The sequence below is a fragment of the Acidithiobacillus sulfurivorans genome (assembly GCF_018853815.1).
In the GTDB taxonomy this organism is placed as follows: domain Bacteria; phylum Pseudomonadota; class Gammaproteobacteria; order Acidithiobacillales; family Acidithiobacillaceae; genus Acidithiobacillus; species Acidithiobacillus sulfurivorans.
The window spans coordinates 56,050-109,245 of record NZ_JAAOMP010000116.1 but is presented as its reverse complement, the minus strand read 5'-3'; the positions used below and the strand labels follow the sequence as shown (position 1 = coordinate 109,245).

The 53,196-nt window shown below is 50.7% G+C and carries 54 protein-coding genes and 1 pseudogene; 4 read left to right on the top strand and 51 right to left on the bottom strand.

Going from position 1 to position 53,196, the window contains the following annotated elements:
- Positions 1-125: 125 nt before the first annotated feature.
- A complete protein-coding gene (locus tag HAP95_RS17510; protein ID WP_368356579.1) occupies positions 126-398 on the top strand; it encodes an EAL domain-containing protein in 273 nt (90 codons plus the stop codon).
- Here the strand turns inward: HAP95_RS17510 and motB are convergent.
- From motB to HAP95_RS10175, 4 genes are read right to left on the bottom strand one after another with little or no spacing between them, the layout of a single operon-like run.
- Complete coding sequence (motB, locus tag HAP95_RS10190) at positions 319-1,329, bottom strand: flagellar motor protein MotB (protein WP_215884113.1); 1,011 nt, start codon at positions 1,327-1,329, stop codon at positions 319-321. The two genes, HAP95_RS17510 and motB, sit on opposite strands and share 80 nt — an antisense overlap.
- A 6-nt stretch (positions 1,330-1,335) precedes the next feature.
- Positions 1,336-2,196 (bottom strand): flagellar motor stator protein MotA, encoded by an 861-nt coding sequence (motA, locus tag HAP95_RS10185; protein ID WP_215884112.1) that lies wholly within the window; start codon positions 2,194-2,196, stop codon positions 1,336-1,338.
- 13 nt (positions 2,197-2,209) lie between these two features.
- Positions 2,210-2,719 carry a flagellar basal body-associated FliL family protein gene (locus tag HAP95_RS10180; RefSeq protein WP_215884111.1) on the bottom strand — a complete coding sequence of 170 codons (510 nt, stop codon included), beginning with the start codon at positions 2,717-2,719 and terminating at the stop codon, positions 2,210-2,212.
- A 39-nt stretch (positions 2,720-2,758) separates the two neighbouring features.
- On the bottom strand, positions 2,759-3,193 hold the full coding sequence (locus HAP95_RS10175) for a flagellar protein FliS (protein ID WP_215884110.1): 435 nt from the start codon (positions 3,191-3,193) through the stop codon (positions 2,759-2,761).
- Between the two features lie 143 nt (positions 3,194-3,336).
- On the opposite strand from HAP95_RS10175, the gene HAP95_RS10170 reads away from it, so the two are divergent.
- The gene (locus HAP95_RS10170; protein ID WP_215884109.1) at positions 3,337-4,218 is read left to right on the top strand and encodes a GGDEF domain-containing protein; all 882 of its coding nucleotides are present in this window, start codon (positions 3,337-3,339) and stop codon (positions 4,216-4,218) included.
- 69 nt (positions 4,219-4,287) lie between these two features.
- Entirely contained in the window at positions 4,288-5,850 is a 1,563-nt protein-coding gene (locus HAP95_RS10165; protein ID WP_215884108.1) for a GGDEF domain-containing protein, read from the top strand.
- On the opposite strand, the gene HAP95_RS10160 is transcribed toward HAP95_RS10165, so the two are convergent.
- The 47 genes and pseudogenes from HAP95_RS10160 to flgB form a co-directional block, all read right to left on the bottom strand.
- Positions 5,829-5,984 (bottom strand): hypothetical protein, encoded by a 156-nt coding sequence (locus tag HAP95_RS10160; RefSeq protein WP_215884107.1) that lies wholly within the window; start codon positions 5,982-5,984, stop codon positions 5,829-5,831. The genes HAP95_RS10165 and HAP95_RS10160 overlap by 22 nt on opposite strands.
- Before the next feature lie 11 nt (positions 5,985-5,995).
- Positions 5,996-6,739, bottom strand: coding sequence for a flagellar motor protein (locus tag HAP95_RS10155; RefSeq protein ID WP_215884106.1), 744 nt, complete (start codon positions 6,737-6,739; stop codon positions 5,996-5,998).
- A gap of 12 nt (positions 6,740-6,751) precedes the next feature.
- Positions 6,752-7,477, bottom strand: coding sequence for an RNA polymerase sigma factor FliA (fliA, locus tag HAP95_RS10150; protein WP_215884105.1), 726 nt, complete (start codon positions 7,475-7,477; stop codon positions 6,752-6,754).
- The gene (locus HAP95_RS10145; RefSeq protein WP_215884104.1) at positions 7,477-8,379 is read right to left on the bottom strand and encodes a MinD/ParA family protein; all 903 of its coding nucleotides are present in this window, start codon (positions 8,377-8,379) and stop codon (positions 7,477-7,479) included. Before HAP95_RS10145 ends, fliA begins: the two co-directional genes overlap by 1 nt.
- On the bottom strand, positions 8,376-9,563 hold the full coding sequence (flhF, locus tag HAP95_RS10140) for a flagellar biosynthesis GTPase FlhF (RefSeq protein WP_215884103.1): 1,188 nt from the start codon (positions 9,561-9,563) through the stop codon (positions 8,376-8,378). Before flhF ends, HAP95_RS10145 begins: the two co-directional genes overlap by 4 nt.
- 43 nt (positions 9,564-9,606) lie before the next feature.
- Entirely contained in the window at positions 9,607-11,661 is a 2,055-nt protein-coding gene (gene flhA / locus HAP95_RS10135; protein ID WP_215884102.1) for a flagellar biosynthesis protein FlhA, read from the bottom strand.
- Between the two features lie 3 nt (positions 11,662-11,664).
- Positions 11,665-12,792 (bottom strand): flagellar biosynthesis protein FlhB, encoded by a 1,128-nt coding sequence (gene flhB / locus HAP95_RS10130; RefSeq protein ID WP_215884101.1) that lies wholly within the window; start codon positions 12,790-12,792, stop codon positions 11,665-11,667.
- A 34-nt stretch (positions 12,793-12,826) separates the two neighbouring features.
- Positions 12,827-13,618 carry a flagellar biosynthetic protein FliR gene (gene fliR, locus HAP95_RS10125; protein ID WP_215884100.1) on the bottom strand — a complete coding sequence of 264 codons (792 nt, stop codon included), beginning with the start codon at positions 13,616-13,618 and terminating at the stop codon, positions 12,827-12,829.
- The gene (gene fliQ / locus HAP95_RS10120; RefSeq protein ID WP_010639942.1) at positions 13,615-13,887 is read right to left on the bottom strand and encodes a flagellar biosynthesis protein FliQ; all 273 of its coding nucleotides are present in this window, start codon (positions 13,885-13,887) and stop codon (positions 13,615-13,617) included. The genes fliR and fliQ overlap by 4 nt, the downstream gene beginning before the upstream one ends.
- A gap of 12 nt (positions 13,888-13,899) precedes the next feature.
- The gene (gene fliP / locus HAP95_RS10115) at positions 13,900-14,610 is read right to left on the bottom strand and encodes a flagellar type III secretion system pore protein FliP (RefSeq protein WP_215884099.1); all 711 of its coding nucleotides are present in this window, start codon (positions 14,608-14,610) and stop codon (positions 13,900-13,902) included.
- Positions 14,610-15,071 (bottom strand): flagellar biosynthetic protein FliO, encoded by a 462-nt coding sequence (gene fliO / locus HAP95_RS10110; protein ID WP_215884098.1) that lies wholly within the window; start codon positions 15,069-15,071, stop codon positions 14,610-14,612. The genes fliP and fliO overlap by 1 nt, the downstream gene beginning before the upstream one ends.
- 62 nt (positions 15,072-15,133) lie before the next feature.
- Positions 15,134-15,658 (bottom strand): flagellar motor switch protein FliN, encoded by a 525-nt coding sequence (gene fliN / locus HAP95_RS10105; RefSeq protein ID WP_215884097.1) that lies wholly within the window; start codon positions 15,656-15,658, stop codon positions 15,134-15,136.
- Between the two features lie 3 nt (positions 15,659-15,661).
- On the bottom strand, positions 15,662-16,675 hold the full coding sequence (fliM, locus tag HAP95_RS10100; protein ID WP_215884096.1) for a flagellar motor switch protein FliM: 1,014 nt from the start codon (positions 16,673-16,675) through the stop codon (positions 15,662-15,664).
- A 38-nt stretch (positions 16,676-16,713) separates the two neighbouring features.
- A complete protein-coding gene (locus HAP95_RS10095) occupies positions 16,714-17,988 on the bottom strand; it encodes a flagellar hook-length control protein FliK (protein ID WP_215884095.1) in 1,275 nt (424 codons plus the stop codon).
- A gap of 58 nt (positions 17,989-18,046) precedes the next feature.
- Positions 18,047-18,487 (bottom strand): flagellar export protein FliJ, encoded by a 441-nt coding sequence (gene fliJ, locus HAP95_RS10090; RefSeq protein ID WP_215884094.1) that lies wholly within the window; start codon positions 18,485-18,487, stop codon positions 18,047-18,049.
- Between the two features lie 6 nt (positions 18,488-18,493).
- Positions 18,494-19,861 (bottom strand): flagellar protein export ATPase FliI, encoded by a 1,368-nt coding sequence (fliI, locus tag HAP95_RS10085; protein WP_215884093.1) that lies wholly within the window; start codon positions 19,859-19,861, stop codon positions 18,494-18,496.
- On the bottom strand, positions 19,858-20,610 hold the full coding sequence (locus HAP95_RS10080; protein ID WP_368356577.1) for a flagellar assembly protein FliH: 753 nt from the start codon (positions 20,608-20,610) through the stop codon (positions 19,858-19,860). Before HAP95_RS10080 ends, fliI begins: the two co-directional genes overlap by 4 nt.
- Before the next feature lie 13 nt (positions 20,611-20,623).
- Positions 20,624-21,634: a flagellar motor switch protein FliG gene (gene fliG / locus HAP95_RS10075; RefSeq protein ID WP_215884091.1), complete on the bottom strand. Its 1,011-nt coding sequence runs from the start codon at positions 21,632-21,634 to the stop codon at positions 20,624-20,626.
- Positions 21,621-23,327 (bottom strand): flagellar basal-body MS-ring/collar protein FliF, encoded by a 1,707-nt coding sequence (gene fliF / locus HAP95_RS10070; RefSeq protein ID WP_215884090.1) that lies wholly within the window; start codon positions 23,325-23,327, stop codon positions 21,621-21,623. Before fliF ends, fliG begins: the two co-directional genes overlap by 14 nt.
- Positions 23,328-23,363: 36 nt before the next feature.
- Complete coding sequence (gene fliE, locus HAP95_RS10065; RefSeq protein ID WP_215884089.1) at positions 23,364-23,687, bottom strand: flagellar hook-basal body complex protein FliE; 324 nt, start codon at positions 23,685-23,687, stop codon at positions 23,364-23,366.
- Between the two features lie 55 nt (positions 23,688-23,742).
- Positions 23,743-25,107: a sigma-54-dependent transcriptional regulator gene (locus HAP95_RS10060; RefSeq protein WP_215884088.1), complete on the bottom strand. Its 1,365-nt coding sequence runs from the start codon at positions 25,105-25,107 to the stop codon at positions 23,743-23,745.
- A 5-nt stretch (positions 25,108-25,112) separates the two neighbouring features.
- Entirely contained in the window at positions 25,113-26,318 is a 1,206-nt protein-coding gene (locus HAP95_RS10055; protein WP_215884087.1) for a sensor histidine kinase, read from the bottom strand.
- Complete coding sequence (locus HAP95_RS10050) at positions 26,318-27,388, bottom strand: sigma-54 interaction domain-containing protein (protein WP_215884086.1); 1,071 nt, start codon at positions 27,386-27,388, stop codon at positions 26,318-26,320. Before HAP95_RS10050 ends, HAP95_RS10055 begins: the two co-directional genes overlap by 1 nt.
- Positions 27,389-27,400: 12 nt before the next feature.
- Positions 27,401-27,964 carry a PilZ domain-containing protein gene (locus HAP95_RS10045; RefSeq protein WP_215884085.1) on the bottom strand — a complete coding sequence of 188 codons (564 nt, stop codon included), beginning with the start codon at positions 27,962-27,964 and terminating at the stop codon, positions 27,401-27,403.
- 32 nt (positions 27,965-27,996) lie between these two features.
- The gene (gene fliS / locus HAP95_RS10040; protein WP_215884084.1) at positions 27,997-28,377 is read right to left on the bottom strand and encodes a flagellar export chaperone FliS; all 381 of its coding nucleotides are present in this window, start codon (positions 28,375-28,377) and stop codon (positions 27,997-27,999) included.
- A gap of 17 nt (positions 28,378-28,394) precedes the next feature.
- Complete coding sequence (gene fliD / locus HAP95_RS10035) at positions 28,395-30,344, bottom strand: flagellar filament capping protein FliD (protein WP_215884083.1); 1,950 nt, start codon at positions 30,342-30,344, stop codon at positions 28,395-28,397.
- 34 nt (positions 30,345-30,378) lie between these two features.
- Positions 30,379-30,771: a hypothetical protein gene (locus tag HAP95_RS17150; protein ID WP_226832708.1), complete on the bottom strand. Its 393-nt coding sequence runs from the start codon at positions 30,769-30,771 to the stop codon at positions 30,379-30,381.
- Positions 30,772-30,857: 86 nt separating this feature from the next.
- Positions 30,858-32,468, bottom strand: coding sequence for a flagellin N-terminal helical domain-containing protein (locus HAP95_RS10025; protein WP_215884082.1), 1,611 nt, complete (start codon positions 32,466-32,468; stop codon positions 30,858-30,860).
- Positions 32,469-32,608: 140 nt separating this feature from the next.
- Positions 32,609-34,969 carry a glycosyltransferase gene (locus HAP95_RS10020; RefSeq protein WP_368356578.1) on the bottom strand — a complete coding sequence of 787 codons (2,361 nt, stop codon included), beginning with the start codon at positions 34,967-34,969 and terminating at the stop codon, positions 32,609-32,611.
- 789 nt (positions 34,970-35,758) lie between these two features.
- Positions 35,759-36,097, bottom strand: a pseudogene (locus tag HAP95_RS17505) (glycosyltransferase family A protein); the annotation flags it as partial.
- A gap of 14 nt (positions 36,098-36,111) precedes the next feature.
- Positions 36,112-37,239: a DegT/DnrJ/EryC1/StrS family aminotransferase gene (locus HAP95_RS10015; protein WP_215884080.1), complete on the bottom strand. Its 1,128-nt coding sequence runs from the start codon at positions 37,237-37,239 to the stop codon at positions 36,112-36,114.
- Positions 37,236-37,646: a sugar 3,4-ketoisomerase gene (locus HAP95_RS10010; RefSeq protein WP_215884079.1), complete on the bottom strand. Its 411-nt coding sequence runs from the start codon at positions 37,644-37,646 to the stop codon at positions 37,236-37,238. The genes HAP95_RS10015 and HAP95_RS10010 overlap by 4 nt, the downstream gene beginning before the upstream one ends.
- Positions 37,647-37,660: 14 nt before the next feature.
- Entirely contained in the window at positions 37,661-38,749 is a 1,089-nt protein-coding gene (locus HAP95_RS10005; RefSeq protein ID WP_215884078.1) for an FkbM family methyltransferase, read from the bottom strand.
- Complete coding sequence (locus HAP95_RS10000) at positions 38,746-39,921, bottom strand: Gfo/Idh/MocA family protein (protein WP_215884077.1); 1,176 nt, start codon at positions 39,919-39,921, stop codon at positions 38,746-38,748. The genes HAP95_RS10005 and HAP95_RS10000 overlap by 4 nt, the downstream gene beginning before the upstream one ends.
- Positions 39,905-41,119, bottom strand: a complete 1,215-nt coding sequence (locus HAP95_RS09995; RefSeq protein WP_215884076.1) for an ATP-grasp domain-containing protein — start codon at positions 41,117-41,119, stop codon at positions 39,905-39,907. Before HAP95_RS09995 ends, HAP95_RS10000 begins: the two co-directional genes overlap by 17 nt.
- Positions 41,119-42,444 carry a flagellar hook-associated protein FlgL gene (flgL, locus tag HAP95_RS09990; protein WP_215884075.1) on the bottom strand — a complete coding sequence of 442 codons (1,326 nt, stop codon included), beginning with the start codon at positions 42,442-42,444 and terminating at the stop codon, positions 41,119-41,121. The genes HAP95_RS09995 and flgL overlap by 1 nt, the downstream gene beginning before the upstream one ends.
- A 10-nt stretch (positions 42,445-42,454) precedes the next feature.
- Positions 42,455-44,470, bottom strand: coding sequence for a flagellar hook-associated protein FlgK (gene flgK, locus HAP95_RS09985; protein WP_215884074.1), 2,016 nt, complete (start codon positions 44,468-44,470; stop codon positions 42,455-42,457).
- A gap of 2 nt (positions 44,471-44,472) precedes the next feature.
- Entirely contained in the window at positions 44,473-44,829 is a 357-nt protein-coding gene (locus tag HAP95_RS09980; protein ID WP_215884073.1) for a hypothetical protein, read from the bottom strand.
- A 60-nt stretch (positions 44,830-44,889) separates the two neighbouring features.
- Positions 44,890-45,852, bottom strand: a complete 963-nt coding sequence (gene flgJ, locus HAP95_RS09975) for a flagellar assembly peptidoglycan hydrolase FlgJ (protein WP_215884072.1) — start codon at positions 45,850-45,852, stop codon at positions 44,890-44,892.
- Positions 45,849-46,976 (bottom strand): flagellar basal body P-ring protein FlgI, encoded by a 1,128-nt coding sequence (locus HAP95_RS09970; protein ID WP_215884071.1) that lies wholly within the window; start codon positions 46,974-46,976, stop codon positions 45,849-45,851. Before HAP95_RS09970 ends, flgJ begins: the two co-directional genes overlap by 4 nt.
- A gap of 11 nt (positions 46,977-46,987) precedes the next feature.
- Positions 46,988-47,749 carry a flagellar basal body L-ring protein FlgH gene (locus HAP95_RS09965; protein ID WP_215884070.1) on the bottom strand — a complete coding sequence of 254 codons (762 nt, stop codon included), beginning with the start codon at positions 47,747-47,749 and terminating at the stop codon, positions 46,988-46,990.
- Between the two features lie 8 nt (positions 47,750-47,757).
- Positions 47,758-48,543, bottom strand: a complete 786-nt coding sequence (gene flgG / locus HAP95_RS09960) for a flagellar basal-body rod protein FlgG (protein ID WP_075322618.1) — start codon at positions 48,541-48,543, stop codon at positions 47,758-47,760.
- Between the two features lie 20 nt (positions 48,544-48,563).
- On the bottom strand, positions 48,564-49,304 hold the full coding sequence (gene flgF / locus HAP95_RS09955; protein WP_215884069.1) for a flagellar basal-body rod protein FlgF: 741 nt from the start codon (positions 49,302-49,304) through the stop codon (positions 48,564-48,566).
- An 11-nt stretch (positions 49,305-49,315) separates the two neighbouring features.
- Positions 49,316-50,566 carry a flagellar hook protein FlgE gene (flgE, locus tag HAP95_RS09950; protein WP_215884068.1) on the bottom strand — a complete coding sequence of 417 codons (1,251 nt, stop codon included), beginning with the start codon at positions 50,564-50,566 and terminating at the stop codon, positions 49,316-49,318.
- A 12-nt stretch (positions 50,567-50,578) separates the two neighbouring features.
- Complete coding sequence (locus tag HAP95_RS09945; protein WP_215884067.1) at positions 50,579-51,274, bottom strand: flagellar hook assembly protein FlgD; 696 nt, start codon at positions 51,272-51,274, stop codon at positions 50,579-50,581.
- Between the two features lie 2 nt (positions 51,275-51,276).
- Positions 51,277-51,693, bottom strand: coding sequence for a flagellar basal body rod protein FlgC (flgC, locus tag HAP95_RS09940; protein WP_010640019.1), 417 nt, complete (start codon positions 51,691-51,693; stop codon positions 51,277-51,279).
- 19 nt (positions 51,694-51,712) lie between these two features.
- Positions 51,713-52,126, bottom strand: a complete 414-nt coding sequence (flgB, locus tag HAP95_RS09935) for a flagellar basal body rod protein FlgB (protein WP_215884066.1) — start codon at positions 52,124-52,126, stop codon at positions 51,713-51,715.
- A 285-nt stretch (positions 52,127-52,411) separates the two neighbouring features.
- On the opposite strand from flgB, the gene flgA reads away from it, so the two are divergent.
- Complete coding sequence (flgA, locus tag HAP95_RS09930; protein WP_215884065.1) at positions 52,412-53,134, top strand: flagellar basal body P-ring formation chaperone FlgA; 723 nt, start codon at positions 52,412-52,414, stop codon at positions 53,132-53,134.
- Positions 53,135-53,196 lie beyond the last annotated feature (62 nt).

Genomic DNA, 53,196 nt, shown 5'->3' with positions numbered 1-53,196 from the left:
GGCAGCGCCATTCTGCTGCAATGTTAGAAACCAGACTAGCTTAAACTCTCGCTCTTTTTGTCTTGACTCATGGGTCCACCATACTTGCCCTGGATGATTTTGGCACGGGTTACTCATCACTGAGCATGCTTAATCAACTACCATTCAGCACCTTGAAAATTGATCAGAGTTTTGTCCGCAGCATGCTCATCAATCATTCTACACAAACCCTCGTCGAAGCCATCATCGCTATCGCTAAAGCCATCAAGCTACGCATCGTTGCAGAAGGTGTTGAAACGCTTGAAGAGGAAAAATTTTTGCTGGAAGCAGGGGTTGAGTTTACGCAGGGCTTTTTACGGGCGCGGCCAATGACAATGGAAGTGCTCCTGGATTGGCTGAGGAAACACTCTCAGCAATAGTGGGCTGTGCGGCAGCTCCACCGATGACTTGTTGAGCAGCACTGGTATTATCCACACTTTTTTCCATCTTCTGGTTATTAACTATCCGTAGTGCCGCTTTTTGACTTAATACTACAATGCTTACTCGTCTATTCAAGGGAGAGTCCGGCTCTTTGGGCACGTACAACACCGCTGATCCCATGCCGACTACTCTCAGTATTTTACTCTCATCCAGGCCATTCTGAACCAGCACCTGACGAACAGCATTGGCGCGTCCTGCCGACAGATTGAAATTACTATAGCCCTTGCCGCCATTAGCATACCGTACGGCATCCGTATGTCCGGTAATGCTGATTTGATTGGGCAATTGATTCAAGGTTGGTGCAATGGCCTTGAAAATCGTTTGGGCATAAGGCTCCAGGACAGTACTTCCATTCGGGAACATGGAACGTTTGGCACTATCGACCACCTGGATTCGCAAGCCTTCCGGAGTAATATTGATCAGCAACTGATGACGAAAAGCAGCCAGTGCAGGATTGCTGGCAATTTGTGCTTCCAGAGCCTTTTTCAAATGTTCCAGATTCTTACGATCGGTTTCTTCTTCAGCTGTAGTGATGGTCGGATTACTGGCAAGATTTTGCCGCTTTTCGCCGCGCTGAATTTCTCCAACAGTTTTCGTCAGATTCTTGCCGCCACCAGACAGAATGGAATTGGAAGAACCACTTCCGGGTCCACCCATCAAAGAAACCCTCTCAGGATTCTTAAACCACTGAGAAATACCTTGTAATTGTGCCTTGGTCGTGGACCCCAACAACCACATCAGCAAAAAGAAAGCCATCATGGCGGTAATAAAATCAGCATAAGCGATTTTCCAGGCACCGCCGTGTCCTCCACCACCCCCTTTCTTGATGCGTTTTATGACAATAGGCTTATTTTTTCCATCTTCAGCCATGATGTGTCATTTCCCCTTGAGCTCCCGCAAATGATTGTCCAACTCTTGAAAGCTTGGACGTTCTGTCGAATATAAAACCTTACGGCCAAATTCCACAGCCACCTGGGGAGGATAAGCATTCATAGTCGCCAGTAACGCCACCTTGATACATTCAAAGATTTTACTGCCTTCTGCTGCCCGATCTTCCATTCGCGAAGCCAAAGGCGACAAAACGGCATAACCCAGAAGAATACCCAGAAAAGTACCTACCAAGGCTGCTGCAATTAACTCACCCAGCACGGAAGGCGGCTTATCCACGGAACCCATGGTATTAACCACGCCCATTACCGCAGCAACGATACCAAAAGCGGGCATTCCGTCTGCTGTACGAACCAGGGCATGAATAGGAATTTCCATCTCCCGATGATGGGTGTCAATATCCACATCCATGAGATTTTCCATTTCGAATGCGCCAAGATTTCCGCCAATCATCAGGCGCAAGTAGTCAGTCATGAACTCCATGACATGATGATCCGCAACAATACGCGGATATTTTTTGAATAATTCACTGGCCGCCGGGTCATCAACATCACCCTCAACAGACATGAGCCCACCCTGGCGAATCTTACTAAAAAGCTCATTGAGCAAACTGAGTAGTTCCATATAAACGGCTTTGTTGTACTTTGACCCTTTAAAGGCCAGCGGAAGAGATTTAATAACGGCCTTGAAAGTGCGGGGAAAAGTCGCTGCAAAAAAGGCGCCGAAAGCACCCCCGCCAATCATGAGAAGTTCATATGGCTGGATCAGCGCAGTGATGGCACCGCCTTCCAACATGAAACCACCAAAAATGGCACCCAGTGCAATCACATAGCCAATAATCAGAAACATGCGTTAAATCCCACTATTGAACAACAAAACTGGCAAAATAAACGGCCGCTATGGGCGGACTTTTCTCTGGTGCCGGTTTAGCAAGGGCACCGCCATCTGTTTCCAGCACTTTATTAACCTGCTCTTTAATTTTTTGTAGGAGCTGATCACGCACCGCTGGCTGGCTGACAGTATCGGCATTCTGAGCACTCAATAACAGCAGAATGCCATTGCGGATTTCGGGCATATACGATTTGACAGAGGCTTCTACCGAAGGATCATAAGTTTTCAGCTGAATCTGAACCTGTATGTAGTGCGTATTGCCATCTGCACTCTGTAAATTGGTTACCAGGGAGCCAAGGTCAATGAACTTGGTGTTCTGAAGTTTTTGTTGAGCCTGTTTTTGGGCGATTTGTGCAGGGGTAGGAGCGGAAGTGGAACGTATCATGAACCACCAGACAGCAGCACCACCAATAATCACCAGCAACACAATGACTGCAATCAAAATTATAATCAGTTTACTTTTTCCGGTTTTTTCTGCCATGGCGTCCTTGCCTATACGTATTTCTCAATAATGTAAAATTTACCCAGCAAGCATATCATCAAAGTCTATTAATCTGGAAAACCGGACCTCTTCATCTCTCTGTTCCCCGTGCACAATAGACCACTCCAGTCGCAAATCCTCAATGATCGGCTCGCAACCGTAAAGCGCCTCCAGATCATTGAACATATTACAGTGGGCCAATTTGAGAAGCAGGTAACGATACAATCGGTCCAGGCGCACAATCACTGCTTTTTGGGTTTCTTCTCCTAAATGCAAAAGCAGATGTTGTACGAGTTGTTCGGCGCGTTCCACTGCCACACGTTTGGCCACATAATCACGATGCTCGAGGGCGTTCTGGATGCGCAGCAAATAGGCTACAACGCCCTCCAGACCGAGCTGCATCAGTGAAAAATCTGTTTCCTGAATGAAATCGAAGCTCTGGTCACGCACAGATCGCTTTAATGTATGGTGCATATATGGATCTCCCCACCCCGTAATAAACAGGATAACGGCACATCTCAGGAAAAACTTAAGGATGCATCCCCAACAAAGACTCGACCCCAAAAATCGAAAAATGGCATGGCTTTTGCTTTTAGAATCGCCAACGGAGGTGAGCCATGACTGCACGATCACAAACTGAAACATACGCGCATCAAAATAATGCTTCTCAAGTTGACAGCAGCCCCTATCTGGCTGATCTCGTCAATTTTTATGAGGCATGGAAATCATTCTGGCAACTTTGGCTACGCGAGCATCTGCAAGGACGTCCATTACCTCGACAAGCTGAGCAGGCCGTACTGCAATCCTTGCATACACCGGAATCGCGGGTCCCGGAAGCACGTCGAGTGTTTTGGCAGGATCTGCAAAAAAGCTATCACAAAATCCTGCAAAAACTGCAAGATCTCAATTTAAATGAAGAACCTGCCAGTGATTTATTTGCGGTGATGAATGCCGCCGAGGCCCTTGAGCGCCAATGTTTTGACGAAATCGTGGCATTCAGTAGAAATTTAGGGGAGGTGGACCCACTCACTGGCCTGCTTAATCGTCGCCGCATGGAGGATGACCTCTGTCGCGAACAGGCCTTGGTTGACCGTGGTGCTTCTGCATTTATTGCCATGCTGGATGTGGATCATTTCAAAACATTCAATGATCGCTTTGGACATATGAATGGCGACCTTGTCCTGAAGGAGCTTTCCCGACGTTTGCACTGTGCATTGCGCCCGTACGATGGATTATATCGCTACGGTGGCGAAGAGTTTTTGGCTATATTTCCACAAATGCATAAAAGTTGCGCCCTGCTTGCTGCCCAGCGACTTTGTCAAAAAATCGCCTCTGACCCCTTTCCGCTGGTACAACACCCCTCTGTTCAGGTGACCATTTCCATTGGGATAACCACCTTACTGCCCAATGTGCCATCCCATGAAAGAATTGTCATTGCCGATGCAGCACTATATCAGGCCAAACATGAAGGGCGAAACCAGGCGCGCCTGCTACCTTGACCTTTCCTTTTTTCTACTAAGTCATTACGATAGCTTTTGAGCGTAGCAAGAATGAAAGGCATTATCAGCATGACCAACAAAACTCCCTCAGAAATTGCGCGGGAAGCCCTTAAACGCCTTATGGAGCTTGGTTTATCACCGACTCCCGAAAATTATACGCAGTGCTACCATGAAATTTCAGGAGCACATAGTGCCCCCGAAATGAATTGGCACGATCTTATGCGACGCTTCTGCACGGAATGGGAAAGATCTCAATCGGGTTTATCGCATCTTCAAAAAATATTGTCTAAAAACCAGCTTCTGGAAGAAAAAAATGCCAGCACTTTGGCCATAAAGCTGGATCAACTTCTCCAAAAATGGGAAAAGCTCTCCACACGGCAGGTACAAATCGAACCCGAAGACATTAATGAAAATGATTCTGACGATGTAAATTGTGGGATCTGGCAGAAGTTGTTCCGGACGGTTATCCGGCATTCCATACGAGACCATGACCAGTCGAGCACCCTCCTCCTGGAGCAACTGGATGGGCTTCTTAATGAAAACGAAATTAAACCGGATGCCCTGTTTCCTTTAGCCAGAGATCTTTTACACCACCAGCAGGAGCTGGAAGCAAAAGAAATAAAAATACGCAAGGGTTTACAGGAACTTTTGCAACTACTGCTGCGAAATGTGGCCGACCTGCTTGATAATGATGCGTTTTTGTCCGGGCAAATGGATGTTGTGCGGCAGGCCGTTCAAATTGCCGATAATCACGAAGAGCTGGATTTGGCGATCAGCAGGGTGAAAGAAGTCATTTTCCAGCAAGGAAAGCTGAAATCTGAGGTCAGAGAAGCCCGCGAGGCTATTCGTGATCTCGTGAATCTGGTGCTGATATCTGTCGAAAGTATGGCCGGTGAGAATGGACGTAATCACCAACAACTGGAGAGTCTGGCCAGTGAGCTGGATAGTGCAACCGATTGGCAGCAAATACGAAAAATTGTCAGTGCAGTCTTGAATACCAGCAAAAACATTTCCAAACAATCCATTGAAGCAAGAAATACCTTGCTCCAGGCAAAAAATCGTCTGAACGCTGCCCAGGAAAAAATTCGCAAGCTGGAAGAAGAAATGGAATCCATCAGTCAGCTGGTTCATGTAGATCCTCTTACCGGAACATTGAATCGGCGGGGGCTGAGCGCCGCTTTTGCTCGCGAATCCGCCAGAGCCCAGCGCCTCAATCAGCCGCTGACTGTCGCCATTGTCGACCTTGACCATTTCAAACAGGTCAATGACCAGCATGGACACGATCTGGGTGACCAGGTGTTACAAGGAATGGCTAAAATTTTACAGGACACCTTGCGAGCCAATGACGTCATCACCCGTTATGGAGGTGAAGAATTTGTCATTTTGATGCCCGATACAATGCCAGAAAACGCATTGGATATTCTGGAACGTGTGCAAACCCGATTGGGTCGGCAGTTATTTCAGACTCAAGACCAGCCGCTGAAAATCAGTTTCAGCGGCGGAATCAGCCTCTGGCAAAATTCCTGTAGTCAGGAACAAAGCATAGCTGCGGCCGACAAGGCCATGTATCACGCTAAAACAGATGGGCGCCAGCGCATTTACCTGGCTGATCAGGCAAACTCATCCAGTTGATGACCCGGCTCCCCCTTCTTGCGCTTAGGGGTTTTGGGCGACTTTGAATTTTGCTTTTGATCCTGATTGACAGGGCGCAAAGGTTGGACAGGTTGCGTGCCCGTTTCTACTGGACGAAAAGGAATATCAGCCATGTGAATGCTCCTTATTCCGCATAAAAACTTTGGAGTCGTCCTTCAATAAGTTTCGGATTTTCTCCTTCCGCAATGCCGACCAGACCTTCAATGATCATCTCCCGCAAATAATTCTGCTGGTGAACAATACCCTTAAGTTTGTTGGAAATAGGCAGAAACAGCAGATTGGCAGAGCCCACCCCATATATTGTGGCAACGAAGGCTGTGGCGATACCCGCTCCCAACTTTGCAGGATCGGCAAGGTTTTCCATCACGTGTATCAAACCCAGAACGGCACCGAGGATACCTATCGTCGGCGAATAGCCACCCGCTGATTCAAAAACCCGAGCTGCCTGACGTTCAATTTCCGAGCGGGAATCCATATCCACTTCGAGTGTAGCACGGATTTTGGCAGGCTCTGAGCCATCCACCAACATCTGCAACCCTTTACGCATAAATGGATCAGTGACGCTCTCCAACAATCCTTCCAAAGCCAGCAAGCCATTTTTGCGCGCTGCATTGCTCCATTCCAGAAGTTCTTGAATGATCGGCTGAGGATCTGTTTTGGGGGGCAAAATAATCCACGGCACCATTTTCAAAGAACGAACAAAAACCGGAAGCCGATACTGCACCATCACCGCCCCCATGGTGCCGCCGATGACGATGATAAAAGCCGTAAGCTGCAAAACGGAACTCAGCTTACCGCCCTCCAGCAATTGCCCTAAAAATATCCCGCCAAAGGCCACTACCAGACCTATTATTGTCAGAAAATCCATGTAGCACCCATTTTACGGAGCATCATTCCAATCACCAAGATTACTGCGTAAACGCAAAATGGCCTGACGCATAATCTGGCTAACCCGGGATTCCGTGACGTCAAGCACGATGCCGATTTCTTTCAGGGTCAACTCTTCCTGATAGTACAGGGCTAATACCTGCTGCTCCCGTTCGGGAAGGCTTTTTATACCACCTTGAAGATCTCGAGCGAACTCCGCCGAACCCAATATGGCTGTCATGTCAGGGGTTTTATCGCGCAAATAACGACCCGCAAAAACATCCTGATCCGCACTTAAATCTTCCAGATAAACAATCTGTCCACCCGTATCCTGCAAAGCGGATTGATAGGTTTTGAGATTCCATCCCAGCGCGGCGGCAACTTCCTCTTCTTCAGGAGCACGGCCCAATTGCTGTTCAAGGCGATTAATGGCCTTGCGTATAGTTTGCTCCTTGGCCCGCGCACGCCGGGGAAGCCAATCCTGATTACGTAGCTCATCCATAATACTGCCACGGATACGCAAACTGGCATAAGCTACAAAAGCCTCACCCGCACTATTTTCCTGGCCGGAAAGCGCATCCATCAAACCAATCAAGCCCGCCTGAACCAAATCTGCCAATTCAATATTGGCCGGCAACCGGGCCCACACCCGCTGGGCAATACGCTGTACCAATGGTGCGAAACGCGCCACCTCTGCACTCATTTCAACCGATGGATCAGCGGCCCGTCGAGCACTCATCAGATAGATATCTCGGGATTTTTCATCAGTAAACGCTCCATGAAAAAAGCCATATGCCCTGAAGCATTAAAGGAGTGCGGCCAACGTTCAACCGCCACAGCCAAATCTTGCAGCGCTCGGGAAACCGGGGCATCCGGATACATTTCCACAACCGCTTTCTGGGAACGAACCGCCGCACGCAGGGCAGGATCCAGCGGAATACTGCCAATTTGTTCCAACGTCACATCCAGATATCCGTCGGCCACTTTGGCAATACGCTGGAACAAGGCATCCCCTTCTCTTTGATCCCTGACCATGTTGGGTAACACCTTGAAACGACGCACTCCGTGATTACGGCTAAGTACCTTGATTAACGCATAGGCATCCGTAATGGAAGCAGGCTCATTGGAAAGTACTACCAGAACCTCTTGTGCTGCCTGACTAAATGTCAGCACGTCCCCGGCGATACCGGCAGGCAGATCTATCAACAGATAATCCATATCCAGACTCAGATCACCAACAGCCTGAATCAAATTGGCCTGAGACTGTGTGTCCAGATTGGCCATCTGTGCCACTCCACTGGCAGCTGGCAGGATGCGGATATTCCAGGGGCCGGTAATCAGCACCTCTTCCATGCTTTTTTCGCCGGAAATCACATGCGACAGGTTATAGCGCGGACTGAGCCCCAACAGCACATCGACATTGCCAAGACCAAGGTCCGCATCAAAAAGCAGGGGCTTGGCCCCCTGTTGAGCCAAAGCGACCGCCAGATTAACGGCCACATTGGTTTTACCCACCCCACCCTTGCCACTGGCAATGGCGATCACTTTGATTGGTTTTCTTGCCCGCATTCGGCGTAGCCCTTCTGCCTGATCCAACCTGTTTTCGTCCTGAACCAATATATTCAACCTGGATTTATTCATAACTGGCCGCCATGGTAACGGCTCCCCGGATCATCTGCCAGTTTATCCTTCTGGAGCGCACCATTCATCTTGAGCAAGTTCATTAATTGCTCCCAAGGCGCTTCATGCATATCTTCCGGGACTTTCTGGCCATCACTATACCAGGCAACGGGCAGATGCTGTGCGGCAAGCCATTCCAAAACTGCCGCAAAGGCCGGAGTTTCATCCACCTTGGAAATTATGGCTCCACTGAGAGGAATATCCGTATAAGGTTGCAGAACAGTAGCCAGATTTCGACCACTGAGACTGGCAGGTACCAGCAAAAATCTTTGCGCATCAGCGCCCAGCGCCGCAAACCACTGGAGTTGTTCATTCAGTCGGGGATCCCTGGGTCCCATGCCGATGGTATCTATAAATATCCATGAACGGTCGCGATGCTTTTCCAGGGATTTCAGCAAATCCTCAGGACCTTTGATCACATCCAGAGGAACGCCGAGAATACGCGCATAAATATCGAGCTGTTCAACACCGGCAATCCGATAAGTATCGGTAGTCAGAAGTGCCACCGAGTGAGGACCATGCCGGAGAACCTGAGCAGCAGCCAACTTGGCGATGCTGGTGGTTTTACCCGAACCCGTTGGCCCCATCAAAACAAACAACCCCGGTTTTTCCAAAGATGCCTGGCTAATCCCGACTTTTTCTTGGAGGGTACTGAGTAATACCTGCTCCCACTCCTGGGATTCGCCCTGCACCAGAAACTCCTTAATCCACTTTTCGGAAAAACCCATCTCGGTCAAGGATTCCTGAGCAGATTGCTGCACCGGTTGCGGACCCCAACGTCTTTCCACCAGCTGTTTGAGGGCTTGCAGTTCATCACGCAACGGTGCGGAGGCCGGCGGATGAGACAAGTCACGTGGCGAAGCTGTTGCCGAAGATTGTGGCAGTGCTATTGCCGCCGCTTTAGCGGATAGCTGTGCTGGCTGGAATGTTTCAGTTTTTTCCGGATGGGTACGCAAAGGCTCTGGCCAGGCCGGTATGGATTGGGTTTCATTCCATTGTTTTTCATCAAAATCAATGGCGGCTACTATTTCCACTTCACCGTCAGACTCCCGATTGGAGAGAATTACGGCATCGGGACCCAGAGTGCCCCGAATCTGTTGGAGAACTTCTCGGGTGTTGGCACCACTAAATCGTTTGATTTTCATAAAAACTGTCTCCTGTTAGACGTTCAGGCACCATCCTGAAAAATCAGGCACCCAGGGTAGCCACCACCCTGATTTTTTTGCTTTCGGGTATTTCCGCATAAGAAAGAACCCGCATCCGGGGGGCACTACGCGCCAGAAAACGCGCCAAAAAAGTGCGCATGGGGGCCATGGCCAACAATACCGGCTGCATACCCCCTGCCTCCATTTGCTGCATCAAGTCCCCTGCCTTTTCCAGTACGCGCTGTGCCAACCCCGGCTCCAATGCTTCGCCATTACTATTGCGCAGACTCTCTTGCAATAAGTGTTCCAACTGCCCGTCAAGCACGGCAACAGGTAGCTCTGACTGCCCGGGAAACAGTCCCTGAACAATATAGGGACCCAGAGCTGTGCGCACGGCTGCCGTCAATTCGTCAACATCCTGGCTTTGGGGTGCATGCTCCGCCAAAATTTCGACGATGGTGCGCATATCGCGAATCGGGACACCCTCATTCAGGAGGTTTTGCAAGACTTTTTTCAGCTTGTCCGGGGAAAGCATTTTGGGAATGACATCTTCCACCAGTTTGGGAGAGCGACTGGCCAAATGCGAAAGCAACCCTTCCACTTCTTCCCGACCCAACAAGTCCGCACCATGGCTTTGGAGAATCTGGTGCAACTGGGTGGCAATCACGGTAGCCGGGTCCACCACGGTATAGCCCAAAGCCACGCTTTTATCGCGCTCATCCTTGTCAATCCAAACGGCGGGCAATCCAAAAGAGGGATCGGTGGTCGGGGTGCCCGCGATTTTTCCGAGAACATTTCCGGGATCAATCGCCAGCAGCAAATCCGGAAATACCTCCCCGCCTCCCACTTCCACGCCTTTCACGTTAATGCGATAAGCCGTTGGCCTTAATTCCAGATTATCCCGAACATGGACTGCCGGTACCAAAAATCCAAAATCCTGGGCAAATTTTTTGCGAACACCGCGAATACGTGCCAGTAATTCTCCACCCTGGCCTTTGTCCACCAGCGGAATCAAACGATACCCGACTTCAAGTCCCAAAGGATCCAATGGCTCCACACTCGCCCAGGTCACCTCCTCCGGCTCTGGACCACCAACAGGGGGCTCGACAACTTTTTCCGGCGCTTTACCTTGTTTACCATACCAGACGATTGCGCCCAGCAATGCCGCCGCACCCAGGAAAGGTAAATGGGGCATCCCTGGAATCAGACCCAGTATGGCCAAAATAACCGCCACAATAGTCATCACCTCTCTATTTTGAAATACCTGGCCGATCAGTTGCTTGCCCAAATCCTGACCGGTATTGACGGTGCTGACCACAATACCGGCCGCTATGGAGATGACCAAAGCTGGAATCTGTGCGACCAGTGCATCACCAATACTTAACAAGGTATAATCGTGCGCGGCGGTACTTAAACTCAGGCCATGCTGCCAAATGCCAATAATCAGACCACCAATCAAATTGATAAACAAAATTAAAATGGCCGCTACCGCATCACCCCGCACAAATTTGCTGGCACCATCCATCGATCCGAAAAAGTCGGCTTCCTGAGCAATTTCGATGCGCCGCCGATGGGCTTCTTCCTGATCGATAATTCCCGCATTTAAATCGGCATCAATGGCCATTTGTTTGCCGGGCATGGCATCCAGGGTAAACCGGGCACTGACTTCAGCAATACGACCAGCCCCTTTGGTGATCACCACAAAATTGATGATCACCAGAATGGCGAAAACAATAATACCAACGACGTAATCTCCACCCACCACAAACTGACCGAAAGATTCAATCACCTGCCCCGCTGCGCCCGGACCATTCTGCCCATGCAGGAGAATAATACGCGCTGCAGCCACGTTCAGGGACAAGCGCAGCAGGGTCGTCAGCAACAAGGCCGTAGGAAAGGCTGCAAATTCGAGGGGCCGTTTCATGTACAGGCTGACCAGCAGAATAATCAACCCCAGGGTAATGTTAAACGTAAACAAAATATCCAGCAGAAAAGTAGGTAGCGGGATAATGAGCATGGCCAGCACCATGATCACCAGTATGGGCGCGGCCAGAGTATGCCAGTTGAGTTTTTGTAAGAGACGGCTGATAAAATTCATAGGTTAATCCCGTTTATCCAGTTCTTCAGGAACTGACCAGGTATCCGGCAATGGCGGATACTGCTGCGGAGCAGTAACCCGTAATTGATATAAATAGGCGAGAAGTTCTGCCACCGCCCGATACAAGCTCGTGGGAATTTCCTGCTCCAGTTCAACATGGTGAAACAGAGCGCGAGCCAATGGTGGCGCTTCGACAATAGGAATATGGTGTTCGGCAGCAATTTCACGAATTTTTATGGCAACCAGATCAGCACCTTTGGCGAGTAACATGGGCGCACGTTGTTCCCCTTCTTTATAACGCAGGGCAACGGCATAGTGGGTTGGGTTGGTCACAATGACATCAGCTTTAGGAATGGCTGCCATCATCCGTCGGCGCGCCATTTCCCGCTGCATGGCGCGCACTTTGGATTTGATTTCAGGATTACCATCAGACTCTTTCATTTCATCCTTGATTTCCTGATGGGACATTTTCAGCTTCTGATTCAGGGTCCAGATCTGGAAAGGTACATCAAAAAGCACAATCAACAACGTGGTGGCGGAGAGGATCAAAAAAACCAGTCCGCTCATTCGCATCAAATGTAAAAGAGCATGATCGGGGGTTTCCGCTATGAGGCCAAACAGGGCGTGACGTTGCGCCCACAGCAAGGTTACCCCGAAACCGCCGATCACCAGGGTTTTCAAAACCGCTTTAACCAGTTCCAGAGCACCATGTTTGGAGATAATTTTCTGGGCACCGCTGATGGGGTCCAGCTTGGTAAAATCCGGTATTAGGGATTGGGTGCTAAAAACCCAACCGCCGACCATCAGTCCCGCCGCCATAACCGCTACCAGCAAAATCAGGAAGTAAGGCAAGGTCATCCAGGTGGCCATCATCAACATGCGTGCAAAATGTCTGAGCAAATCACCAGAATCCGTCATTTCGGGCGTAGACAAATGCAGGCCGGCATACAAAAAAGCCGCAAGATTTTGATAAATATGGTCCCCAAACACATAAAACAAACTCGCTGAAACCAGTAACAGCGCACTGGTAGACAGTTCCCGGGAGCGCGCTACCTGCCCTTTTTTGCGTGCGTCCTCCTGACGTTTCGGCGTCGCCGCTTCAGTGCGTTCCTGCGCGTTTTCTTCCGCCATCAGACGCCCTCCCCACTGCTATGTGGCCGAAACGTCATGGCTGTGCCGCCGTCAACATGGCTTTGCCGGCAAAAGTCATGGACATGCTCAACAAATGTTCAACCAGCATTTGCATGGCTGGCATGAATATATAGATGGCCAGCAGTCCAAGTCCCAACAATAGCGGAAAGCCGATCACGAAGATGTTCAGTTGCGGAGCCAGCTTTCCCAATATCCCCAGTGCAATATTGACCAGTATTAACGTACCCAATACCGGCGTGGAAATGGCCAGACCCAGGGAAAATATCACGGCACCCTCGCTGACCAGCAAATGCCAGGTTGAGGGGTTGAGGCTGAGGTTGGCGCTGACCGGCAACAAGGTAAAGCTGCGCATCAAAGTCGCGAGCACCAGCAATTGTCCATTCATCCCCATGAAAAGCAGTAGCACCAGCAAATTCAGAAAATTGGACAAGGTCGGGACTTGCACACCGGTAACAGGGTCAAAAAAGCTGCTGAACCCTAGCCCCATCTGCAAACTGATCACCGAGCCCGAAAACTGGATCACACTGAAAATCAGGGTAATGGCAAAACCCAGTCCAAAACCAATCAATAATTGCTGAATCAGGAGAACCACCCCTTCGCCACTCAGGAAATGCACGGCGGGCATGGCGGGCAATGCCGGGGCAATTGCCACGCTGATAAGTAGAGCCAGGCCTACCCGAACCTGGACAGGCACTTGCGTCGCACTGAATACCGGGGCAGTGGAAAGTAACGCCAATACCCGTACGAAAGGCCAGAATACCAGGCCGATCCAGTGCTCTAATTGCAGACTGGTAAAGTGAATCATTGATCAATAAGATGAGGAATATTATGAAAAAGCTGGATGGTGTAATCCATCATCAAATGCAGCATCCAGGGTCCGAGAATAACCATGACCAAACCCATGGCGATCACCTTGGGCACAAAACTCAGGGTCATTTCGTTGATTTGTGTAGCCGCCTGGAAAATGCTGACCAGCACCCCGACCACCAGAGCAATACCCAAGAGCGGAGCAGAAAGCAGAAGAGTCGTCCAGATGGCCTGTTGCCCCACATCAATAACACTTTCTGGAGTCATAATAGGTTCTCCTCAATGCACAAAACTTTGTACCAGCGAACCAATCACCAGATCCCAGCCGTTGACCAGCACAAAAAGCATCAGCTTGAAAGGAAAAGAGATGGTGACGGGTGACAACATCATCATTCCCATGGACATCAGCACCGCTGCCACGACCAGATCAATAATGACAAAAGGAATAAATATCAGAAAACCGATCTGAAACCCGGTTTTCAGTTCGGAAGTCACAAAAGCTGGAACAAGCAAAGTCATGGGCGTATCGGCAGGTGCCTGCAACTGCTTATGTCCGGATAATTTGACAAAAAGCGCCAGGTCGTCCGGTCGGGTCTGGGAAAGCATAAAAGTCCGCAGGGGTCCTTCGGCACGAGACATGGCCTCGGTAAGATTGATCTGATTTTTGGTTAATGGCTGCAGAGCCTGGGTATTGAGCTGCTGAAAAACCGGAGCCATCACAAAAAACGTCAAAAACAGGGAAAGCCCGACAATAATTTGACTCGGAGGCATCTGAGTAGAACCAAGGGCTTGCTTCAGCAGGGATAACACAATAATGATGCGGGTAAATGCCGTCATCATCAGCAACATGGCGGGCAGAAAAACCAGCACGGTCATGAAAATGAGGGTTTGGATACTGAGGCTGTACTCGGTAGCGCCTCCAGCCTGTGGCGTTGCAGTCAGGGCCGGGAGTCCTCCTGCCAGGGCAACCCCCGGCAAGAAAAAAAACATCAGTCCGGTGAAGAATCTCCTGAAGGCGGATGTTGATCGCCGGTTATTACATTTCCCTTGGGGGCTGGGGTGATTGGGCTCCATGTTCCTTGCTTACGCCTCTCCATCGCAGTACGTAACCAGCTGGCAAAAGCCGTTGCTGAATTACCGGTCGTATCCGGCAGCGCTGTCTCCAGGGTATGCAACAGATGGATACCTGTTGGTGTTACCCCGAGTAGTAATTGCTGCTCTCCGACCTGTACTAGCAAAAGACGTTCCCGCGTACCCAAAGGCAGGGATGTCACTACTTTGAGCCCGGCAACCGGGTTATTCATTGCGCCCGGCTGGAAATGTTTGAGCATCCAGATAACCACAAAAAATATAGCCAATACAAACAACAAAGCTGCAAACAACTGCAATATGGACATCCATGAAAAGGGGCTGCCCGTGTCCATCACGGCGGGAGTGCTTGCTTGGGCCAAGGGACTGAACCCTGACAACATCCAGAAGATCAGCCAAAATTTTGGCGTTTCAAAAAGGCGTTTCATCGCAACTTTTTGGCGCGCTCTGCCGGGCTGACAATATCGGTCAAACGGATCCCGAATTTGTCATTCACCAGCACGACCTCGCCTTGGGCGATCAGATAACCGTTGACCAAAACATCCATGGGTTCACCGGCGAGCCGTTCCAACTCGACCACTGAACCTTGAGCAAGCTGCAACAAATTGCGAATCTGAATTTTGGTTTTCCCCAGTTCCACTGAAAGGGTTACTGGAATATCCAGTATCATGTCGAGATTTTGTGCCTGGGTTCCCGTCGATCGGGAAGCTTGCAATTCCGGCATGGGCACTGGTGTTGCTGTTTTTGCAAATGCGGCTGAAGCAGCAACACCCTGCTCTGCAGTGGCCCCTGCCTCTCCGGAAACAGCTTCGGAAGGATTCTCAGCAGTTGTTTCTGCAGCCTCCTGTTCACTCATTGCTGCCGCCCAATCGGCCATAATATCGTCTGCCTGAGCATTGTCAGCAGACTCTGTTGCAGACGCCGTCGGGGTATTCTGTTCTTCAGCCATCTTTTAGTTCTCCATAGCTGCCATAGCTGCCTGCCCAGCAAGCATTTCCGGACATAAATGTTTTTCCAACTGAACCGCAATTTTTCCGTTAGAAACCCCATAACGCCCGGAAAAAATCGGGATGCCATCCACCTGAGCAAAAACTTCCTCAGGCATTTCTACGGGAATAATGTCTCCATCACGGAGCGCCAATAACTGCCGAAGCGTCAGCTGAGTTTGCAGAAAGTGTACTTCCATATCCAGGGAGGCTTCCTGCATTTCGTCCTGCATGGATTGTACCCAACGCCGATCTATTTCCGAACGGTCTGCCGTCGTTCCTGCGGTCAGTTGATCGCGGACTGGTTCCACCATGCCATAAGGCAGACAGATCTCAAACGTACCACTACCCGACTCCAGTTCTACATTGAATGTACTGACAATCACCACTTCCGTAGGGGTGGCAATGCTGACAAATTGCGGGTTCACCTCGGAACGGGTTAATTCCGGATTTAATTCGGTCACGGGTGTCCAGGCATTTTTAAAGTCTTTAAATGCCAGGTCCAGCAGTCGTTTAATAATTCTTTGTTCCAGAGGCGTGAATTCACGGCCTTCAATGCGCGCATGGAAACGCCCGTCGCCTCCGAAATAATTATCCACTACTGCAAAAATCAGGCGTGGATCAAAAACAAACAATGCGGATCCCCGCAAAGGTTTAATTTGCACAATATTGATATTACTGGGAACGACCAGTCTGCGTATAAATTCACTATATTTAATTAAACGCACCGGACCCACAGAAATTTCAGCCGTACGGCGGAGAAAATTAAACAGACTGACCCGCCATAGTCGTGCAAAGCGTTCGTTGACCACTTCCAAAGTGGGCATTCGGCCACGCACAATCCGATCCTGATTCGCCAGATCATAGGGACGAATACCGCCTGGATCGGGCTCAGGTTCAGCTTGTGTTTCGACATCACCCTCTGACATGCCCTTAAATAGAGCATCCACTTCATCCTGAGAAAGAATATCCTGTACCATGGCGTCACCGTATATGGAGTGTCAGGACATTGCAAGATTCATGCAAAAGCATTGATCAGGCCCAAATGCACTCTGAGAATAGTGGAAGGCGCAGTACTATCCAGCGGCTCTGTCATGGATTTGACGGTGCCTGCCGGGGCTGATCTGTTTCTAGAAAAAAACCGTCCACCGCCATCTGCACCCACATTGGCTTGACCAAGACTCATACCCGCAGCGGCAAAGCTTTGTTGTAACTGCGGGATGGCCGTACTTATAGCCTGCAGAACCTCCGGATGCGGCGATATAAAAGTCGCATTTGCCTGTCCATTGGCCTGAATATCCAAATGCACTTCCAGAGGACCTAAATGCGGCGGATTGAGCTGTAATGTTGCCTGTTGAATACCCTGACCCAACAGAAACTGAACCTGCTGCCCCAGAGCTTCACCCCACTGCGGATTGGCACCGACCGGAGCTGCCACAACCTGCGCAGAAGGCGTAGATGCAGCGGGTGGCAACATAATCGTGCTGGCAAGTAACGGCGGCGCACCATTACCTGCAAGGCTGACGCCCGAATCAGAAACGGTCTTCAATAATTGCGTGGAGGGATCGGCCCAGGAATTACTGAAAGCACTGGATGCGACAGATTGCGCGCTGGTATTGGAACTCGCAGCGAAAGCCTGAGCGAGATTCTGCAGAAAATGTCCGACAATTTGCGAAGATGATCCATCCTGAATGGCAGAATGCGCTATTGAAGCAGTTAATTTTCCGTCCGTAACCGGGTGATCAGCATCTGCTATCTGTAAAAGACCCGGTTGCGAAGATCGGTGCAAGACGGACTTGTCTGATACTTGTGCTGACTGATTTCCGAGGCCATCCATATGGGTAACAGCGTTACTCTCTGCAGAAACGTCAACAGACGAAAGTGCCTGACTGGAACCCGGCGGTATGATGACAGGTAACGGCAGCACCATACTCGGCAAATTTTCTGTCATGGTAATAGACGGGTTGACTGATTGATCCTTGGATTTTTTATGGTCACTGTCTTTGGCAACGGATCCATTTTGACCCCTCACATTTGACTGCGGCTGCGGCAAACTTTTGCCGCTTACGGATTGCACAGAATACGCCGCGTCTGCCCGCGCGGTTTCAGCTGAGGGTTGCGAATGCTCTGGTGAGTTTTGCGGCGGCTTTTCCCGGGATTGTTGTTTTGCCATGACCGCAGCAAATTTTATACTGTCGGGCTTTTCATTACCTGCTGGCGCAGTGACCTTGCCCACGGGGTTTGGGGCAGGGCTTGATGAAGACACGGGGTTGACGATGCTTACCGCTGCCATCCGGATAAATCCTCAGCTTAAAAATATCAGACAATACCCAAGCAAATTTCACACCAGCTTATTGACAACCGGGGCGACGATTCGCCCATTCATCCAGTTCTTTCTGAATTTTGCGCAATTCCAGCTCATGTTGTTCTATCTCAATACGGCGTGCCAAAGCGGCAAAGCCTTTTTCCTGCACACGGGCAGAGGCCCATTCAGATTGGATTTGCGCCACGCTTTGCTGTTGACGTAGGGCATTTTCCTTCTGAATCTGCAGAACCTGCTCCAGTTGATGAATAAAATTACGGGTATCCAGAGCCTGCGCACTGAGGATTCCTGAAGTCTCGGCAGCAACCGCCTGTTTTCGATACTGCTGCAGATAGTTTTCCAGGAGTTGCAACTTCTGCTGCACTTCATTCAGTAAACTTCGCTGCTTCCCTAGACGAACAGCAATTTCTTTCTGTCTTTTATCAGCGTCTTCCCGCAAAAATAACAAGACGTTCTGGCGACTCATCATCTATAACTAACCCTCTTCCATATATGTTGCCATGATCTGTGCCAATTGCTCCTGACTACTCTGCAAAGGCACGGACTGCTGCTGATTCTGGCGGAGAAATCCCAGAATCGCCGGATAAGCACGGACTGCCTGATCCAGCAATGGATCCATGCCCGGTGTATACGCGCCCACCGCAATCAGATCCTGATGTTCGCGATAACGACTATAGAGACGTTTTAGACGATGCAACTGATTGATCTGAGCAGCAGGCACGATGTTGGGCATGACCCGACTGATGGATGCTTCCAGATCAATTGCCGGATAATGGCCCTGTTCCGCCAAACTGCGCGACAAAACCAAATGCCCATCAAGAACTGCCCTGGCATTATCGGCAATAGGGTCCTGTTGATCATCCCCTTCCATCAAAACGGTATAGAAAGCCGTAATACTCCCGCCGCCTACCGGGCCATTGCCCGCCCGTTCCACCAGTGCTGGCAGCCGCGCAAAAACGGAAGGTGGATAACCCCGAACGGCGGGTGGTTCGCCGACTGCCAGGGCAATTTCTCTTTGCGCCATGGCATACCGGGTCAGTGAATCCATGAGCAGCAAAACATGCTTACCCTGGCTACGATAGTATTCGGCTATGGCCGTTGCCAGATGCGCCCCACGAATTCGGGTCAAAGCCGGAACATCGGCAGGCGCTGCGACCACTACAGCGCGACGCAATCCCTGGACGCCAAGAATATCTTCTATAAATTCCTTGACTTCACGACCACGTTCACCAATCAGCCCCACCACAATCACGTCAGCATCGGTGTTTCGCGCCATCATACCCAACAAAACACTTTTGCCGACACCACTCCCGGCAAAAAGCCCCATACGCGCGCCGCGACCAATGGTAAACAAGGCATTGATGGCGCGCACCCCAACATCCAGGGGGCGATTAACCGGGGCACGCTGCATGGGATTGATGTTGACACCCAATAGAGGCACGCGGATGAGCCCTGACACCGGGCCAAGGCCATCCAGAAACTGACCCTGCCCATCCACCACACGACCCAGAAGACGTTCGCTGACGCTCGCCTGCGCTTCCCCGGACAAGGGTTGAACCCGGGCACCAGGCCTGACTCCATGCAAATCACCAGCAGCCATCAACTGCAGTTTTTCGTTGTGAAAACCTACCACTTCGGCATCAATACCGCGTTGATTGCTGGCTTCCACCCGGCAGCGGGTACCGACACTCACATCAAACCCTTCGGCTTCCAGAACCAGTCCCACCATGCGCACCAGGCGACCGCTGGGTAACAAGGCGGGGAATGTTGCAGGTAATCTTTGCGTATAATGATTCAGGGCGTCTCCCCACAATTTTTGACGATCAGTAAAGCGCAACATCATACCGAAAGCTCGCCAAATAAGTGTTCGAGGACGGCACGCCAGCGATTTTCCAGACGCAAATCAAGCTGAGTGGCCGCATGATCCAGATCCCGATCCTGCCAACGGCGGTCGGGTCTAGCCGCATTACCATCCAGGCCCGCAGAAACCAGGACGCCACCCCGTTCGATTTGGGCATCAGCAAGCAGATCCACTCCCTGGTCGGCGAGTTCGGGCATCAGACGCTGCAGCATATCCACATCATCAGGATGCAAACGGATAACCGGGTTGACACTCCGCAGGGGTACTGCACGCAACGCTTCCTTCAACAAGGGTAGCAAGACTTCCGGGCGCAGCCGCAATTCGTGACGAATAACCTGGCGGGCAATTTCCAGAGACAGCGCCAGCAAGGATTGCTCAACACTCGCATCCAGGGCCTGTAAGGGCGAAAAAAGACCGGAAAGAATATCCTGCAAAGAACGCCTTTCAGCTTCTGCCCGGGCTAGCCCCTCTTTATAGCCTTCGGCCTGCCCCTCTTTATAACCTTGCTGATAACCCTGTTCATGTCCTTTCTGCTCACTTTCCGCATAAATGGCCTGGAGTTGTTCGGCAGTTGGTAAAGCGATGGCGGCAGCAGAAAGGGTTTCGCCTTCTTCCGGGGGCGAGCCTATCTCACCTTGGGAAGCTGTTGAAAAATTTTTGACCTCCGGCAATTGCCAGCGCTGTACCTGAGCACTGCTGTCTCTGGAGATGATCTCCGCGCGCTTATTCACAGGGAATGCCCAATCACAACATGGCCTCGCTGCTGCCACCACCCAGACTGAGCTGACCAGCGGCATCCAGTCGTGTAGCTATCTGCAAAATCGCCTTCTGACTACTTTCCACCTCACTGACCCGCACCGGACCTTTTGCTTCCAGATCATCGCGCATCATTTCTGCCGCACGTTTGGACATGTTGGCAAAGAATTTTTCGCGCAAGGCGGCATTGGCGCCCTTCAGTGCTGTCACAAAACCATCCGAGGGAATTTCGCGCAGTAACACCTGCATACTGCGGTCATCCAGCTTGATCAGGTCGTCAAAGACAAACATTTTCTCCTGGACCTTGTCGGCCAACTCATCATCGGTCTCACGCATGTTGTCGAGAATGCTCGATGAAAGACTGGTTTCCAGCCGGTTCAGAACATCAGCTGCCGCTTTTGGTCCACCCAAGCTGGCCACCTGCAGACTTTGCGCTTCACCGGAAATCTGTTCCTCCAGAATTTCATTCAGCTCACGAATGGCAGCAGGCTGCACCGTTTCCAGACTGGCCAGACGCATCATGGCTTCACTGACCAATCGATCAGGAAGATGATGAATGACCTCTCCCGCCTGCTCCGGCTCCATATAGGCAAAAATCATGGCAACCACCTGGGGATGCTCCAGTTTGATCAAGTCGGCTATGGAACGGGCATCCATCCATTTCAGATTTTCCAGACCACTGGCATCACCACCATGAAGAATCCGATCAATCAGACTACCCGCTTTATCCGCACCCAGAGCCTTGGTCAACATGGTCCGGATATACTGGTCACTACCCACGCCCAGAGAAGTCTGACGCTCCAGTCGGGAACGAAAATCCGAGAGGACTACCTGTACCTGGTCCGTGGAAATGTGCGACATCCGGGCCATTGCCGCACCGAGTTTCTGCACTTCTCGCGGTCCCAGGTGGCGCATGACTTCGGCAGCTTCATCCTCACCGAGACTCAACAAAAGAATGGCACTACGATCTATGCCACTGAGGTCTTCACTCGTGCTCATTAGATAACCATTCTTTGACAACCTGCGCAGCTCTGGCAGGGTCTTGCATGACCAGCTGCCGGGAAACATACAAATCTGTTTCCAGGGGGTTACCGGGAATATTGACCTGCTCGCGAATGGCTTCAGCATTAGCCATTGCTGCTGCTGATTCTGGCGAGGAAGCCGGGGCCCCATTCACGGATTTTTCTCCTGATTCCATATCCGCGCTCTCCATGCTGGGTTCCTGGCGCGCACGGCGTTTTAAAAGCGGGCGGACAACACCAAAGTAGAGGAGTAATGCCACAAAAAGAATGACCAGATAACGCAGCCCGCTGTTCATGAGATTCAGGAACCAGGACTGCTGCCACCAGGGCAAAGCACTTGCCGCTGACTGGGTAGTGAAAGGCATATTGACGACTTTGACCGTATCGCCACGTTTGGCATTATAGCCAATGGCATCTTCCACCAGCTGCTGGATTTGCGCCAATTGCGCTGTCGATAAAGGTTTTGCCTTGACGGCACCCAGAGCACTTTCGGAAACCTGATCATCGACGAGAACTGCCACAGACAGGCGTTTGACGGTTCCTACCGGCAGAACCGTGTGCACAATGGTCTTGTCCACATCGTAGTTGGTGGTCGAATCCGCGCTGCTTTCGGTAGGTGCCAGCATTTTCAGCGTGGGGGCCAGAGCAATAAGTGCTCCGGGAGACAAATTGGAAGCCACCGGCGCAACCAAGGGGGCTACCGCCACTCCGGGAGGTGTGTTGGAGAGCGCTCCAGGAACCCCATAAGGCCCCGAACCACCGGTTCCAGAACTGCTATGGGTCTGCTGGCTAAGAATCTGACCTTTGCCATAACTCACCGAACTGCTTTCACTTTTGGCAAAATCAATATCTGCCGACACGGCTACGCGCACACCTTTGGCACCGACAATAGGGGTCAAAATAGCCTGAATACGTTTTTCGTATTGCTGGTCCACGCTACGCTGATAAGCCAGCTGGGAAGGTTGTAATCCGTTATCCGCGTTGCCACGGGTGCTCAGTATATTGCCATGCTGATCCACTACCGTAACATTTTTATCCAAGAGCCCCGGCACGCTGGCAGCAACCAGATGAACAATGCCGGCCACCTGGGCACCACTGAGTTCGCGACCAGGATACAGGTTCAGCATCACCGAAGCCGTAGGTTTTTCCTGCTCGCTCAGGAATACCGAGGGCTTGGGCATGGCCAGATGTACTTTGGCGCCTTCCACAGAACTGAGGGAGGCAATGGTTCTTTCCAGAGAGCCTTGCAAAGCACGCTGGTAATTCACATGCTCCACAAAATCACTGGTACCCATGGGTTCATGGTCCAGAATGGCAAAACCCACACCGGCACCTTTGGGTAACCCGTCTGCAGCCAACTTCATGCGGGTCGCATAAACCTGATTGGCTGGTACAGAAATGACTGCACCACCATCGCCAATTTGATAGGGCACATTCAGCTTCTGTAACTCGGCAATAACCTGCCCACCATCACGATCCGAAAGATTGGTGTACAACACCTTGTACGAAGTGCTTCCGTTCATGAAAATTACGGCAATCAGAACGGCAAGCACAGCAGCCAAAGCTACCAACACGCCCAGACGTCGATTCGGCGGTAACTCCTGCCAGCGTCGCTGCACTTGTGCTGCTCCGCCCGCCAGGTTGAGATTCGTCGCGGTTTCAGTCGCCATCAGCAGAATCTACGCAAGTGCCCGAAACACATGGAATCATGCCTGTATATTCATGATGTCCTGATACGCAGAAACCAGCTTGTTGCGCACCTGAAGCATGGTCTGAAAGGAAAGATCCGCTTTTTGCGAAGCAACCATCACTTGACTGAGACTGACCGACTTGTCGCCATTGGAAAAATCTGATTGCAATGCATTCGCCTGACTTTGTTGATTATTGACCGACCCAACCATGCTTTTCAGGGTGTTGGCAAAATCATCCGGACCGGCAGTGGATTTATCCGGCACTTTGACACCCTGTGCCTGATCGGCCAAAGCGCGCAACTGCGTCATCAAGGAATCCAGGGAATCTACACTACTCATGGTCGCACCTATCGTTTATTTTTCCTGAAACTTACAAGCAATATCCGAGCCAGTTTTATCCCAACTCATAACCGGCTTCCCGAAAGCGCTGGATTTTATGACGCAAGGTCCTGGGACTAATGCCCAAACGCTCTGCGGCCTGAGTTTTTGAACCGCGACTTTGGCTCAAGGCCAACGCAATGGCCTCACGTTCATGATGCGCACGCAGATCATCCAGGGCCACAACGGTGTCTGCTGTTTCTACCACCAATGTAGCACCCGCCTCAGGCAAAGGTATGCTTGCAGATGATCCCTGTAAACCCAGATCATTTATCTGAATGTCATTTTCTACCGAGAGAATGAGCGCTCGTTGCAGGGCATTTTCCAGTTCGCGCACATTGCCGGGCCATTCATAAAAGTAAAGCTGCTGCTTTGCTGCCATACTGAGCCCTTTTACGGGAAGCCCCATCTGCTGACAGTGCCGCCTTAACATATGCTCGGAAAGCGGCAAAATATCCGCCTGGCGTTCGCGCAATGGCGGAATCTGTATAGGAAAAACCTGTAGACGATAATACAGGTCTTCCCGCAGAACTCCTTCCGCCACGGCCTGGCGCAAATCACGATTACTGGTGGCAATCAGACGAATATCGAGGGTAATGGTCTGCTTGCCTCCGACCCGCTCCAGCTCACGCTCCTGCAGCACCCGCAGTAATTTGGCCTGCAATTGAACAGGCATTTCTGTCACTTCATCAAGCAGCAGTGTCCCGCCCTGAGCCTGCTCAAACTTCCCGGCACTACTCTGCGCCGCACCCGTAAATGCCCCTTTTTCATGCCCAAACAAAGTGGCTTCGAGAAGGGTTTCCGGAATGGCCGCACAATTAACCGCAATAAAGGGCCCCGTCTGACGACGACTTTGCTGATGAATATAACGTGCCAATACTTCTTTCCCGACACCGCTTTCGCCCATCAGCAACACAGTGGCATCCGTAGAAGCTACCTTTTTCGCCATTTCCAGCGTCGCCAACATGGCCGGAGACTGCGCCACAGGTCCTTGGCGATCGGCTGGCAAATGCGGAATAGCAAATTTACGCAGCTTTTCCAGCAGAACATCTACTGTAAATGGTTTCACCACATAATCTACCGCACCATTTTGCAACGCCTGCACAGCCTCGGAAATCGTACCCCAGGCTGTCATCATCAATACCGGCGGTGCATCATGTTGTACGCTCAAGGTTTTCAAAAGGGTATAACCATCCATAGGACGCATCTGCACATCACTGACTACCAGATCAAAAGACGTAGCCGCCAGCAGGCGTAATGCGGCCGTTCCATCTTCCGCCCATTGCACCCGATAGCCTTGATCATCCAGCGCCTCCTGCAAGGCTTCAGCCAGATATTCATCATCTTCAACCAGTAAAATACGCGCCTGGTACTGCTCCATGCTTCCTACTCCTGACTCATTGAACCGCTGGGCAATGGCTGAGCAACCTGCCATAACGGCAGAAGCAGCACCAAGCAGGTACCAGGAGATACCTTTTCCAGCTCGATACTTCCCCCCATGGCCACCACAAAATTACGGGTAATAGCCAAACCCAATCCGGTGCCATCCCGACGAGTGGTATAAAACGGGATGAAAATCCTTTCCTGATCGGCTTCAGCAATACCCGGGCCAAAATCCCGAATGCTCAAGCGCAAGATACCCCGATTAACTTCTTCAAGCCTCATACTGACTGCTTGTCCAGGGTTGCTGAAAAGCAGCGCATTATGCAGGACATTGGCCAATACGCTGACCCAGGCAGCCAGGGTTCCCGTCAAAAACCAGTCATCCCGTGCAACCCCAATCTCCAGAGTGACATTTTTTTGACGAAAATGTGGATCCCATTCCCGCTGCAAGGCATGGAGAATCGCGATCAATGCCACAGAACCACTTTCCTGCTCCGCACCTCGCAAAAAACGCAGCATAGCATCAATGGTCGCATCCAGATGTTGCAACCTTTCCAGCGAGCGCTGCTGCTGCCGCGCAAAATGTTCGGGACCGCGTTCAAATTGCAGATGCGAAACAGAGAGCAGCGCTGTGGCCAAAGGGGTACGTAACTGATGCGCCAGTCCCGCCATCGTTTCGCCCATGGCCGCCAGACGTTCCCGTCGTTGGGCGGCCTCCTCACGGGCGCGCGCCGCTGTCACATCCTGCAATAAAATCACCTGCCCACCCTCACCCGGCAGCGCACTCACGGCAAGCGTCACCTGTACCGGCTGATCCCTGTCTGGCCCGCGCAGCAGCAACCACTCCTCCCCGGAACCCGACATGGGTCTGGGTTGCAAGGTCTGCCAGTCCGAACCACGCAAATCCGCACCCAGCAAACGAATCGCTTCCGGATTCATTTCCACAATCAGCGCCGCATGGTCCACCACCAATACCGCGCCCGGGAGCATTTCCAGAAGCAGGGCAAGACGTTCACGCATTTGTTCCTTGGCTTGCAGTTCGGCGCGAAGACGCACATTCGCCTCTGCCAGCTCTGCGGAAAGGCGTTGCACTTCCTGCTGCAGAGTACCGTAGGCTTCCGTCAGTTCTTGTGAGGTTTGGTTGAAGAGTTTGAAAGCTTCGATAAGACTCGAAGCATCAGGCAAGGGCGGGGAGCCATCATCAGACATTAATGATCCATATCCCTGATCGTGTTCAGTCCGTATTTTTTCAGTTTCTCGACCATGGTCGTCCGGCGCAGTCCCAAACGTTCCGCAGCACGGGCAACAACCTGATCGCACATAGCCAGCGCTTGCAGCAGGAATTCCTTCTCGATTTCTTCCAGGTGCAATTTGAGGTCAAAGGGCGGCTCCGGCAAGCTCCCCGAAGGCTCTGCCCACACGGCGGCAAGACTTTGCCGTTCATCTTGCAGCTCTAAATTTTCCACACTACGCATGCGGGCGGGCAGATCCGCACAGGAAAGCGTCTCACCACCATGCAAAATCACCAGCCTTTCTGCCAGATTGCGGAGTTCCCGGACATTCCCGGGCCAATCATAAGCATCCAGGACCCGCAGGGAGTCTCCCTCAAGCTTAACGGCGAGATGACCTTCCGTGGTCAACTTATCCATAAAATAGGCGAACAGCAAATGAATATCACCCGGACGATCGCGCAGGGGCGGCACGCGCACCGGAAAAACATTCAGACGATAATACAGGTCTTCTCTGAAGCTGCCTTCCTGAATCCGCGTCTCCAGATCACGATGCGTAGCGGCCACTATCCGTACATGGCTCGCCAACACCCGTGCACCACCCACCCGTTCAAATTGTTTTTCCTGAAGCACACGCAGCAGTTTCACTTGCATTTGCGGACTCATTTCGGCAATTTCATCCAGAAAAAGAGTCCCGCCCTCGGCCAGTTCAAAACGGCCTTTACGCGCAGCCAAAGCTCCCGTAAAAGACCCTTTCTCATGCCCGAAAAGCTCGCTTTCCATCAATTCTTCGGGAATCGCCCCACAATTCACCGCCACAAAAGGCCCCTGACTACGCAAGGAGTGCTGATGCAGACAGCGGGCGATAACTTCCTTACCAGTACCCGATTCACCCAGAATCAAGACGGTACTGTCTGTTTTTGCCACTTTGGCCAGCATCGCTGTCATGCGCTGAATAGGCACACTGTTGCCAACCAGCCCGCAGCTTTCGCGCGACAGGCTGCGCCTCTCCAGAGTCGACCCGGTTTCCGTGCTTACTTCAGTGAACATAACAAACGCCTGTCATTCTGCGGAGAAATGATGATGATCTTTTTGCCGCGCTATGGAACGCCGATGATGACGGAATATTAGTCGATCCAGTGATTCTTGCACGCGCGCGTCTAGCGCAAAGTGCAAATGATAACGAAATCGCGTTTCTGGGCATGCCTCCGGCTGAATCACTGACATGCGGAGGATGCCCGGAAGAAACAAAGGCATGGCAATCCTAGGGCGCAAAAAAAGGGCCACACAAACCGGGCCATTTTCATGGGGAAACTCTGCTGAAGACGCTGCCTCCCAATACAAATCCTCTGCACCCAGCGAGCAGGAATAACAAGGTGGCAAAGGTTCCAGTCCTTGTATGCCCTTACCCACCAGGAGTAGCAGCAAATCGATTTTGGTCTCGAGGCTGCTGATGGCTTCCCGGTTGTCATCCTCCACCAGCAAGTGATCATCCATCACCAGCAACGCCTTGAGAAGCGCCATATTATCCAGCATCAGACGACTGCGTCGCGCAGTGTCTACTTCACCCTTCTCCAGACTCAGGGGAAGCACCTCTTCCAGTACCACGGCATGCTGCTCCAGCATCAGTCACTCCTTCAGATGCGGAAAGTTATGCCTCAGGAATGACCCAGCAATCCTCTCCACGCATCGCGCAGATCTACCAGCACCGGCTGGCAGGCATCCAGCGCCTGCAAATCATCAAAAATATTGGCTTGTGCCAACTGATTTAACAGGAAACGATAAAGACTGTCGAGATTTTTGGCAATTTCACCACCCTCCTCAAAATTCACGCTGGCTAAAAGATGCGCTGTCAACTGGTAGGCCTTGTCCATGGAAACGGCCTTGGCACTTATGTCCTTGGCTTGAATCGCCAAATGGGCGCGCCGAATATATTCCAGTACACCTTCCAGACCCAGCAAAACCAGCCGGTCACTGGATACCCCCTGATTGCCAACCTGCTTATAAGCCTGCATGGCGGCGACTGTCGCTAAACTCATGGCTTAAAAAACCTCCCTTAACTACTGGAGCTCGAACTGGAACTGGACGAGCTGGAACTAGTGGAAGAATAAAACGCATTTAGATACTGACCAGTGGACTGCAAAGAAGACAGTTGTGACTGCATGGCGGCAAACTGCTGCGTGAGCAAAGCGGTCTGATTGGAGGCTGACTGTTGCAACGTCGTAATCTGCGCACCCAGACCATTGATGGAAGAAGTTATACCGTTCTGGGCGGCGCTCACAAAACCACTTTGGGTATTGAGCGCCGAACTCAGCAGTGTACTCATCTGCTGGTACAGGCCCTGACTGAGGGTTACGGCTCCCAGATTTCCCGTGCTGTTTCCGGTAATGTTGACCTGCAAACCAGAGGCATTCCCCGGACCGGTGACCGTCAGGGTCTGACCGGAACCACTGGTACTTTGACCATTAATCGTACCGGCCACATCGGTACCGGTAGCCGTCAACAAGCTGGTACCGATCCCGGTACCGCCAGAACCTGCAGCCACATTGGATTTTACGGTGAAAGACTGGGCGCTCCCGTAAGCATTGGACTGCAATTCGAGATAACCATTATTGGCACTGGCGGTAATACCCGTCATACCCGACTGCTGCAAGTTATCATTGATGGTATTAACAATATCATTGAGGGTGCTGCCCGAACTCAACGAAACCACTACCGAACTGGCCCCCGACCCAAAAGTCAGACTTTCACTCTGAAGAATGCCGCCGGAAGGAATGGCAGCACTCCCCGATGTGCTGGCCTGGGTCGCAGTCTGACTCACATTAATGGCATAAGTCCCTGCCTGCGTAGCGCTGGTCGCCGTCAGATACTGGACATTGGCATTGCTGGTACTGCCCGCCTGACCAAACAGGCCCGCTACCGTATTAAAATCAGCAGAGAGCGCTGTAGTCAAAGTGCCGGTATTCAGACTGATCGTACCACTGCTGGTGAGCCCCAAACCCACACTGCCCAGGGAGTTATACGAACTACCCGAAGAGATCCCGATACCCTGTCCGGAAATCATATCCAGCAACTGGGTCCGCAAACCCTGCACCGAAGCATCACCCAACAAGGGACCGCCAGAACCAGCCTGAGCATTATAGGCGGTCAGCTGGTTGATGGTGCCCATGGTCTTATTGAAAGCGCTCACAAAGCTCTGCACACCCGACACAAAACCACTATTACTGCTGGAAACCTGCAGGGTTGCACTACCGCTGGCTTGCAGCAAATTGAGCGTCACTCCGGGAATAGCACCGGAAATCGTATTGGTTGTACTGGTAACCGGCAAACCGTTAATGCTGACACCGGCATTTTGAGCCTGTTGGCTCAAGGTCATGGAACCTGATGCGCCATTGCTGTAGCTGAGAGAAGACAAGCTTCCCGTTGCACCACTGGTACTGACCGAAAAAGCACTATTCACCCCCGTACCCTTTCCGGTCAACGTCAGGCGATAGCCCGTACCATCATAGACGACGGCGGCATTCACTCCGGTGTTGGCTTGATTGATAGCACTGGCAATGCCATCCAGACTGTCATTGGAGGCGTTGATCGCCACATTCTGGACAGCACCACTACCCACCTGAATTTGCAGGGTACCGGTACCCACTGAATTATTGGTGGCGCTGGTAAAATTGCTGGAATAAAGACTCTGGGACTGCGCCAGAACCATATTACTCAGACTGTAACTTCCCTGCGGAGCATTGGCTGAAGCCGTAGCCGAAGCCGCATTGTCATTGGAAAGGGACACGCTGCGATTATTGGTATTTCCCAGATTCTGCAAGCTGCCCATGGCCGACTGCAAACCGGAAAGACTGCTTTGCAGGGTACCCCAGGCACTTAAAGTAGTTTGGTAAGATTGTTGCTGATTTTGCAGGATAGTAATAGGTGCCTGATAGGCCGCACTTAAATTCGTAATAAGTGACTGGACATCAATGCCACTGACCAAACCAGATAGTGAAGCGGTCATAATCTTTACTCCTGCACAATAAATTTCAAAAAATTCAGGCCTTGGTACGCATCAGGCTACCGGGTTGCAATGTGTCTCCGGTTTCAGCACTTTTCACAACCTGTTCGGCCGGTACGTAATATTCAAAAAATGTTTGCTTGGTAACTTTATCACTGAGTTTCACCAGAACCTGTCCGGGATGGGTTCCGTCCGGGTCCAGACCAGCCTGTAAGGTAACGGAAGCACTTGCTGGTAAATTATTTTGTAATTTCTGAATAACCTGTTGCACTTTTTCAGGGTGCAGCGTTGTGTTTTTGGGTGTTGTTAAAGTTGTATCCAAAGTATTTTGCTGCGCTGTTGGCGGTCGTGTCGGCGGTACATTCGCCTCACTTCCCTGCTGCGTATCTGACGCTGCACTTCCGGGTATAGATAACAAACGCTTTGCCATAGAGAGAGCATCCATATTGATTCTCCACTGATAAAACTCTCCCACCCTGCAGAAGTGGGAGAGAAACTGATTAAAGCATCATTTCCTTAGGGCAGAAGCTTGAGGTAGCTCTGCTGCAAGGAGTTTTCCTGCGCCAGGGTAGAAATACCTGCCTGCTGCAGAATCTGATACTTGGTCAACTGCGAAGTCGCCTGCGCAATATTCGCATCCTGAACTACCGACTGCGCAGACTGCAGGTTGGTAGCCGTAGTCTGATCATTGGAAACCGAAGCCTGAATCCGGTTCTGGATAGCACCCAGACTACCGTTTTGCTGGTTCAGATAGTTGATGGCCTGATCGACAATACCAATAGCCTGCTGGGCACCAGCGGCGGTGGTGACGTTAATACTCGCAACAGCCGAACCACCTGCACCAGAAACCAGACTGGCCGCCTGAGAACTAAAGCCGATTCCGCTGGCGTTACCAATGGCATAGGAAGATGCCGACTGGAATTGCACAGCACCCTGGATGACCAATCCGCCGCTGCCTGAAGAAAAGACACCGCCAACACCGACAGCACTCCCGGTTGCATTAGACACTGCCTGCAGTTTTGCCGTTGACCCAGTACTCATGCCAGAAGTGGCTGTACCAGTCCCTGCCTCCATCACAATATTGCGGCCCTGGCTTTGTGTAACAACTAATTCCTGCGTTCCATTCACAGTCTGAGTACTGGCAGACACACCGGTTATGGCTGCCTGATTGTTGATAGCGGTAACCAAAGAGCTCAAATCCAGTTGACCACCAGCACCGCTGGTAATGGTAGCCGAAATATTCACGGCATTGGATACACTTCCGCTGGAGCCATTACCCAGACTAAAACTCACACTGCCTGTAGCAGTGACCTGAAAGGCTGCACTGGTGTAAGCCTGAGCATTAACCCCTGTCTGAGCAGAAACCGCATTGACACTCTGAGCCAGACTATAAGCTGATTCACTGGGGCTTGACACGCTCACTGACGCATTGCCCACCGAGCCAGAAATGCCAAGGCTGTTAGTAGCGAAATTCCCGGCTCCACCAGCACCTGATGCTGCACCACTGCTTAGAGTAAATGCCCCACCAGCAGCATAGCCCCCATCAATGAATGCCCCAGAGGTAGAGGAATATGCGCCATTGGCCTGACTGGTCACAGTAGTCGCGTAATTCCCCATCGCATTCGTTTTGGTATCTCCAACCGCCACGTTGATAATCTGGTTAGAATTGGCCCCTACCTGGAAGGCAGCACCCGCAAAAGTGCCATCCAGCAAATTTTGGCCATTGAACTGGGTCTGGGTAGCAATGGTTTGCACCTGCGCCAGCAACTGACTGACCACGCCCTGGAGGGCCTGACGGTCTGAAGTGGTGTTGGAAGCATTGGCTGCCTGCACCGCTGTAGTCCGAATCTGCTGCAACAGGCTGGTCTGGTTCTGAATGGCACCTGTAGCGGTCTGCACCAGAGAAACACCCTGGTTACCGTTAGAAACCGCCTGATTCAACCCATTGATCTGGGTCTGAAAACGCTGGGCAATGGCGTAACCCGCAGGGTTATCCGCAGGGCCGTTGATGCTCTTGCCGGTGGACAACTGCTGAAGATACGTATTGAGACTTCCTTGCGTACCATTCAAAGCATCCAGCGTACTTAATGCTGAGGTATTGGTGTTGATAATTCCTGAAATTGCCATGATTGTGCTCCTTTCTTAGGGTTGAAATGGCATCCTTGCCAAGCCGTACTTACTCTGTACATTACCTATAACGGCACCCTAGCGAAAAAACTTGAATTGATTAAGGAGATAACCTTTATGAAGGCAGCGGGCTTTGATTCTCAGGGCAGCCAGGCCGCCAACCAGTCGTCCAGATGTTCCTCCAGCAACCAGTGGGCGCGCACAAATTCCCGCAAGCGGTCGCCCGCCGCTTCCAGAGCTTGTCGATCGGCAATCTGCTCACGGATGGCCCGCATCCAATCGCGATAGCGATTGGCGACCCGGGTGACGGGGAAATCTCCCTGATAGGGAAAAATATCTGAACAAATCACCGGATAGCCGAGCATCCCGTATTCCAGAATCCGCAGGTGGCTTTTGGCTTCATTAAACGGGTTATTCTCCAGAGGAGCCAAAGCCAGATCCAGATCCAGGCTGGCCAATTTGCCGGGATATTGGGGTAACGGCACTCCCGTATGGAACTCATGCACATAAGGACGTAGGGCATCAGGGCAGAGGCCGAAAAACACCCAATCCACCTCTTCCGCCAGATCACGCACCACATCGGCGATCATTTCCAGATCGCCCGTGTGCCCTACACCACCGGCCCAACCGACCCTGGGCTTGGCCGCACCGCGTCGGCGAGGCTGCAGGGGGCCCCAAATGGCGTCTTCAATGCAATTGGGTTGAACGCGAACCTCGTCGGCAAAGCCTTTGTAGGCGTTGGCAAGAGGCTCTGTCGCGACCACCAAGCGGTTGCAGAGGCCCGCTGCCTTGCGAAAACGCTTGGCGATATCCTTGTGTATTTGCGCCTTATGCAGGCTTTTCACCGGCAAATTGGTGATCAAGTCATCGATTTCAAATACCCGGAAGGTTTTCAGCAGTTTTTTATGCCGCTCCAACGCCTCGATCTGTGGCCATTCCATTTGCCGCTGCAACACAATACTTTCCGGAGAAAAACGCTCCATTTCCGCTGGCTCAAAAATCCGCATGGTTTCCCAGCCCTGCGCCCTACCCGCCTTTTGCAAGGCGCGCATAGGGGAGATGATTCGATATTCTCCACAGCCCTCCCGATCCGCAGGATGCACCAGAATACGCGGGCGCGGTCGCCATTCCGGGTCCCAGGTCAGGGCAGCCTGATCTTCGAGCAGAAAATCCGTACTCGCCAGACTCAAATGGCGATTATAGGCGGGATCAAATGCCAGTTGTGGCAGCCATTTCTGATAAAAGGCCATCTTTTCGCCCGCAAAGCGCTTTTCTTTTTCGGGGCTGGGTTTTTTCTCGACTTCACCGCGCTGACTGGCGGAACCTTCATGGAGGAGCATCGCCCAAGGAGTAAAAACAATTTTATGACCGGCTTCTCGTGCCTTCAGGCAGAGATCAATATCGTTGTAGGAAACCTGAAACTGTTTTTCATCCAGCCCACCCAACTCTTGATATAAGGATTTCCCAATAAGCAGGCAGGCTCCCGTCACTGCCGATAAATTCTGGGTCAGCATGGCCCGGCCAAAATAGCCCCGATATTCGGGTGGCTGACCAATGAAGGGATGTTCTGCCGGCCCGCGCATTCCCAGAATCACGCCGGCATGCTGAATTTTGCCATCGGGAAAAAGCAACTTTGCGCCGACAACACCCACCTCCGGACGCAAAATCTGGCTGACCATTTCATCCAGCCAGTCGTCATGCAGTGCCGCCGTATCGTTATTGAGCAAAAGGACATAATCGCCGCGTGCCTGTTCCACTGCGCGGTTATTCATGGCCGAGAAATTAAAAGGACCGGGATGCCTGAGTACGCGCAAGCGGCCACCCAATTGCTCCTCCTGGGCCGCAAGCATGTCCAGATAAGTGCGCGCCTCAGCATCATCGCTGTCATTATCGACAATGAGAATTTCATAATGCGCGTACTTGGTTTTTTCGATCAGCGATTCTACACAACGCTGCAAATAGCCCAGTTGATTGCGTGTGGGAATAATGATGGAAACCAGAGGGGTGCCAGTCAGGGAGTAGCGAACGCGAGTGGACGGTGGGAAAGGTCCTGGAAACACCTCCGCAGCAATATTCAGGCGCTGTAAATGCCTCTGCAAGGCAGCTTGACTGACCTGGAGTATTTCCTCAACGGACTTGTTACAGTGCCCGCCACCCTGCAAACGATGGTAGAGCACTTCAGGAATATGGCCAATACCGGCGTCACCAATTTTTTCCCAGGCCCGCAGGACGAAATCATAATCTTCTGCGCCATCGGCTTGAGGATCAAATCCATCGAGTTCCTCAAATAGTTCTTTTTTAATGACCAGCAAGCCACCTATGTAAGGGAGGCTTCGTAAGTAGTCGATGTTGAAATCGGGCTTGCAGTGCGGATTGACGTGCTGACCATCGGGCGTGAGGGAATCTTCGTCGGTGTAGATGAGTTGCCATTCGGGATGGTTCTGGATGGCCATCTGGATACGGAATAAAGCGTCTGGGGCGAGTTGGTCGCCGGCATCCACGATTGAGATAAAATTTCCGTTTATATCATTTAGGGCTGAATTGAGAGTGGGTACTACATTCTCCGTGGTTGCCGTTTGTTTGATCAAAACTGGTGCTAACCACTGATCAGATAGATTTTGCCACGACTTCCTCAGTCGTTCATTATCGTTACCACAAAGTAACAGAGAAGCGTGCGAAACATCGGGCTTAGTTCTCATTATCTCCTTTGCCCATTTTTCTTCATAAGGTAAACAGCGTGTGTCCAGATGCCAAGGGATAATGGTCTCACCCAATATGAAGTCAGTGAATGTCACCGGAGACGGAAGATTCTTAACCACCGATTTCAAGGTCAGTCTCAGCTCTTGATAGCGGTTCTGAAGTTTGAGTAAAAAGTCCACGTTACCTACCCGAAAAGCGTCCAAGGCACGTTGTTGCAACAAGGATCGGTAGCGACGCTGACGAAACTCCGGGTTATCTTTGCTAGGGTCACTAATGCCACCATGTCGCCGATAGTTAAGAAGAGGGCGATCAATGTAGTGGTACGCATCAGTAAGCAGGGCACGAAAACCTAGAACCAAATCCTCATAAACATCCTCGAAAACGATCGGCCCAAAATCAGTCATCAAGGATCTAGTAAAACCTTGACTGGCACCAATGTGCAAAGTGTCGGCGAATGCAACCTGTAATGGGTCCATATTCATCTGCACAATAGGTGGCACCCACACAACTGGGTCTCCGGAATCAATCACATTAACGGGGCCATGACCCAGGAAGTACTTGGGCTGCCCAAGTCGAATATACTCGTTGGCGAAGGTCTCCACCCTATCAGGAGCTGATAGATCATCCCCTGCATTACCCACAATCAGCTCATTTGAAAGATGTTCAACAAGCAAATTAAAATGCCGAATAAGTCCTAAATTGACTTCATTCCGCCTAACGACAGCGCGTCGCACTCGGTTTGTCTGTTTTCGGCAATCTTCAATTGTCGCTAGCGCCACTTGATATGTGGTGTCCGTGGAGCAGTCATCACTAATAATAAGTTCATCAATTGGATAAGTCTGTGCAAAAATAGACTTGATGACATCGCGGATGTATCCGGATTGATTAAATGTAAGGATACCGACTGAAACCTTGACTAGTTCATCCATGGTTATTGGTGCCTCTATGAATAATGATTTCTCTTTTTTGTGGAGCTAGTTTTTACTCGTTGTATTGCTTCCATAACGTATTGAGCTTGTCCTACTGTCATCGTCGAATTTATGGGTAGGCTGAGCACTTCATCATGTATTCTTTCAGAAATTGGAAGACTTAACATTGCGTTATCCTGATACGCATCCTGTTTATGTGGCGGTATAGGATAATGAATCAAGGTACCGATGCCCGCCTCACTCAAGCGTTGTTGCAGTTCTTTTCTATTAGAATGTCGGATTACAAACAAATGCCACACAGGCTCTACATACTCAGGCACATACGGCACAATTAATCCCATATCTTTCAAGCCGTCAAGATACATTTGAGCAATCACACGCCTACGCTCATTCCAATTATCCAGATATTTGAGTTTGACTCGTAAAATTGCAGCCTGCAACGAATCAAGACGGCTGTTGTAACCCCGAACCTCATTTATGTATTTTACGCGCGAACCATAGTTTCGCAGCTTCTTGATATGATCCGCGATATCGGGATTATTTGTCGTCACCGCCCCGCCATCACCCAATGCCCCCATGTTCTTGCCGGGATAGAAGCTCCACGCTACAGCATCACCGTGCCCACCAAGTCGTTTCCCCTTGTAACGGGCCCCATGCGCCTGAGCAGCATCTTCCAGCACCTTGATACCATGTAGGCGAGCAATATCCAGAATAGGATCGAGATCAGAAGGCTGCCCATACAAATGGACTGGCAGAATAACCTTGGTACGCGGGGTAATTGCGGCCTTTATGAGAGTGGGATCAATATTGTAGGTGGCCTCCAAAGGCTCCACAGGTATTGGCGTAGCTCCACACTGACTCACAGCAAGCCAAGTGGCAATATAGGTATTCGAAGGCACTATGACCTCGTCACCCGGTCCAACCCCCATGGCCAGCAGAGCCAGATGGAGTGCGTCTAAGCCATTACCGACACTCACGGCGTGTTTTGTTTCACAATAGGCCGCATATTCGATCTCAAAGGCCTCAACTTCCGGACCGAGAATATAGCACCCGCTGTCTAGAATACGATTAATAACCGTATCGATCTCTTCTTTAAGCTCAAGATATGCGGCACGAAGGTCTAGGAAAGGGACAGTGATCATTGCAACCCTTTAGCAGCAAGATACTCAGGATAGTCTCGGAAATAGTCTGACTCGTCATACCGGTTGGAGGCCAGCACCATGCACACCGAACCAGATGAAAAATTATCCAGTTCACGCCAAATCATCGGGCAGATATAAAGACCGTAATATGAGCGGTTGAGATGAAAGCGTTTCTTCTGGTGACCGTCACCAATCACCACATCGAAGCTGCCTGACATGGCAATGATAAGCTGGTGCAGTTCTTTATGGGCGTGACCACCGCGCTCCGCACCACCAGGGACATCGTAAAGGTAGTACACCCGCTCAATTGCAAATGGAATATGGCAGTTAGATTCAATAAAGGACAGATTACCTCGCTGGTCATGAATTTTTGGTAACTCTATTATTCGACAATATTCAAGTATCATTTCCAAGCTCTCAATCAATACTTAGGCATAAAAAACATGACAGTCTCATATATACTCTCGGTATAATGCCGCAAGAAAACTTCATAATCACTACGTATGGAAAGAACCAGCTTGGGAATACGCCAGAAGTCACCAATCTTGTGATAAATGCTTATAGCTAAGCGCGGGTGGTGAGTAAGAATTGTATTACGAGCACCATCGATAGCAGCGAACTCCTCTCCTTCTATGTCCATTTTTATAAAAGTACACGGACAATGAAGTAGGTCATCCAGTCTATCCAAATTTATGGTGACTGACCCAGTGTCAGACACTCTTGAAGCGGATCCCTGAATAGAGAATTTCAATTTTTTTTTACTGTTTGACAATCCTATTGGAAAACAATGAACATTTTTAAATTCTCGCAGCCTTTCTAAACAGGATTGGTAATTACCTTTTTCCGGTTCAAAAAGATGTATGGACTTGTACCCGGGACATCGCTTCATGAATTCAAGGCTAGTGAAACCATCGTAGCCACCAACGTCAATGAAAACTTCACCCGATTCTCGAAGATTCAGGAAATTCTCAAAATATTGAACATCCTCTTTCGATGTGAAGCCATTTAGGTGCGTGATATCGTAGGAGAGTCTAAACCTTACAGTCTTCTCGAATATTCTGCGGGAGGCATCATCAAGCAATAAACTGTATATCCACTCATATTTTTTCATATTGGATTTAAATTCATCTTCAAATCCTTCACTAAAGCGAATCGGAATCAAAGGTAACTTGGAATACTTATAGAAAGCAAAATAATCAAGATTTTTCACACCAAACTCATCCAGGCGTTTTTTGGCGGAAAGCGGTCGTCCACCCGCCACATTCAGGACAAGAGAATTCTTAGATATGGCAGCAAGCCTCATAACGGGCAAGTTGTGATATTTTATATCACTGGTATAATCATCGATGAATCCATCCACCTTTACATGTTTTTCTACACAATCTGCATAGATATTTCTCCCTAGTATAAATTTCTGGCGATCTGTGTTATGAATAAATTCAGAACAAAATCCAAGAGCTACTTGGTCTACTGCATCTTCATCATTCTTAACGAAATGCAAAAGGCTCATGCCACCGTCTCCCAACATTTTCTAATTGACGATTTTGCGATGGCATTTAGCATACGCAGCCCCTCTAATGACTCATCGATAGAGAATATATACTCATGTTTGAAACAGCAGTTGCCCGTTAAATAACATTCTAGGGCATTGGCTATGTCATAATAATAGTTTGCAAATGCTTCAATAAATCCTGCTGGATGACCTGCTTTAAATCGTGTATATCGCGACTGATTAGCTATTTTAATTCCCTTGCTTGCACGGTCAATGATGAACCGACCACCAGAATCATCTGCCATTTGTAAGTATTCCGGATTTTCCTGTACCCATTCCGCAGAGCCTTTTTCACCGAACACCCTTAGCTTGAGACCGTTCCGGTATCCAAGAGCCGTCTTGCTATACCAAACATTACAGTTCAGGTTGTTGCTATACTTTATTAAGCAAGAAACATTGTCCGTAACTTGCTTGAAGTTACCGTTCGAATCACTAACAGCAATCACTTCATTGGGCCGTTCACCGGTAAGAAAACGTGCCATCATATGCAGATGAACACCTAAATCAAGCGATATGGTAGGAATTGGTCCATCACGTAATCGCCATTCTTGGGGTATTACTGGAGCACCATCTGCATCTAGTCGAGAAAATCCCTCCTGCGGCATTTCCATATGAAGTTGTTGAATACTCCCGAATACGTTCTGTTCTATCATATGTTTTAATTCGCGCAGTATTGGATAGCCAGTATAATTGGAGATGACCACAAGGAAGCCATTATTTGAAGATAGTTTTTTTTGGATAGAGACAGCCTCATCAACAGTAGCCACCAGGGCTTTCTCGCAAATCACTGGAACTTCAGCATCTAGACAAGCCAGAATGTGTTGGGCATGTTGGTCCTGAGGACTTAGGATCACTATTGCGTCAATATTGCAGGTTTCAGCAAGCAGCAATTCAACCAGAGTATTGTATGTTCGATCTGGATCGATGCCGTACCAGATTGCCGACAACTTGTTGGCTTCCTTGTTACGACTGAAGCAACCGGCAACCAACTCAAAGTGCTGATCCATTTCGAGCGCCGTTCGGTGAACTCGACCGACAGCCGATTCATAAGCTCCACCTAAAAATGCAACTTTAAATCTTCTCACGCCATCACTGGTTGAATCGGTTAAACGACTATTGGTCTCCAGCACGTGCGAAATCTCCATATGATTTGATGCTAATAAAATCAGCAATGCGCGATGTAATCTCGAACATAGTTTCTCTATCTTTAAACTCTGCAAAAAGTATTGCTAACTTATCGAATGGTGCGACATTGAGTATTGCTCCGCTCTCTTTCAGAGCTACAATTTCAACAGCTTCTGCAGGAATGTGTTGTGAGAATGAAAAATTAATGAGTGGTTCCATTATGGAGATAGTATGGCGCCCAAAATACTTGACAGTTTTTCTCTTTGTTATACTCGGGAGCTTCATGTTTAAAAATGGCCTGATAAACAGCCCGGCATATTCGATACCGGTTGAAAAGCCAATCAGGCTTCCGTACAAGTCGCCAGGACACCGTCTCATGCATTCGATAATCCAGAATTTGCTACCATTTACGATGATCTGTGTGTGAAGCAGTCCATCATTCAACTGAAGCACGCTTACCATCTGCTGTATCACTTCACGCACAGCTTCTTTGATGCCCGGAGAAAGAGCCGAAGGATGATTTGAGCAGTTTACTTGGTAGGGGTATGTCGTGCAGAATTCATCGACAAAAAAATCGAGCACAATATTTTGATTCTCGATAAATGCGGAGTGACTATGCAGTGTTCCGTCTACACATTCTTCTAGAACCAACTCGCCTGACCTAGAAGCCTGAAAAGCGTCTTGAATAGCTAATGGTAGTTCTTCTCTATTCATTATTTTTCTAATACCACGACCACTAAAACTGTCAACCGGTTTTACCAACAACGGAAAGCACAACTTCTTAGTATCAATTACCTGCCCAATTCTGTGTCTAACAAATTTAGGAACGGGGAGAGAGTGCTTTTCAGTTGCCTGACGAAATTTACTTTTGGTGTGGAGAATCGATGCTAAATCATACTTATCAAAGCCAGGAAAACCATGTTGTTCTGCCACCAGTGCGCAGGACATATAGGAGTAGTCATTGCACGTGGGCACCAAGTAATCAAAGTTTTCTTTCTCAACTACCCGCATCAGCTCATCCGGCTTGGAATAGTCGATATAAATTGACGCATCCGCATACTGATGACAAGGATCACTTTTTATGCTCCCACACACCGACACATGGATTCCATGATTCTTCAAAGCGAAGAAAATTGGAACTGCACTAAAACTGCTCCCAACGAGCAGAGCTTTCGGCGTCTTGTTGTCAATACTTTTTTTCATCACGAAATATAATTAAACAAACTCAACCCCTGAATCTGCACAAAGGCCTTTTGTGCAGCCTGCAACGCCGTCGAGCTTTCCTGAAACTGGGTAATCACCTGAGGGTAACTCACATCGGCAATATTACCCTGGTCGGTCTGGAATTGCTGGGTCAAATTAGCATTCAGCGATTGCACACTCTGAGCCTGCTGGATATTGGATCCGATTTGCGCCTGGGTACTCAGGAGCGTGGTCTGGAACTGGTTCAGATTTGCCAGGGCATTACTAATATCCTGTGCCCGTCGCGTGTTAGCACCGGGAGAGCCGGAACCGCCGGTAAAGGCGGCAATCAGATTGCTGAACGTCTGAAAAATGCTTTGGGGCTTTGCAGCGGCCAGAGTAAATTGGGCGGTCTGTCCCGATACCGGCTGTCCGTTAGTCGAAACCGTCATAAAGGGACTGCCGCCCATGCTGCTGGGTATGCTAATGCTTTGCCCGGGCGTATAGCTGCCGCTAACAACAGTTCCGGAGCTGGCTGACCATCCTGTACTGTCAACCGTACCTGTGCCACTGCTGACACTATAGCTCAAGCCGCTGGAAGTATTACTGATGCTGACTTCGTATTGAACATTATTGGCCACAAACTGGCTATTCGCCGTCGCTTGATTCAGCACGCTGCCCGGCCCCATTGTGGTATTGCCTACATCGGTGGCCGTTGCTCCGGAAGTTGCTGGAATCAGGTAATTACTACCGGAAGCCGTTACCGTAAAAGTGCCATTTCCTGCCGGGACATTCATGAAAATCGCATTACCCGCCTGAGAAACAGGCGTTGTCAGTCCCGGGCCGATTTGCAGGGTTTTCTGGCTGGAATCACCCGTATATTGAACATTACCACTACCCTGTAACTGAAATGGCGCGGTCTGGGCGTTGGACCCGCCATAGATGTAAGTACCATTGGCATCCTGAGTATTGGCCAGTTGCACCAGTTGCTGCAGGTTTCCCTGCATGGTCGTTACCGCATTTTGCAGGTCATTGGAATTGACCGTGGCATTATTCATCTGCACCGCCAGTTGCTGCACCTGATTCATCAGGGTACCAACTGTTTGCAAGGTGCTGGAACTCATACTGAGACCCTGTTGAGCATAAGTATTACTTTGCTGATAGCTGCCCAGATTGGCAATTTTCGTGTTGAGATCGAGCACCTGAGCATTACCCACAGGATCATTGGTAGGGTTGATCAGCGCATTGCCGGTGGACAGCTGCTGCGAAAGATTATTCAGCGTACTTTGTTGGTTCAACAAGGAATACAGGCTGCTTTGGTAAAATTCCTGGGTACTGACGCGCATGGTGTTCTCCTTATAGAGCCTGTATCAATGACTGAAACAAGGTGCTGCCCACCGAAATGGCTTTCGCCGCCGCCTGATAGGCCTGCTGATACTGAATCAGACTGGCTGCCTCTTGATCCAGATTCACGCCGGAAACCGCTTGCTGCGAGGCTTGGGCCGACTGCAAAACCGTAAGCTGGGCCTGGGCATTATTCTGGGCCTGAGCGGCCTGATTGGTCACCTGAGTCAGTAATTGTGCGGCATTATCATTAAAGGTCGCCGTTCCATTATTCAAAACCTTGCTGGTGGCCAGCGCTGCCATCGCCTGGGCATTGCCGTTACTCCCCGCCCCGCCGGGACTCAAGGTAAAGGCATCTCCAGAAGCCGCCAGTGTACCACTGAGATTCACCTGCCAATAACTCCCCGGCGCGTTGGGGTTCTGGATGTCGATGAGCGTACCGGAACCACCCAGGCTGACGGTTCCAGAACCTATCACCGAACCCGTGCCCGAAGTTGAGGAAATCTGGAAGGTCGTCGTACCGCCCTGACTGGCTCCACTGGTCATCGTGATCTGCAAATTAGTCGGAAATGGCGATATGTTGTTAAGGACCACCGCGCCGGGGGCGGTGCCGCTGACATACTGTCCGGCAGAAAGCGTCATATTACCCAGATTATTATTCTGCAGACTGCCGCTGACTAACGCGCCGGGGCTACTCACAAACGGACTGGCCGCTGCGATGCCCGCAGGATCAGTGAGCACCGTCTGCATGCCTACCGCACCCTGGCGCGTTGGTTCTACCAGAAAACTATCTCCTGCTGCCGTATTTCCAGACACCTGCAACTGCAGTCCTACACCGGAAAAATCCAGGGTAGTCGCACTCCCGGATACGGAACCGGCAGTGCTTGCTACCGTTGCTCCCGTACTGCGGTCCTGCAAGGTCCATACGGAACCTGAGCTTTTACTCAAAATATAATCATTGCCACTCAGATTTCCAACATTGCTAATAGAGCCCACCACAGAGGCTGCACCACTACTATTATGCGTATTCGCAAATACCTGCACAGCGCCCGTACTGAACAAGGCTGAACCGCTGCTACCGTTCAAATTCAAGCCCTGCGCCTGCTGAGCATTCAAGGCGGAGGCAATACCATCTGCCAAAAGACCCAAGCCATTTTCAGCAGGATTCAACGATTGACTGCGAAATTGTAATAATCCGCCCAGGGTTCCGCCGCTCAGACTTTTGGTAATATTCGCGCCGTTGCTGGCATAGCCCACATCCAGAGTCTGCTGGTTGTATGGGCTACCCTGGGTCTGCAGGGCAAACGATTGACCACCCGCTACCAACACCTGACCATTACTCAGAAAAACACTGAGCTGGCTATTATTCTGATTAAGCACCTGCACACCCACCTGACCATTTAATTCAGTAATCAGATGATCGCGCTGATCCAGCAAATCATTGGGTGAGCCGTTGGGATTGCCCTGCGCGGCAGAAATCTGGACATTCAATTGCGCAATCTGCTTGCTGATGCTGTTGATCTGGTCAACGGACTCGGTAATCTGCTGATTAACACCGCTGCCGACACTGGCCAACTGCTGCCCCAAAGACTGAAATGTCTGGCTGAGGGACTGGGCATTGCTGAGCATACTCTGGCGGGCAGGAATATCATCCGGGCTGGCAGCCACTTGCGCGACCCCGGAAAAAAACTGGCTAACCTGAGAACTGACGCCGCCATTATTGAGCGTACCGAGAATATTCTGGAGAGAACTGGATAAACTGGCCTGCCCGCTTGCGCTGGCACTGGCCGTCCATACCTGACCCTGTAAAAAGCTGCTGTAACTGCGTTGCACGGAATCAACCTGAGTCCCGTTTCCATAATAAAGGCCGCCAATGGCGGTAGGGATAGCCGTTGACTGCAAAGCGCTTTGTTGACTGTATCCGGGCGTATTTACATTGGCAATATTGTCACCAACCACCTGTAAGGCGGATTGTGCGGCTTGCAAACCGGTCAATGCATTATTTACCAGCCCACTGATTCCAGACATGATTACGCACTCCCCAATGAACGGCCCGTATATTCCCCACTACCATAAACAATTCCGGCTTGTTGACGCAGCAAAACCAGAGCCTCCCCTAAACCAGAACCGGCAACCCGCAAAGCATGATCCAAGGCGCTGTAACTTTCCTGAAGTGCCAATACCGCCTCACTGAGTTCTACTGAAGGCGCAGCCTTTTGATTACTGGCGCGCAGAGCCAATAGACGCTTTCCCAAACGTTCGGGGGCATCAGCCTTTGGCATGGGCCGGGTCCAGTCACCACGGGCTAGCCACTGTCTTTGCTCTTCAAAGACCGTCGTCAGCTGGATAACCGTTTCCAGTTCTTGCTCCAACGATTGATTATCCATTATTTGGCCCTGTCCCCGCACTCTTCCATATTCTTGTAACGACACAAAAAGGCATAAGGTTTAGCCCCCTGCCTTGGCAACTGACACGCCGCCCATCACCTCTTGCATGAGCGGGCTATCAGCCACTGCCACCAGCTTGTTCGCATATTGCGGATCGGTCGCATAACCTCCCTGCTGCAAGGCTTCGGCAAATCCGGCAATATTGTTGCCCTGCCCTAACGCCCCGCGATACCGGGGATTGTTCATCAACAAGCTGGCGTAATTACGCACACTGTCCCCGACCGACTGGTAAGCGCGGAAAGCGGCATTTTCCACTTCATTGACGCCATTTTCGAATTCATGTGTCAGGCTATCCACCGAACTGCCCAGCCAGGAACCGCCCCCCTTGATGCCGAAAAGATTATTACCGGCCACATGACTTCCCCAACCGGTTTCCAGGGCGGCCTGGGCAATAATGGCAGTAGGTGCTACGCCCAACTTCTGCGCGGCAGCCTGCACCGAAGGCAAGATGGATTGCACAAAGGACTTGGCTTGTTCCAGAAGACTCTGCGAAGGTTTGGCCCAGCTTTCTGAAGTCATGACCGGGGCAGACAAGGCCGCATTACGGGCGGGCATGGTCATCGCCTTGTCCCCGGCCGGTGATGTGTTCTGCTTACCCCAATGGAGGTTATAACGTGTGGCAATTTCCTTGGCCAGGGTCTGGGCAATCCCTATACCCTGCCCCTGACTGACGGTTTGCGCAATCTGCTGGTTAAAAAGTGATTTTATCATCGGCCCGGAATTTTTTCCGGTTAAATCCGAACCAAAGGAAGTAGCCGACATGGACGAGAGCATCTCCTGCAGCAAAACTGCTTCAAACTGTTTGGCCACTGCCAGAATGGTTTTTGGATTATGGGCCTGGGCATCACTGCGTAACTGGTTCAGTCCGGAAAAGTTGAGGGCGTCACTGGCGGTAGCTGCTGCAGCCTGTGGACTGACCTCCGCAGAGCGCGTCGTAGCGGTCAAATTGATGGAAGCACTCATATGACTTCCAGTTGCGCGTGCAAGGCACCTGCCGCTTTCATGGCCTGCAAAATGGCAATCAAGTCTGTAGGCGTTGCCCCCACCGCATTCAGAGCCCGAACCACGGCTTCCAGACTTACTCCCGGTTCAAACATCAACAACTTCGCCTGGGGTTGCTGAACTTTCACATTGGCCTGCGGCGCCACCACCGTCTGACCGGCGCCCAGGGGATTAGGCTGACTGACCAGATACTTCTGGGAAATGGTCACGGATAAATTGCCATGGGCAACCGCACAGGCACCCAGCGTCACATTTTGTCCCAACACGACCGTACCGCTGCGGGCATCAATAACTACCTTGGCCAGCGGCGTTTCGGGACTGACATCCAGATTTTCAATTTGCGCAAGAAAATTGACTCGCGCTCCGGGCGAGCTGGGTGCATTGACCCGGACATCACCGGCGTTCAGTGGTTCTGCCACTCCATATCCCAACTGCTGATTGATGACATTGGCAATTCGTGCCGCAGTCGTAAAACTCGGGTTATGCAATTCGAGCATCATCGGTCCCGCCTGATCAAAGCCCGAAGAGACAGACCGCTCCACATTGGCTCCGTTGGGAATGGTTCCTGCCGTAGTGATATTTACCTGCGCTGAGGAGCCGTTACTGCTGGCCCCAAAACCGCTGACAATCAGATTCCCCTGAGCTACTGCGTAGGTTTGTCCATCGGCCCCCTTCAAGGGCGTCATGAGCAAGGTCCCCCCCGCCAGACTGCTGGCATTACCTACTGCGGAAACCGTGACATTGATGGTTTGTCCCGGTTGCACAAAAGGCGGCAGGTGTGCGGTCACAATGACCGCAGCCACATCTTTGGGTTGCAAGTTGGTGGCAACAGAGGCAGGTAAATTAATCCCCAAACGCTGAAACATGTTGAGCAGGGACTGTGTGGTATAGGGTACCTGCGTAGCCTGATCGCCCGTACCATTCAGTCCAACCACCAAACCGTAACCAACCAGCTGGTTGCTGCGCACTCCCCCTACTGCCACCAGATTGCGGATAGTTTCGGCCTGGGCGGAAAACAATCCGGTAAATGTCATCATTACCAGCATCAAGATGATTGCAGAAGAGGATCGCAAAAGCTTGGGCATCTGTTTTTTCCTCAGAAAGGCCATAGCGACAGGAAAAAGCGCGCCAGCCAGGGCATCCGTGCGGCTGAGTAAATGCTGCCGTTGCCACTATATTCCACGCGCGCATCGGCAATTTGCGTGGATAAAATGGTATTTTGTGGCGTCACGTCAGCAGGTCGCACCACCCCGGCGACCCGGATATATTCATGCCCACCATTGAGAAGCACTTCTTTGGAGCCCTCAATGACCAGATTCCCATTGCCCTGCACTCTCACTACTGTTACCTCCAGAGTGGCAGTAAAAGTATTGCTCTGGGTGGTCGCCCCTGTCCCGCCGTATTTCTGGGCACTGTTGGCGCCCATACTGGGGCTGAATGGGGTACCAGCAACACTCCCGAATGCCGGGACAATACCAAAAAAGTTGGTCAGCGCTGCACTCAAAGAATCTGAAGTGTTAATGGCGGTATTGGTGTTGTTGCTGGCACTGGAATTTTCCTGAATCAACACGGTAATCAGGTCACCCACACGATTCGCCCGATTATCACTGAACAAAGACACATTGGTGCCCGCCTGCCAGATAGATCCGTTAGGGGCATGGGCCGCCAGTGATTCCGGTTCTGCGGGAATGGGTAAGGGTTTGAGCGGCTTGAGATCATGATGCCCCTGCAAGACGGCGCAAGCCGTCAAGCTCAATACGAACATCATCAAGAAACCCAGACGCAGCAAAACTATCCAGAGTTTCCCGAAGGAGACTGGAAAAACCATGGGAACTTTGCGGATGGCTTGCGCAGTCATAATTAGCCTCACAAATTCTGGGTGAGATATCCGAGCATGGAATCCGAAGTGGATACTGCCTTGCTGTTGATTTCGTAGGCACGCTGCGTAGCGATCATATCCACCAATTCCGATACCACATTGACATTGGAAGATTCCAGATAGCCCTGCTGCACTGAACCCAAACCATTGAGGGTAGGCTGTCCCGTTTGTGGCGCGCCGGAAGAACCCGTCTGCAAATAAAGGTTGTCGCCAATACTTTGCAAGCCGGTTGGGTTAATAAAATTGGCGAGCTGGATTGTACCCACTTGCTGAGGTTGGGCTTGTCCCGGCAGCACTACCGACACGGTCCCATCGCTACCAATCGTAATGCTTTGGGCATTGGGTGGAATGGTTACCGGTGGCTGCAATAAATAGCCGTTGGACGTGACCAGTTGTCCCTGATTATTCATCTGGAAAGTGCCATCCCGGCTGTAAGCAATGGTCCCGTTGGGCTGCATGATCTGGAAAAAACCCTGACCATTGATCCCCACATCCAGCGCGTTACCGGTCTGGGTCAAGTTGCCCTGGGTCATCAGGCGCTCCGTAGAAACCACGCGCACCCCGGTGCCTAGCTGGAGTCCTGAAGGATATTGGGTAGTCTGCGAAGATTGGGCACCAGGTTGCCGTAGATTCTGGTAGAGCAAATCCTGAAAAACCGCGCGGGACTGCTTGAATCCGGTGGTGTTGACGTTCGCCAGATTGTTGGCGATAACGTCCATTTTGGTCTGCTCACCTTCCAGGCCAGTTGCTGCTACATAAAGAGAACGCATCATGATTTATTGCTCCTGATTGTTCATGTCAGAACCAGCAATTGATTGGCACTTTGCCGATCCTGGGAAACGGTCTGCATCAACTTGGTCTGCATATCAAACTGGCGGGTATCTTCCAGCATCTGGATCATGGCATTAACGGGATTAACATTACTGCCTTCCAGTGCGCCGGGCTCCAGAACCACATTTCCATCTTCAGATGCCGGTTTGCCGTCACTATTCTGAAAAAGTCCATCCGGATTTTTTTGCAAGCCTTTCTCCGAAGGATTCACCAGCTTGATCTGGTTGATCGTGACAATAGCGTTAGGTTGACTGCCTACCGGCACCCCGGAAATCACCCCATCACTGCCAATGACCAGAGACTGCATCGGTGGCAGGGAAATGGGTGAACCATTCACGCCCAGCACCGGATGCCCGGTCGCGGTCATAAGAATACCCTGACCGTTGAGCTGCAGATTTCCGTCCCGGGTGTAAGCCTCCTTGCCATCAGGCCCCTGTACAGTCAGCCAGCCCTGGCCATTCACCGCCACGTCCAAAGGCCGTCCGGTATGCACTACGGGGCCTGACTGAAAATCCACACTGGGGGTTTCCGTAGCCGTGTAGGCGCGCGTCGGCAACCCTTGCCCATATACCGGCAATGCGCTGAACTGGGCCTCATCCGCACGATATCCTGTGGTATTGGCATTCGCCAGATTATTGGCTGTAACCGTCTGTTTTTGCAGAATGGCATTGGCGCCACTCATGGCAATATAAAGGGTATCCATGACTTATCCTCTTACAAACTCAAGAGCGTCTGTACTACCGTATTCTGGGTTTTAATGGTCTGGGCATTGGCCTGATAAGCCTGCTGCGCCACAATCAGATTCACCAGATCCTTGGAAATGTCGACATTGGATTGTTCTACCGCCCCGGCCTGTAAAACGCCCAGATTGGAACTGCCAGGGCCACCAGAAAGAGGTTGTCCCGAAACATAGGTTTCTGCCCAGTAATTATTACCGAGATTCTGCAAACCATTATTATTGGGGAAGCGGGTCAGACTGATTTGCCCCATGAGCTGGGATTCACCATTGCTGTAGCGCCCGAAAATATTGCCACCTGAGTCAATGGAAAGACCAGATAATTGCCCGGCACTATAACCATTACTGTTGTTGGTTATGACGGAATTGGGAGAATTATAATTGGTGCTACCGCTGAAGCTTACGTTAATGGTGGTGGAAGCCGCCCCATCAGCCCACGGAGTACCCGTTATAGGTTGAGAAATTGAACTGGTTTCCTGACCATAGGCATTAAACTGCAAGGTTCCAACGCTACCAGAAGTGATGCCACTGGCACCAGTGGTTCCCGTTACCGAATAATCCACATTCCACGTTTGTCCGGAGCTTGTCGTACCTGAACCGCTTTGCAATTGATAATAAGTGGTCAACAATTGCGGTGTGCCCAGACTATCGTATACCGTCGTCGTGGTCGAATAATTATAAGTACTCGGATCATTAATATTAATACTAGCATTACCGCTGATGGGTGTATTGGTTGAATCCAGATTCAAACCCAAACTCAATCCTGAAGTCGCTTGCGGGGCAATGGCATTCTGATTAATGCTTAAGGGACCGCTGGCACCGGTCAGTTTATCATTTTGCGCCTGGGTCCCGATCAGTTCACCACCATTAGCGTCCACAATAACGCCGTTTTTATTCAATTGAAACTGGCCATTACGGCCATAAACTGTTGAACCATTATAGTTGAACTGAAAAAAACCATTGCCGTTAATGGCAACATCCAGGGGGTTGCTGGTTGTTTCAATATTTCCCTGAGTAAACTGTTGAGCGATGGTTTGCACGGTAGTACCAATACCTACCTGACCCTCAGTGGGCGCCGTATTGGCCATGGCTGAAGCATAGGCATCAGCAAACTCGGCATTGGAACTTTTAAACCCTACCGTATTGGCATTGGATATATTATTACCCAGCGTCTGCAAATCCGTATTAGCTGCCTGTAATCCACTTAAAGCTGTATTGAATGCACCCATTTTGCAAACTCCTTAAATAATATTTTGCACGGAGCTGAAAGGCACCGAACCTTGTTGCCCCTGTAGCTGCAGGGTAGGACCGGAACTTCCCAAAGTAACACCATTTACCACCCCATACATGTAGGGTGTAGTCGTCACTGCATCCCCATTGCCATCAGCGGCCTGTACCGAAAACTGATAATTTCCCGACGGCAAAGTGCTCCCATTGGCACTTTCTCCATTCCAGTTAAAAGCCTGCATTCCTGAAGACTGTGAACCTTGAGGCAAAACGGCCAGTGTCTGACCGGCGCTGTTCTGTACCAGTACGTCTACCGCACTGGCGGCGCTGCCCAGATCATAAGCCCCATTGGCACTGCCGCTGCTCAAGCTCAACTGATTCCCTGAAGTGGTAACCGACTTGCCAATCAGGGAAGCTGCCTGCAACCCTTGGTTCTGATTGATTTGATCCATAAGAGAACTCAGCGAACCCTGAATAGCCTGGACGCCATTCGCCATGCTGAATTGTGCCAACTGTGAAGATAAATCCTGATTACTGAGTGGATTCAGGGGGTCCTGATTGGTGAGCTGAGTAACCAGAAGATTGTAAAAAGTGCTTTCACTGGCCAGGCCACTAGCTCCGCTGCTGGCTGTACCTGAGCTATTTGCAGAACTGGTCTGCAACGACTGATAAAAAGGATTGACGCTGGATGTCAGAGAATTGACGCTCATGTTCAGGCTCCAAGGCTAAGGGTTTTCTGCAGCAGGGATTTCGTGGTGTTCATCACATTCACATTGGCTTGGTAGGCCCGCGAAGCCGAAATCATGTTCACCATTTCATCGACGGGATTCACATTGGGCATTTTGACGTAGCCTTCCTTATCCGCCAGCGGATTCCCCGGTTGATACACCATTTTGAATGGCCCCGGTTTACTGATGACGCCGGCTACCCGTACGCCATTGACCCCGGCGGGAGCGCCAGCATTGGCAAACGGTTGCGCGGCAAAGACCACCTCTCGGGCCCGGTAGGGTTGACCATCTGAACTGGTTGCCGAATTGGCATTGGCCATATTACTGGCGACCACATTAAGTCGATAACTTTGGGCGGTCAGCGCCGAACTCGCTACATCCAAAACTGAAAACAATGACATAAGTCTTACTCCTGCATATTTAGGCGGCTGTTCCGGTAATGGCCGAGGTCAAGGTTTTAATTTTACCGGTCAAAAATGTCAGATCGGCCTGGTAACGCACGCTGTTTTGCAAAAAATCTGCCTGCTCCCGATTCATGTCTACCGAATTATTATCCAGCCCTACCTGACTGCCACGTTGATATTGCACAAAGGCAGCCATGCTCGCGTTATTGCCGGTTTCAGAAAATTGCCGGTTGCTGCTCGTCGTTAATGGTAGGCTGCCTTTATCACCCGCCTGAACGGCTTGCACCACCTGAGCAAACGGAATATCTACCGCCCGATAATTGGGCGTGTTGGCATTGGCGATATTGGCTGACAGCAGTTGCTGCCGGTACCCCGTAACCTTAAGTGCTGCAGCCAAAGGATCCAGAGCCTGATCTAACAATCCCGACATTCTCTTATGAACTCCTAAAAATTATTCACAATCGACTTAAAGCAACATACATGCCAAAAATCATCCCGTGATTGACCCTTCATTACTCTTATTACCCGTGTTACACGGCACAAAAAAGCCGCTCCGGTTCAATCCTCAGGGCACGGCCGGCAAAAAAATGCCGCTCAGCCATTCCCGCTGCAAGCATTCAGGAGCCACTGGACGAAATAACATGCTTAAAAATCTGGCGCATTATTTGCTTGGCTTGTTGACTAACACCCTATTTCCATGAGGTGCCCCGGGGTTATGAAGCTCGGTTTCGCAAACACCATACAATCTATCGTTGCCAGCTTGTTGCTCGCGACGACATTCATCATGGTCAGCCCCTGCGCTCAGGCTGCCGTGGAAAATCCCGCAACCATTCGTGAGCTTGTTCGGAATTTTGTGCGGGCGCATTTGCCTGATCAATCAGCGGATGTACATATTCAGTTGGACGGACCGGCCCCTGGCATTCATTTTCCAGCCTGCAGTAAATTGAAAGTGGCTTATTTTGGTTATAGCAACCCCTACGGCAACCAAACCGTAAAAGTCCACTGTCAGTCGCCCTCCCCCTGGCAATTATATTTGCCTGTACAAATTCAAATGGATCAGAGCGTCGTCATTGCTTCTCGCCCACTCTCTGCCGGATCCATTTTGCAGGCCGGAGATCTGGCTGTCGTACGCAGGGATACCAGCGGCTTGGGGGGCAACACCTTAAGCTCGCCCCAGGGAGCCATCGGTAAAATTCTGCGATTCGGGACACTAGCCGGACAGCCCATAACTACGACCATGCTGAATGCCCCAGATGTGGTCCACGCCGGTGAGCAGGTAACCCTTTATGCCGAAGGCAATGGGATTCGCATTGCCACCATTGCCGACGCCATTGAAAACGGTCGCCCCGGGCAAAGCATCATGGTCAGAAACCTGCAGTCCGGCCGCGTGATCCGGGGGACAGTAACCGCACAAGGGCATGTCGTGGTAGACTTTTAGGCGAATAGGTGTAGTTCATTGACTGTTTCGCTTTAGTTTTTACTCTGATGTGACGTAATAAT

Coding starts and splice junctions, on each gene's coding strand:
- flgF (WP_215884069.1), bottom strand. CDS start 49,304: ATGGATACCCTTTATATTGCCATGAGTGGCGCCAATGCCATTCTGCAA.
- HAP95_RS10155 (WP_215884106.1), bottom strand. CDS start 6,739: ATGGATTTTCTGACAATAATAGGTCTGGTAGTGGCCTTTGGCGGGATA.
- HAP95_RS17510 (WP_368356579.1), top strand. CDS start 126: ATGCTTAATCAACTACCATTCAGCACCTTGAAAATTGATCAGAGTTTT.
- HAP95_RS10010 (WP_215884079.1), bottom strand. CDS start 37,646: ATGATACTTGAATATTGTCGAATAATAGAGTTACCAAAAATTCATGAC.
- HAP95_RS10095 (WP_215884095.1), bottom strand. CDS start 17,988: ATGGCAGCGGTAAGCATCGTCAACCCCGTGTCTTCATCAAGCCCTGCC.
- HAP95_RS10015 (WP_215884080.1), bottom strand. CDS start 37,239: ATGATCACTGTCCCTTTCCTAGACCTTCGTGCCGCATATCTTGAGCTT.
- flhF (WP_215884103.1), bottom strand. CDS start 9,563: ATGAAAATCAAACGATTTAGTGGTGCCAACACCCGAGAAGTTCTCCAA.
- HAP95_RS10055 (WP_215884087.1), bottom strand. CDS start 26,318: ATGTCTGATGATGGCTCCCCGCCCTTGCCTGATGCTTCGAGTCTTATC.
- fliN (WP_215884097.1), bottom strand. CDS start 15,658: ATGGCTGAAGAACAGAATACCCCGACGGCGTCTGCAACAGAGTCTGCT.
- fliF (WP_215884090.1), bottom strand. CDS start 23,327: ATGGCGACTGAAACCGCGACGAATCTCAACCTGGCGGGCGGAGCAGCA.
- flgE (WP_215884068.1), bottom strand. CDS start 50,566: ATGGGTGCATTCAATACAGCTTTAAGTGGATTACAGGCAGCTAATACG.
- HAP95_RS10160 (WP_215884107.1), bottom strand. CDS start 5,984: ATGGCTGATATTCCTTTTCGTCCAGTAGAAACGGGCACGCAACCTGTC.
- fliR (WP_215884100.1), bottom strand. CDS start 13,618: ATGATTCACTTTACCAGTCTGCAATTAGAGCACTGGATCGGCCTGGTA.
- HAP95_RS10145 (WP_215884104.1), bottom strand. CDS start 8,379: ATGAATAAATCCAGGTTGAATATATTGGTTCAGGACGAAAACAGGTTG.
- flgA (WP_215884065.1), top strand. CDS start 52,412: ATGAAGCTCGGTTTCGCAAACACCATACAATCTATCGTTGCCAGCTTG.
- motA (WP_215884112.1), bottom strand. CDS start 2,196: ATGTTTCTGATTATTGGCTATGTGATTGCACTGGGTGCCATTTTTGGT.
- flgG (WP_075322618.1), bottom strand. CDS start 48,543: ATGATGCGTTCTCTTTATGTAGCAGCAACTGGCCTGGAAGGTGAGCAG.
- flgJ (WP_215884072.1), bottom strand. CDS start 45,852: ATGAGTGCTTCCATCAATTTGACCGCTACGACGCGCTCTGCGGAGGTC.
- HAP95_RS09970 (WP_215884071.1), bottom strand. CDS start 46,976: ATGCCCAAGCTTTTGCGATCCTCTTCTGCAATCATCTTGATGCTGGTA.
- flgL (WP_215884075.1), bottom strand. CDS start 42,444: ATGCGCGTCAGTACCCAGGAATTTTACCAAAGCAGCCTGTATTCCTTG.
- flgC (WP_010640019.1), bottom strand. CDS start 51,693: ATGTCATTGTTTTCAGTTTTGGATGTAGCGAGTTCGGCGCTGACCGCC.
- HAP95_RS10050 (WP_215884086.1), bottom strand. CDS start 27,388: ATGTTCACTGAAGTAAGCACGGAAACCGGGTCGACTCTGGAGAGGCGC.
- fliJ (WP_215884094.1), bottom strand. CDS start 18,487: ATGATGAGTCGCCAGAACGTCTTGTTATTTTTGCGGGAAGACGCTGAT.
- fliP (WP_215884099.1), bottom strand. CDS start 14,610: ATGTTTTTTTTCTTGCCGGGGGTTGCCCTGGCAGGAGGACTCCCGGCC.
- HAP95_RS10165 (WP_215884108.1), top strand. CDS start 4,288: ATGACCAACAAAACTCCCTCAGAAATTGCGCGGGAAGCCCTTAAACGC.
- fliS (WP_215884084.1), bottom strand. CDS start 28,377: ATGAGTTTAGCGACAGTCGCCGCCATGCAGGCTTATAAGCAGGTTGGC.
- motB (WP_215884113.1), bottom strand. CDS start 1,329: ATGGCTGAAGATGGAAAAAATAAGCCTATTGTCATAAAACGCATCAAG.
- HAP95_RS10180 (WP_215884111.1), bottom strand. CDS start 2,719: ATGGCAGAAAAAACCGGAAAAAGTAAACTGATTATAATTTTGATTGCA.
- HAP95_RS09945 (WP_215884067.1), bottom strand. CDS start 51,274: ATGAGCGTCAATTCTCTGACATCCAGCGTCAATCCTTTTTATCAGTCG.
- fliQ (WP_010639942.1), bottom strand. CDS start 13,887: ATGACTCCAGAAAGTGTTATTGATGTGGGGCAACAGGCCATCTGGACG.
- fliM (WP_215884096.1), bottom strand. CDS start 16,675: ATGGTACAGGATATTCTTTCTCAGGATGAAGTGGATGCTCTATTTAAG.
- flhB (WP_215884101.1), bottom strand. CDS start 12,792: ATGGCGGAAGAAAACGCGCAGGAACGCACTGAAGCGGCGACGCCGAAA.
- flgB (WP_215884066.1), bottom strand. CDS start 52,126: ATGTCGGGATTGTTAGATCAGGCTCTGGATCCTTTGGCTGCAGCACTT.
- HAP95_RS10025 (WP_215884082.1), bottom strand. CDS start 32,468: ATGGCAATTTCAGGAATTATCAACACCAATACCTCAGCATTAAGTACG.
- HAP95_RS09980 (WP_215884073.1), bottom strand. CDS start 44,829: ATGGATAATCAATCGTTGGAGCAAGAACTGGAAACGGTTATCCAGCTG.
- fliE (WP_215884089.1), bottom strand. CDS start 23,687: ATGAGTAGTGTAGATTCCCTGGATTCCTTGATGACGCAGTTGCGCGCT.
- HAP95_RS09995 (WP_215884076.1), bottom strand. CDS start 41,119: ATGAAAAAAAGTATTGACAACAAGACGCCGAAAGCTCTGCTCGTTGGG.
- HAP95_RS10170 (WP_215884109.1), top strand. CDS start 3,337: ATGACTGCACGATCACAAACTGAAACATACGCGCATCAAAATAATGCT.
- HAP95_RS10005 (WP_215884078.1), bottom strand. CDS start 38,749: ATGAGCCTTTTGCATTTCGTTAAGAATGATGAAGATGCAGTAGACCAA.
- fliD (WP_215884083.1), bottom strand. CDS start 30,344: ATGACCGCTTCACTATCTGGTTTGGTCAGTGGCATTGATGTCCAGTCA.
- HAP95_RS17150 (WP_226832708.1), bottom strand. CDS start 30,771: ATGGCAAAGCGTTTGTTATCTATACCCGGAAGTGCAGCGTCAGATACG.
- fliI (WP_215884093.1), bottom strand. CDS start 19,861: ATGATGTTGCGCTTTACTGATCGTCAAAAATTGTGGGGAGACGCCCTG.
- HAP95_RS10175 (WP_215884110.1), bottom strand. CDS start 3,193: ATGCACCATACATTAAAGCGATCTGTGCGTGACCAGAGCTTCGATTTC.
- fliA (WP_215884105.1), bottom strand. CDS start 7,477: ATGAGTGCTCGACGGGCCGCTGATCCATCGGTTGAAATGAGTGCAGAG.
- fliG (WP_215884091.1), bottom strand. CDS start 21,634: ATGAGCACGAGTGAAGACCTCAGTGGCATAGATCGTAGTGCCATTCTT.
- HAP95_RS10060 (WP_215884088.1), bottom strand. CDS start 25,107: ATGGAGCAGTACCAGGCGCGTATTTTACTGGTTGAAGATGATGAATAT.
- HAP95_RS09965 (WP_215884070.1), bottom strand. CDS start 47,749: ATGACTGCGCAAGCCATCCGCAAAGTTCCCATGGTTTTTCCAGTCTCC.
- HAP95_RS10045 (WP_215884085.1), bottom strand. CDS start 27,964: ATGCTGGAGCAGCATGCCGTGGTACTGGAAGAGGTGCTTCCCCTGAGT.
- flhA (WP_215884102.1), bottom strand. CDS start 11,661: ATGAATTTTATCAGCCGTCTCTTACAAAAACTCAACTGGCATACTCTG.
- flgK (WP_215884074.1), bottom strand. CDS start 44,470: ATGTCTGGAATCAGTGGGCTGGTAAATAATGCATTGACCGGTTTGCAA.